Origin of the sequence: Paraburkholderia dinghuensis, from assembly GCF_003837865.1 — a bacterium.
Taxonomy (GTDB): Bacteria; Pseudomonadota; Gammaproteobacteria; order Burkholderiales; family Burkholderiaceae; genus Paraburkholderia; species Paraburkholderia dinghuensis.
This window is the reverse complement of the sequence record NZ_RQIS01000001.1, coordinates 375699-433369: the sequence shown is the minus strand read 5'-3', so window position 1 is coordinate 433369 and position 57671 is coordinate 375699. Positions and strand designations below refer to the sequence as shown.

At 64.0% G+C, this 57671-nt stretch carries 45 protein-coding genes; 25 read left to right on the top strand and 20 right to left on the bottom strand.

From position 1 onward, the window contains the following. The first annotated feature begins 33 nt into the window (after positions 1 to 33). Positions 34 to 381: a DUF3579 domain-containing protein gene (locus D1Y85_RS02000; RefSeq protein WP_124149333.1), complete on the top strand. Its 348-nt coding sequence runs from the start codon at positions 34 to 36 to the stop codon at positions 379 to 381. Positions 382 to 599: 218 nt separating this feature from the next. Here the strand turns inward: D1Y85_RS02000 and rpsT are convergent, their stop codons facing one another. Further along, a complete protein-coding gene (gene rpsT / locus D1Y85_RS01995; protein WP_124149332.1) occupies positions 600 to 872 on the bottom strand; it encodes a 30S ribosomal protein S20 in 273 nt (90 codons plus the stop codon). A 628-nt stretch (positions 873 to 1500) separates the two neighbouring features. Between rpsT and murJ the strand changes: the two genes are divergently transcribed. Both murJ and D1Y85_RS01985 read left to right on the top strand, forming a co-directional pair. Beyond that, complete coding sequence (murJ, locus tag D1Y85_RS01990; RefSeq protein ID WP_124149331.1) at positions 1501 to 3051, top strand: murein biosynthesis integral membrane protein MurJ; 1551 nt, start codon at positions 1501 to 1503, stop codon at positions 3049 to 3051. After that, positions 3048 to 3902, top strand: coding sequence for a SirB1 family protein (locus D1Y85_RS01985; RefSeq protein ID WP_246024736.1), 855 nt, complete (start codon positions 3048 to 3050; stop codon positions 3900 to 3902). The genes murJ and D1Y85_RS01985 overlap by 4 nt, the downstream gene beginning before the upstream one ends. 103 nt (positions 3903 to 4005) lie before the next feature. Here D1Y85_RS01985 and D1Y85_RS01980 read toward each other — a convergent pair whose 3' ends face one another. From D1Y85_RS01980 to lpxK, 5 genes are all read right to left on the bottom strand, one after another. Further along, positions 4006 to 4764 carry an SDR family NAD(P)-dependent oxidoreductase gene (locus tag D1Y85_RS01980; RefSeq protein ID WP_124149330.1) on the bottom strand — a complete coding sequence of 253 codons (759 nt, stop codon included), beginning with the start codon at positions 4762 to 4764 and terminating at the stop codon, positions 4006 to 4008. A gap of 196 nt (positions 4765 to 4960) precedes the next feature. Next, complete coding sequence (gene adk, locus D1Y85_RS01975; protein WP_124149329.1) at positions 4961 to 5623, bottom strand: adenylate kinase; 663 nt, start codon at positions 5621 to 5623, stop codon at positions 4961 to 4963. 283 nt (positions 5624 to 5906) lie between these two features. Then, on the bottom strand, positions 5907 to 6710 hold the full coding sequence (gene kdsB, locus D1Y85_RS01970; RefSeq protein ID WP_124149328.1) for a 3-deoxy-manno-octulosonate cytidylyltransferase: 804 nt from the start codon (positions 6708 to 6710) through the stop codon (positions 5907 to 5909). 95 nt (positions 6711 to 6805) lie between these two features. Then, the gene (locus tag D1Y85_RS01965; RefSeq protein ID WP_124149327.1) at positions 6806 to 7009 is read right to left on the bottom strand and encodes a Trm112 family protein; all 204 of its coding nucleotides are present in this window, start codon (positions 7007 to 7009) and stop codon (positions 6806 to 6808) included. Continuing rightward, entirely contained in the window at positions 6990 to 8024 is a 1035-nt protein-coding gene (gene lpxK / locus D1Y85_RS01960; RefSeq protein ID WP_124149326.1) for a tetraacyldisaccharide 4'-kinase, read from the bottom strand. Before lpxK ends, D1Y85_RS01965 begins: the two co-directional genes overlap by 20 nt. A gap of 583 nt (positions 8025 to 8607) precedes the next feature. Here lpxK and xseA point away from each other — a divergent pair. Further along, positions 8608 to 9987, top strand: coding sequence for an exodeoxyribonuclease VII large subunit (gene xseA, locus D1Y85_RS01955; RefSeq protein ID WP_124149325.1), 1380 nt, complete (start codon positions 8608 to 8610; stop codon positions 9985 to 9987). 414 nt (positions 9988 to 10401) lie between these two features. Further along, positions 10402 to 10980 carry a superoxide dismutase [Fe] gene (sodB, locus tag D1Y85_RS01950; RefSeq protein WP_124149324.1) on the top strand — a complete coding sequence of 193 codons (579 nt, stop codon included), beginning with the start codon at positions 10402 to 10404 and terminating at the stop codon, positions 10978 to 10980. A gap of 120 nt (positions 10981 to 11100) precedes the next feature. Here sodB and D1Y85_RS01945 read toward each other — a convergent pair whose 3' ends face one another. After that, a complete protein-coding gene (locus D1Y85_RS01945; RefSeq protein WP_124149323.1) occupies positions 11101 to 11676 on the bottom strand; it encodes an isochorismatase family protein in 576 nt (191 codons plus the stop codon). A gap of 105 nt (positions 11677 to 11781) precedes the next feature. Between D1Y85_RS01945 and D1Y85_RS01940 the strand changes: the two genes are divergently transcribed. After that, entirely contained in the window at positions 11782 to 12384 is a 603-nt protein-coding gene (locus D1Y85_RS01940; RefSeq protein WP_246024735.1) for a TetR/AcrR family transcriptional regulator, read from the top strand. Positions 12385 to 12406: 22 nt separating this feature from the next. Here the strand turns inward: D1Y85_RS01940 and D1Y85_RS01935 are convergent, their stop codons facing one another. The 3 genes from D1Y85_RS01935 to D1Y85_RS01925 all read right to left on the bottom strand — a co-directional run bounded on the left by D1Y85_RS01935 (position 12407) and on the right by D1Y85_RS01925 (position 17071). Continuing rightward, the gene (locus tag D1Y85_RS01935; protein ID WP_124149321.1) at positions 12407 to 13672 is read right to left on the bottom strand and encodes an EAL domain-containing protein; all 1266 of its coding nucleotides are present in this window, start codon (positions 13670 to 13672) and stop codon (positions 12407 to 12409) included. Between the two features lie 365 nt (positions 13673 to 14037). After that, positions 14038 to 15483, bottom strand: coding sequence for a multidrug transporter subunit MdtD (gene mdtD, locus D1Y85_RS01930; RefSeq protein WP_124149320.1), 1446 nt, complete (start codon positions 15481 to 15483; stop codon positions 14038 to 14040). A gap of 181 nt (positions 15484 to 15664) precedes the next feature. After that, on the bottom strand, positions 15665 to 17071 hold the full coding sequence (locus D1Y85_RS01925; protein ID WP_124149319.1) for an aminotransferase-like domain-containing protein: 1407 nt from the start codon (positions 17069 to 17071) through the stop codon (positions 15665 to 15667). Positions 17072 to 17218: 147 nt separating this feature from the next. Between D1Y85_RS01925 and D1Y85_RS01920 the strand changes: the two genes are divergently transcribed. Then, complete coding sequence (locus D1Y85_RS01920; protein ID WP_124149318.1) at positions 17219 to 17560, top strand: DUF2917 domain-containing protein; 342 nt, start codon at positions 17219 to 17221, stop codon at positions 17558 to 17560. Positions 17561 to 17600: 40 nt separating this feature from the next. Here the strand turns inward: D1Y85_RS01920 and D1Y85_RS01915 are convergent, their stop codons facing one another. Further along, the gene (locus D1Y85_RS01915; protein WP_124149317.1) at positions 17601 to 18827 is read right to left on the bottom strand and encodes a citrate synthase family protein; all 1227 of its coding nucleotides are present in this window, start codon (positions 18825 to 18827) and stop codon (positions 17601 to 17603) included. Positions 18828 to 18952: 125 nt separating this feature from the next. After that, the gene (locus tag D1Y85_RS01910) at positions 18953 to 19699 is read right to left on the bottom strand and encodes a GntR family transcriptional regulator (protein ID WP_124149316.1); all 747 of its coding nucleotides are present in this window, start codon (positions 19697 to 19699) and stop codon (positions 18953 to 18955) included. A 235-nt stretch (positions 19700 to 19934) separates the two neighbouring features. On the opposite strand from D1Y85_RS01910, the gene D1Y85_RS01905 reads away from it, so the two are divergent. Next, positions 19935 to 20780 (top strand): aldo/keto reductase, encoded by an 846-nt coding sequence (locus tag D1Y85_RS01905; protein WP_124149315.1) that lies wholly within the window; start codon positions 19935 to 19937, stop codon positions 20778 to 20780. A 1549-nt stretch (positions 20781 to 22329) separates the two neighbouring features. Here the strand turns inward: D1Y85_RS01905 and D1Y85_RS01895 are convergent. The 7 genes from D1Y85_RS01895 to tssJ form a co-directional block, all read right to left on the bottom strand. Then, entirely contained in the window at positions 22330 to 24429 is a 2100-nt protein-coding gene (locus D1Y85_RS01895) for a dipeptide ABC transporter ATP-binding protein (RefSeq protein WP_124149314.1), read from the bottom strand. Beyond that, positions 24426 to 25295 (bottom strand): ABC transporter permease, encoded by an 870-nt coding sequence (locus D1Y85_RS01890; RefSeq protein ID WP_124149313.1) that lies wholly within the window; start codon positions 25293 to 25295, stop codon positions 24426 to 24428. The genes D1Y85_RS01895 and D1Y85_RS01890 overlap by 4 nt, the downstream gene beginning before the upstream one ends. After that, positions 25292 to 26302, bottom strand: a complete 1011-nt coding sequence (locus D1Y85_RS01885; RefSeq protein ID WP_124149312.1) for an ABC transporter permease — start codon at positions 26300 to 26302, stop codon at positions 25292 to 25294. Before D1Y85_RS01885 ends, D1Y85_RS01890 begins: the two co-directional genes overlap by 4 nt. Before the next feature lie 35 nt (positions 26303 to 26337). Beyond that, positions 26338 to 27990, bottom strand: coding sequence for an ABC transporter substrate-binding protein (locus D1Y85_RS01880; protein WP_124149311.1), 1653 nt, complete (start codon positions 27988 to 27990; stop codon positions 26338 to 26340). A gap of 421 nt (positions 27991 to 28411) precedes the next feature. Continuing rightward, complete coding sequence (gene icmH / locus D1Y85_RS01875; protein ID WP_124149310.1) at positions 28412 to 29194, bottom strand: type IVB secretion system protein IcmH/DotU; 783 nt, start codon at positions 29192 to 29194, stop codon at positions 28412 to 28414. After that, positions 29191 to 30537, bottom strand: a complete 1347-nt coding sequence (gene tssK / locus D1Y85_RS01870) for a type VI secretion system baseplate subunit TssK (protein ID WP_124149309.1) — start codon at positions 30535 to 30537, stop codon at positions 29191 to 29193. The genes icmH and tssK overlap by 4 nt, the downstream gene beginning before the upstream one ends. Positions 30538 to 30635: 98 nt before the next feature. Beyond that, positions 30636 to 31217, bottom strand: a complete 582-nt coding sequence (gene tssJ, locus D1Y85_RS01865) for a type VI secretion system lipoprotein TssJ (protein WP_124149308.1) — start codon at positions 31215 to 31217, stop codon at positions 30636 to 30638. A 350-nt stretch (positions 31218 to 31567) separates the two neighbouring features. Here tssJ and D1Y85_RS01860 point away from each other — a divergent pair, with 350 nt between their 5' ends. The 16 genes from D1Y85_RS01860 to D1Y85_RS01785 all read left to right on the top strand — a co-directional run bounded on the left by D1Y85_RS01860 (position 31568) and on the right by D1Y85_RS01785 (position 55207). Then, a complete protein-coding gene (locus tag D1Y85_RS01860) occupies positions 31568 to 32272 on the top strand; it encodes a tetratricopeptide repeat protein (RefSeq protein WP_185218872.1) in 705 nt (234 codons plus the stop codon). A 59-nt stretch (positions 32273 to 32331) separates the two neighbouring features. Continuing rightward, on the top strand, positions 32332 to 32877 hold the full coding sequence (gene tssB / locus D1Y85_RS01855; RefSeq protein ID WP_124149307.1) for a type VI secretion system contractile sheath small subunit: 546 nt from the start codon (positions 32332 to 32334) through the stop codon (positions 32875 to 32877). Positions 32878 to 32895: 18 nt separating this feature from the next. Beyond that, the gene (tssC, locus tag D1Y85_RS01850; RefSeq protein ID WP_124149306.1) at positions 32896 to 34389 is read left to right on the top strand and encodes a type VI secretion system contractile sheath large subunit; all 1494 of its coding nucleotides are present in this window, start codon (positions 32896 to 32898) and stop codon (positions 34387 to 34389) included. Between the two features lie 128 nt (positions 34390 to 34517). Further along, a complete protein-coding gene (locus tag D1Y85_RS01845; protein WP_124149305.1) occupies positions 34518 to 35021 on the top strand; it encodes an Hcp family type VI secretion system effector in 504 nt (167 codons plus the stop codon). A gap of 84 nt (positions 35022 to 35105) precedes the next feature. Then, on the top strand, positions 35106 to 35585 hold the full coding sequence (tssE, locus tag D1Y85_RS01840) for a type VI secretion system baseplate subunit TssE (protein ID WP_124149304.1): 480 nt from the start codon (positions 35106 to 35108) through the stop codon (positions 35583 to 35585). Positions 35586 to 35617: 32 nt separating this feature from the next. Further along, positions 35618 to 37456 (top strand): type VI secretion system baseplate subunit TssF, encoded by a 1839-nt coding sequence (tssF, locus tag D1Y85_RS01835; protein WP_124149303.1) that lies wholly within the window; start codon positions 35618 to 35620, stop codon positions 37454 to 37456. After that, the gene (gene tssG / locus D1Y85_RS01830) at positions 37420 to 38505 is read left to right on the top strand and encodes a type VI secretion system baseplate subunit TssG (protein ID WP_124149302.1); all 1086 of its coding nucleotides are present in this window, start codon (positions 37420 to 37422) and stop codon (positions 38503 to 38505) included. Before tssF ends, tssG begins: the two co-directional genes overlap by 37 nt. Positions 38506 to 38536: 31 nt before the next feature. Next, positions 38537 to 41206 (top strand): type VI secretion system ATPase TssH, encoded by a 2670-nt coding sequence (gene tssH, locus D1Y85_RS01825; protein ID WP_124149301.1) that lies wholly within the window; start codon positions 38537 to 38539, stop codon positions 41204 to 41206. A gap of 2 nt (positions 41207 to 41208) precedes the next feature. After that, entirely contained in the window at positions 41209 to 42327 is a 1119-nt protein-coding gene (gene tssA / locus D1Y85_RS01820; RefSeq protein WP_124149300.1) for a type VI secretion system protein TssA, read from the top strand. A gap of 252 nt (positions 42328 to 42579) precedes the next feature. Beyond that, the gene (tssM, locus tag D1Y85_RS01815) at positions 42580 to 46413 is read left to right on the top strand and encodes a type VI secretion system membrane subunit TssM (RefSeq protein ID WP_124149299.1); all 3834 of its coding nucleotides are present in this window, start codon (positions 42580 to 42582) and stop codon (positions 46411 to 46413) included. Next, on the top strand, positions 46410 to 47420 hold the full coding sequence (gene tagF, locus D1Y85_RS01810) for a type VI secretion system-associated protein TagF (RefSeq protein WP_124149298.1): 1011 nt from the start codon (positions 46410 to 46412) through the stop codon (positions 47418 to 47420). The genes tssM and tagF overlap by 4 nt, the downstream gene beginning before the upstream one ends. Next, positions 47404 to 48345 carry an OmpA family protein gene (locus tag D1Y85_RS01805; protein WP_124149297.1) on the top strand — a complete coding sequence of 314 codons (942 nt, stop codon included), beginning with the start codon at positions 47404 to 47406 and terminating at the stop codon, positions 48343 to 48345. Before tagF ends, D1Y85_RS01805 begins: the two co-directional genes overlap by 17 nt. A gap of 207 nt (positions 48346 to 48552) precedes the next feature. Beyond that, the gene (locus tag D1Y85_RS01800) at positions 48553 to 51063 is read left to right on the top strand and encodes a type VI secretion system Vgr family protein (RefSeq protein ID WP_124149296.1); all 2511 of its coding nucleotides are present in this window, start codon (positions 48553 to 48555) and stop codon (positions 51061 to 51063) included. 71 nt (positions 51064 to 51134) lie between these two features. Then, positions 51135 to 54059, top strand: a complete 2925-nt coding sequence (locus D1Y85_RS01795; RefSeq protein ID WP_124149295.1) for a glycoside hydrolase family 19 protein — start codon at positions 51135 to 51137, stop codon at positions 54057 to 54059. A gap of 53 nt (positions 54060 to 54112) precedes the next feature. Next, positions 54113 to 54838, top strand: a complete 726-nt coding sequence (locus D1Y85_RS01790; RefSeq protein ID WP_124149294.1) for a hypothetical protein — start codon at positions 54113 to 54115, stop codon at positions 54836 to 54838. Between the two features lie 117 nt (positions 54839 to 54955). Beyond that, positions 54956 to 55207, top strand: a complete 252-nt coding sequence (locus tag D1Y85_RS01785) for a PAAR domain-containing protein (protein ID WP_124149293.1) — start codon at positions 54956 to 54958, stop codon at positions 55205 to 55207. 5 nt (positions 55208 to 55212) lie between these two features. On the opposite strand, the gene D1Y85_RS01780 is transcribed toward D1Y85_RS01785, so the two are convergent. Then, a complete protein-coding gene (locus D1Y85_RS01780) occupies positions 55213 to 55395 on the bottom strand; it encodes a type VI secretion system baseplate subunit TssF (RefSeq protein ID WP_124149292.1) in 183 nt (60 codons plus the stop codon). A gap of 128 nt (positions 55396 to 55523) precedes the next feature. Here D1Y85_RS01780 and D1Y85_RS01775 point away from each other — a divergent pair. Continuing rightward, positions 55524 to 57671, top strand: a 2148-nt coding sequence (locus D1Y85_RS01775; RefSeq protein ID WP_246024734.1) for a hypothetical protein, incomplete at its 3' end; no start/stop codon positions are given.

Sequence of the window (57671 nt, the reverse complement as noted above, 5' to 3'; positions counted from 1 at the left end):
GCAGTGCAGCGTGCAGTCACACAGGTACAGTACATGGCCGACGAAGCCCCAACCGAATACTTCATTCAAGGCATCACCACGAGCGGGAAGAAATTTCGTCCCAGCGACTGGTCCGAGCGCCTGGCGGGCGTGATGGCGAATTTCGGACCCAAGGCTGCGATGAATGCGCGCGGGCCGAACGCCTACCTGCGTTACTCGCTGTATGTCAGGCCGACGATGATCGGCGATCTCAAATGCGTGGTGCTCGACTCCCGCCTCAAGGAAGTGGAGCCGATGGCGTTCAATTTCGTACTGAACTTCGCGAAGGACAACGACCTTGTCGTGACCGAGGCATGCGAACTCCCGCCCGACCATGCGGCGCGCAAGGGGAGTGGCGGTTGAGCGCGTAGCGCGTCACTGCACCCCTGGCCTGCCAGAATGACCCGCTACGGCGGGTTTTTTTGCGTCTGCGCCGGACGGTTTCGCGCGCAACAACAAGCAAACAACACGCAACCGAACAACACGCAACCACGAGCAGCAACAAAAAAACCCGCCGAAGCGGGTTCTCATGAGGCGCAGCGGAAACAGGAGGCAGCCCGCCGAAGCGGGCCAGCCGGGATTTACTGCGCGGCCTGCATCGCCTTGAGGGCGGCAGAGAGGCGGCTCTTCTGGCGAGCGGCTTTGTTCTTGTGAACGATCTTCTTGTCGGCGATGATGTCGAGCGTCTTTGCCGAGGCCTTGAAGATTTCAGCGGCCGCAGCCTTGTCGCCGGCGTCGATGGCCTTGCGAACAGCCTTGATGGCGGTGCGGAACTTCGAGCGCAGCGCCGAGTTGTGCGAGTTTGCCTTCGCGGCCTGACGGGCGCGCTTGCGTGCTTGTGCGGAGTTAGCCATTACGGTTCCTTATCCTGATCCTGTTTCTAGAGCCTGCCCGCTGACGATCTGTCAACTTGGGCGGCGCTGCTTGCCTTGATCCGAGCTCCCGGAAAGCGTTCTGTCCGGAAGCGCAAAACGTGTTCGACCGGGTTTGCCGGACGTGCCTGCCGGGTGTGCCTTGTGTACCTTGCGGTAGTCCGTGGGCACAACGGCTGCCTTTGCGGCGACTTTGCGGATGAGGGCGCCCGTCCATGAGACTACATGAGGATGGGACCACACCCGAAGGCGTTTATTCGATACCGCGTTGCCTTCAAAGGCGAAGTGAGCTTCGAAACTCGCGATTATAGCAACGAAATCAGGGAGGTGGCAACCCGAACCGGTCAGGTGAGGCATGGACGACAGACGGGTAGCACGAATGGGCAAACGAAAACGCCCGGTGCATTGCGCGCAGCACATGTAAGCGTGTCCCCGTCGGCCACTTCGGTAAGAAAAACGGGGCACGATCTAATTGACCTTGGGACTGCTGGCGATCAAACGCCGTCCCATGCGCGTGGTCAGGCCTGGTCAGAATTGCCGATTCGGCCGACAAACTGTTACCGATCCGAAGCAACGGTGGGTCACGCACCACCCGTATAATAAGCGCCCCATGAATCTATTCCGAGCCTTGCTGACCGTCAGCGGCTTCACGCTGCTGTCGCGCGTGACCGGACTGGCCCGTGAAACGCTGATCGCGCGTGCGTTCGGCGCGAGCCAGTTTACGGACGCCTTCTACGTCGCGTTCCGCATCCCGAACCTGTTGCGCCGGATTTCGGCCGAAGGCGCATTTTCGCAGGCCTTCGTACCGATCCTTGCTGAGTTCAAGAACCAGAAAGGCCACGACGCGACGCGTGATCTCGTCGATGCGATGTCAACGGTGCTTGCCTGGGCGCTCGCCGTTCTTTCAGTGCTCGGTATCATCGGGGCATCGTTCGTCGTGACGGTGGTCGCGTCGGGCCTGAAGGGCCACGGCGAGGCGTTCCCGCTCGCCGTCGTGATGACGCGCATCATGTTCCCTTACATCGTGTTCATCTCGCTGACGTCGCTCGCGTCCGGCGTGCTGAATACGTACCGGCAGTTCTCGTTGCCGGCGTTCGCACCGGTCCTGCTCAACGTCGCGTTCATCGTCGCGGCCGTGGCCTTCGCGCCGCACATGAAGCAACCCGTGTATGCGCTCGCGTGGGCCGTGATCGTTGGCGGCGTGCTTCAGTTCCTCGTGCAACTGCCGGGCCTCAAGCGCATCGACATGACACCGCGCATCGGCTGGAATCCGGTCAAGGCGCTCGCGCACCGCGGCGTGAAGCGCGTGCTCGCGAAGATGGTGCCCGCGATGTTCGCCGTCTCCGTCGCGCAGATCAGCCTCATCATCAATACCAACATCGCATCGCGCCTCGGCGCGGGTGCCGTTTCGTGGATCAACTTCGCCGACCGGCTCATGGAGTTTCCGACCGCGCTGCTCGGCGTCGCGCTCGGTACCATCCTGCTGCCGAGCCTCTCGAAGGCTCACGTCGATGCCGATACGCACGAATACTCGGCGCTGCTCGACTGGGGTCTGCGCGTGACGTTTCTGCTGGCAGCGCCCTCGGCGATCGCGCTCTTTTTCTTCGCCGAGCCGCTTACCGCGACGCTTTTCCACTACGGCAAGTTCGATGCGAACTCGGTCGTGATGGTGGGGCGCGCGCTTGCCGCTTACGGCGTCGGGCTAGTCGGCCTCATTCTCATCAAGATCCTCGCGCCCGGATTCTACGCGCGCCAGGACATCAAAACGCCTGTGAAGATCGGTGGGGCCGTGCTCGTCGCCACCCAAGTCAGCAACTACATCTTCGTGCCGATTTTCTCGCACGCGGGTCTTACCCTTTCGGTCGGGCTCGGCGCGTGCATGAACGCGCTGCTGCTATTCATCGGCCTGCGTCGACGCGGAATTTATATGCCGTCGTCGGGTTGGGCGATGTTCTTCGTGCAGCTGTTCGGGGCATGCCTCGTGCTGGCGGGCGCGATGCACTGGTGCTCGCTCAACTACGACTGGATCGGCCTGCGTCACCAGCCACTCGCGCGCATTGCGCTGCTCGGCGCCTGCCTCGTGCTGTTCGCGGCGCTATATTTCGGTATGCTCTGGCTCATGGGTTTCAAATACGCGTACTTCAAGAGGCGAGCGAAGTGAACACGATTACCACGCGGGTGCTCGACTATTTCAGCACCCTCGTTGCCGAGGACGACAGCCTGCCTCTGACGGAAGCTGCCCTCGCGATCGCGCAGGACGCATACCCCGACCTCGATCTCCAAGCTACGCTCGCCGAAATCGACGAACTGGCCCTGCGCGTGCGCCGTCGCGTTCCCGAGGGTGCGGACGTGCGCGAGCGGATCGCGATCCTGACGCATTGCTTCTTCCGCGAGTTCGGCTTCGCCGCGAACCTCAACGACTACTACGACCCCGACAACAGCTATCTGAACGCGGTGCTCAAGCGCCGGCGCGGCATTCCGATTTCGCTTGCGGTGCTCTACCTGGAGCTCGCCGGGCAACTCGGTCTGCCGGTGCAGGGCGTAGCGTTTCCGGGACATTTTCTGCTGCGCGCGACGCTGCCCGACGGCGACGCGATGCTCGACCCCACAACGGGCCGCACGCTTTCCGAATCGGACATGGTCGAGATGCTCGAGCCTTATGTGGCGAAGGCGGGCGATTCGGTCGCGCGGGCGCTGCGCATGCTGCTCGAACCGGCGACGCGCCGCGAGATCGTCGCACGCATGCTGCGCAACCTGAAGTCGATCTACGTGCAGACGGAGCGCTGGCAGCGCCTGCTCGCCATCCAGCAGCGGCTCGTGATTCTTTTGCCGTACAGCGTCGAGGAAGTGCGCGACCGCGGCTTCGCCTATGCGCGGCTGGACTACCTGCGCCCGGCGCTCGAAGATCTCGAACAGTACCTCGACGAGCGCCCCGACGCGGACGACGCCGAAGTCGTCGAATCGCAATTGCAGGAGTTGCGTCAGCGAACGCTCGACAACGAGCAGGGGTGACGCGACGTTGCGCATCGCATTGCGCTAGTGAAAAAAACCCGCGACGTGTCGCGGGCTTTTTACATGGACGACGGCCACCGCGGCGCGGCGGCATACCGTGCCGTCACTTCGGCTGCATGCGGATCGCGCCGTCGAGCCGGATCACCTCGCCGTTGAGCATCGGATTCTCGACGATCTGCTTCACGAGCATCGCATACTCGGCGGGTTTGCCGAGGCGCGACGGGAACGGCACCATCGCACCGAGGGCGTCCTGCACTTCCTGGGGCATGCCGAGCAGCATCGGCGTTTCGAAGATACCGGGCGCAATCGTCATCACGCGGATCCCGCTTCTCGAGAGATCGCGCGCGATCGGCAGTGTCATGCCGACGACGCCGCCCTTCGACGCCGCATAGGCCGCCTGGCCGATCTGGCCGTCGTAGGCCGCAACCGACGCCGTATTGACGATGACGCCGCGCTCACCGCCGTCCGCGGGCGCGCTTTGGGCGATCGCGGCGGCCGCGAGGCGGATCATGTTGAACGTGCCGATCAGGTTGACCGAGATGGTCTTTGCGAATACGGCGAGCGGATGCGGGCCGTCCTTGCCGATGGTCTTCACGGCCGGTGCGATACCCGCGCAGTTGACGAGACCGCGCAGGGTGCCGAGTGCCGTCGCTGCCGCAACAGCTTGCGCGCCATCGTCCTCGCTCGCGACATTGCACTTCACGAACACGCCGCCCAGTTCCTTCGCGAGCGCCTGACCGGCTTCTTCATTCAGGTCGGCGATGACGGGCTTGCCGCCTTCGGCCGCGACGAGGCGTGCGGTCGCCGCACCGAGGCCCGACGCGCCGCCGGTGATGAGGAATACGTTGTCACGGATCTGCATGTTTCTCCTCCATCCATTCGTTATGGTCGTCGTGCGGGCGGCATGCACGGAAAACGGGCCGCCCGGCATCGCGCTTGTGGCGCGACGCCGGCCGGCCCGCAGGCAAACCAGCAAGATCCGAGCAAGGCCGGCTAAAGCTTATCCGGGGAAGCCGGCGAGGCCGGTTTTCCCCGGCTGACCGGCGTGAGATAGCGGCTTACTTGAGTGCGTCGAACACGCGCGAGCGGATTTCGTCGACGGTGCCGAGACCCGAGATCGCGCGGTACTGCGGCGCCTTCAGGCCATTCTCTTCACCGCGCTTCGCCCAGTCGCCGTAGTAGTCGACGAGCGGGCGCGTCTGTGCGTCATAGACGTCGAGGCGCCTGCGCACGGTCTCTTCCTTGTCGTCCTCGCGCTGGACGAGCGGCTCGCCCGTCACGTCGTCCTTCATCGCCTCTTTCGGCGGATTGAACTTGACGTGGTAGGTGCGGCCCGATGCCGGGTGAGTGCGGCGGCCGCTCATGCGCGTGATGATCTCGTCGAACGGCACGTCGATTTCCAGCACGTAGTCGATTGCGACACCGGCCTGTTTCATGGCTTCCGCTTGCGGCAGCGTGCGCGGGAAGCCGTCGAACAGGTAGCCGTTCTTGCAGTCCGGTTCCTTCAGGCGTTCCTTCACGAGATTGATGATCAGCTCGTCGGTCACGAGCTCGCCCGCGTCCATGAAGCGCTTGGCTTCGATGCCGAGCGGCGTGCCCGCCTTCACGGCCGCGCGAAGCATGTCGCCGGTCGAGATTTGCGGAATGCCGAACTTCTCCTTGATGAAGTTTGCCTGGGTTCCCTTGCCAGCGCCGGGTGCGCCCAACAGGATCAAACGCATGTGCTCAATCTCCAATCTGTGTGAATTTTTGCGGCGCGGCGTGCCCCGTGTGGGCACCATCGGTGGCGTCGTGCGTCTTCTTTCCCGTTCGCCTGGAACACCGCTGACGGCCGGGCCGTCGCGGTGACAACACGCCCCGCGCAGCAGCATCCGCGGCTTTGGTCGCGGTTGGCGCAGCAGGGCGAAATCGGCGAAAAGTGGGGAGAACCCCGACGCACAAAGGCTCTAGACGGCTCGCGCAATCAATTGATTATGCCATGGGATTTTGGGACCACGGCCGGAATTAAGGACGGAATAGCGCCTGAACGCGTGCCAGATCCGCCGGCGTGTCGACGCCCGGCGCGGGCGCCGTTGCCGTCACCAGCACGGCGATGCGCTCGCCATGCCACATCGCGCGCAGTTGTTCGAGGGCCTCGACCGCTTCAATTGGCGACTGTTCGAGCGACGGATAGCTGCGCAGGAATTTCGCGCGATACGCGTACAGCCCGATGTGACGATAAACGGTCGCGGGAGCGGGCGGTGCCGGCATCGCAGCCAGATCGAGGCGCGCCGGCGACCAGTGCGGCAGCCATGCGTCGCGTGCCCACGGAATCGGCGCGCGCGAAAAGTAGAGCGCCACGCCGCGCGCGTCAAGGACGACCTTCACCACGTTTGGGCTGAAGATTTCTTCCGGTGCCGTGATCGGATGCGCGGCCGTCGCGATCGCGCATTCGGGGTGCGCAGCAAGGTGCGACGCAACGTCGCACACGAGCAACGGATCGATCAGTGGTTCGTCGCCCTGCACGTTGACGACGATCGTGTCGTCGCTAAAGCCGTACTTCGCCGCGACTTCGGCGAGGCGATCGGTGCCGGACGGATGGTCGGCGCGCGTGAGCACCGCCTCGAAGCCGTGTTCGCGCGCGGCATCGAGCACGCTCTGTGCGTCGGAGGCGATCAGCACCTGTTGTGCGCCCGAGGCACGTGCACGCTCGGCAACGCGAACCACCATCGGCTTGCCGCCGATGTCGGCGAGCGGTTTGTTCGGCAGCCGCGTGGACGCGAGACGCGCCGGAACCACGGCGATGAAGGGTTGCACAGGTGCGGTCATGACCAGTTCGGGGGAAGGCGAAAAACGAAAGCGCTGCGCGGGTGCGCCACGACGTGGCGCACCCGGGCGCCCGCCGCGGCACAGGCCGCCGGCACTCAGGCGGCGCTGGGGCCAGCCGGATCGACCGGCGTACCTTCGACGGTCTGTCGCGCCTCGTCCACGAGCATTACGGGGATGCCGTCGCGGATCGGGTAGGCGAGCTTGTCGGCGTGACAGATCAGCTCCTGCGCGGCGCGGTCATAGCTGAGCGGGCCCTTGCAGATCGGGCAGACCAGGATTTCAAGCAGACGGGCGTCCACGGAGTTTCTCCACAACCAGGGTAATAAGGCGGTGATCGAGCGCGGCTTCCACGGGGACGACCCAGATGCGCGCGTCGTTCAGGGTCCCCAATTTTACTGCATCCTTCTCCGTGACCAGGATCGCGTCGGCTTTGATGTCGGCGAACGGGCTCGTCGTGAATGCGTAGTGATCGGGCAGCGGCAGCGTTTGGGGCGCGAGTCCGGCGCCACGCAGCGTCGCGAAAAAGCGTTCCGGCGAGCCGATGCCGGCTGCCGCCACGAGGCGTTGCTCACGCTGGCCAGGCTCGGTTGCGAACTGCGCGAGCGGACGGCGCAGGCCGGGATTGGCCAGATGCCAGGCGTCGCCGGGTTCGAGCTTCAATGCGAACGTATTGGGCCAGGGCGGCAGCCGGCGCTCGAACGGATTGTTGATCAGCGTGGCGTCGCGGCGGCGCGAGAGCGGTTCGCGCAGCGGCCCGGCGGGCAGCAGGAATCCATTGCCGCCAAGCCGGTGATCGAAGACCACGAGCTCGACGTCGCGCACAAGGCGGTAGTGCTGGAGTCCGTCATCGCTGACGATTACGTCGACGTCGCTGTGCGCCGCGCACAGCGCCTGGGCGGCGGCGACGCGATCGGGCGAAACCCACACGGGCGCGCCGGTGCGGCGGGCGATGAGCAGCGGTTCGTCGCCGGCGAGGCGCGCGGGTGTGGCCGACGTGACCGGCGTGGGCCGTTCGACCTTCGCGCCATAGCCGCGCGAAACGACGCCCGGCGTGAAGCCGGCAGCGCGCAGCCCTTCGACTAGCGCGATCACCGTGGGTGTCTTGCCGGTGCCGCCCACGGTTACGTTCCCGACGACGACGACCGGCACGCTCACGCGCACCGTCTTGAGCCAGCCGCGCGAGTATGCGGCGCGGCGCGCGGCGCTCACGGCGGCGAATACGGCTGCGATCGGCGTGAGCGCCCAGGCGAGCGGGCCGCGCCGCTGCCACTCGTGCGCGAGCCGGCTTTCGATGCGCGAAGCGAGGCCGCTCATCGGCGCGTGGACCGGTGCGTGCGCGAGACGCCTTGTGCGGGCGTCGCGCCTGCAAGCAGGACGGGCAGGGCTGGCATCGGGCGGTTCTCCGGATCGTGGATTCGTGAGCGGGCAGGACGGGCAGGGGCGGCGCGCAAATACGGCAGCAATTTCGCAGATACGCTGCCGTCAGGTCTCGCCAGCAGCCGCTGCGAGGTCACCGGCCAACGTGAACCTGGCACTCTAACGCGTGTGCCAGCCGCGCGGCAAGCCACCTGGCCGGTTTGTGCTGCTTGCCTCGCGCGAGATCAGGTGCGCGATTGCCTGTGGATAACTTTGTGGGTAAATGCCCGCCCGGAAGGCTGGAAGCCGCATTCGCGCTGCATTCCATCGGTGGGAATAGTAAGTCTGCATAAAAAAATATCAATAAAATCAATAATATGCAATGAATTCTCGACGTTTCGAGGGCTTCACCCCCCGTCCCGTCAACTGACTCAGACGATGTGGACACTTCGCTGCGCTTGCCTGAACGAGCAGTTTGTGCTGGACGCCGCCACGCCGATCGGTCTATCGTCTGTCCGGCCTGGTTTTACACACGCTCTGCATGAATTCCGATCGATTTTCCGCTTCCCCCTCCGCTTCCGGCGGCGATGTCGTCGTACCGGTGTCGTCGCTCAACCGCGCGATTGCGTCGATGCTCGAACGTTCGTTCCCGCTCGCGTGGATCTCGGGGGAGGTGTCGAACTTCACGCGAGCCGCGAGCGGCCACTGGTACTTCTCGATCAAGGACGCCGCCGCGCAGATCCGCTGCGTGATGTTCCGCGGCCGCGCTCAGTACGCCGAATTCACCCCGCGCGAGGGCGATCGTATCGAGGTGCGCGCGCTCGTCACGATGTACGAGCCGCGCGGCGAACTTCAACTGAACGTCGAGGCTGTCCGGCGCACCGGGCAGGGGCGGCTGTACGAAGCGTTTCTGCGGCTGAAGGCGCAACTGGAGGCGGAAGGGCTCTTCGATCCCGCGCGCAAGCGCCCACTGCCGACGCATCCTCGCGGCATCGGCGTCGTTACATCGATGCAGGCCGCTGCGCTGCGCGACGTGCTCACGACGCTGTGCCGCCGTGCGCCGCATGTGCGCGTGATCGTCTATCCGGCGCCCGTGCAGGGGGCGGGGTCGGCGGAGAAGCTCACGGCGATGCTCGAGACGGCCAACGCGCGTGCTGAGGTGGACGTGCTGGTGCTGTGTCGTGGCGGCGGATCGATCGAGGATCTCTGGTCGTTCAACGACGAGACGCTCGCGCGCGCGATCGCAGCGAGCGCGATTCCAGTGGTCAGTGGCGTGGGGCATGAAACCGATTTCACCATCGCCGATTTTGCCGCCGACATGCGTGCGCCGACGCCCACGGGCGCCGCCGAACTCGTGAGTCCGCAGCACGCGACGCTGTTGCGCGAACTCGATCAGCGCCACGCGGCGCTTGCGCGTGGCTTCGTCCGGCAGATGGAGCGGCGTGCGCAGCAACTCGACTGGCTCGCGCGGCGCCTCGTTTCGCCCGCGCAGCGGCTTGCGCAGCAGAGCACGCATTTGCGGCAACTGGCGATCCGGCTTGCGTCGGCGTCCTCGCGCTCGACGGCCGACGCTCGCGCCCGCTTCAATGTTCTGCAGATGCGCTGGCAACGCACGCGCCCCGATACGGCGGCACAGTCCGCCAGGCTCGAGGCGCTCGGCCGCCGGCTCGACGCGGCGTTCGCCCGGCAGCGCGAACGCGAGGCGGCACGGGTCTCGGGACTGATGGCGCGGCTCGAAGTGCTCAGTCCGCAGCGCACGTTCGAGCGCGGCTATGCTGCGCTGCTGGATGCGCAAAGCGGTGCGGCCGTCCGATCGCCTTCGACGCTGAAACCCGGCAAGCGACTCACCGTGCATCTCGCGCAGGGCAGCGCCGACATCGCGCTTTCCGACGTACAGCCCCGCCTCGCCGAGGGTTTCTGACGCATTCGCGGCAAAGGCGCATTGCAGTCCGCATTGCAGCGCTGTTGCAAGCTGTTGAAGGTCTTTTGCAGGGGAAGTGCTGCGCGGATATGCTGGACCGGGCACGGCGTTCGCGCGTCGATTCGTCGATTGGATGCCGTGGTGCGCACGCGGCTTTCACGGCATCGGTCATGTTGCTGAAACATCGCTGCGCGAGCGTCGAAGCGTGCAACAGGCGTTACCGTGCAGTGCTGACCAACCTGGGGTACCTGCTGCGCGCAAGCGCTCCGGATTCTGCCCGGAACCCTTGCACAGCGGACATCCGGCATAAAGTCCGCCAGTTTGCGGGGTTATTCCAACTCGCCTACAATCGAATGCTCCATGCCGGTTATCACGCAGAACTAACTCCCCATAACACGACGAAGGAACAGAACCATGTCATTTACGCTCCCGCCGCTGCCGTTCGCGAAGAACGCTCTCGTTCCGCACATGTCGGAAGAAACGCTCGAGTTCCACTACGGCAAGCACCATCAGGCTTACGTCACGAACCTGAACAACCTCGTTCCGGGCACCGAGTTCGAAAAGCTCTCGCTCGAAGAGATCATCAAGAAGTCGTCGGGCGGCGTGTTCAACAACGCAGCCCAGATCTGGAATCACACGTTCTTCTGGAACAGCCTGTCGCCGCAAGGTGGCGGCGCGCCGGCCGGTGCGCTCGGCGACGCGATCAACGCGAAGTGGGGCTCGTTCGACGCGTTCAAGGAAGCGTTCTCGAAGGCCGCAGTCGGTAACTTCGGCTCGGGCTGGACGTGGCTCGTGAAGAAGGCGGACGGCTCGCTCGATATCGTGTCGACCAGCAACGCCGCCACGCCGCTCACGACCGACGCAAAGCCGCTGATCACGATCGACGTTTGGGAACACGCTTACTACATCGACTACCGCAACGCGCGTCCGAAGTTCGTCGAAGCGTTCTGGAACATCGTGAACTGGGACTTCGCTGCGAAGAACTTCGCTTAAGCGCAAGCGCTCCGCACGACAGTGCCGCGTAGTGTGCTGTGACGCGTGCCGCAACGCGCGGCACAGACAAAAAAGCCCTCGATTTTCAAAGTCGAGGGCTTTTTTTACGCGCGTTGGCGTTTATGCCAGCGCGTCGATCACTTGCTGTGTCGAACGGACGTGGCCCATGTACGGGAACAGCTTCTCGAAGTTGAAGCTGTGCATTTCGCCATTCAGGCCCGACGTGGCGTCCTCGACGAACACGAGGTTAAAGCCTTGGTCGAAGGCGGCGCGCGCCGTCGATTCGACGCCGAAGTTCGTCGCGATGCCGCCCAGCACGATTGTCTCGATGCCGCGACGGCGCAGTTGCTGTTCGAGGTCGGTGCCGTAGAACGCGCCCCACTGGCGCTTCGAGACGATCACATCGTCCGCCTGCGCGCCGGTCCCGGGCACGAGTTCCGACGCCTCCGCCGGGGCAGGTGGCGCGTCGGGCGCGTGCGTGGATATATCGGCCGGAGCCCGGCGCAGTTCGTTGAGCAGCACGCGTACCCACACGATCGCGGCGCCTTTCGCGCGCATCGTGTCGGCCAGTTGTTTCGCGCGTGCGACGACGTCGGCGCCGCTGTGCGGCGCGAGCGAGCGGCCCACGATGCCATGTTGCAGATCGATCATCACGAGCGCCGTTTTGCGCGGATCGAGGGAAAGGGCTTGCGTCATGAGTCACCAGTATGTGAGGATGGACTCACATAATGATACAGGAATGTGAGGGGGCTTTCAGATATGGGCGCAGGCGCACGAGGGGATTGTGCAGCATCGCGGCGCGTGCCGCGTCAGGAACGTGCGGCGCGCACGGTCGAGGCGCTGCTCCTCGCGGCGGGCGACGCCATTGCCGAACGCGGCTTCGACGGCGCGACGATGACGCAGATCGCGCAGCAGGCCGGCGTGTCGATCGGCGCGGCGTATCAGTACTTTCCGAACAAGGATGCGCTCGCGTTCGCGCTGCGCAAGCGCTATGGCGACGAGATGGATGCGCGCTGGAGCGCGATGATCGAAGCGAGCGAGGCAAACGGCACAGACGGCACAGTCGTCGAATTGCCGTTTGCGGAACTGGTGGAGCGCCTGTTCGATCTGATGGTCGACTTGATGGCCGACTTTCCGGCCTATTTGCCGCTGCTTTCTGTGCCGCTCGGATTCCATCGCGACGCCGCCGCGCGCAACCGGTTGCGTGAGCGCTTCGCCGCGCTCTTCAGGCGCTACAACGCAGCGCTCGCTGCCGACGAGGCCTTTCGCATCGCGGAAGTGATGCTGCAAGTCATCAAGAGCCTCAACCCGCTGTACGCGGCGGCGAAGCCCAAAGAGCGCAAGCTGCTCGTCGCCGAGTACAAGGGCGTGCTCTCGACATGGCTTGCCGTGCGGCTCGCGTGAGATTGCGGACAGTGTGGGCGCGTCAGCCGCGCTGAGCGGTCACTTCCCAGTTGATATCGACGCAAAGCACCTGCAGGCCGTGCGGCGTCTGCGCGGCGATCGACGCGGTCACGCACAGGTGCGCCTCGTTGATCGACAGATAGGGCGGTGTGAGGTGAACCTGGCCCGGCGTGCGTATTGCGCCGATGAAATAGGGCCGGCGCTCCCAACTCGCGCCCTCCGAATGCAGGAGCGGGCGGAAGCGCTTCGCGCGCTGCGTCGCACGCACTTCGGGCAGCACGTTGTCGCCGATCTGGCGTCCGGACACGTCGAGCAGGAAGCAGCGCGCCGTCTCTTTCAGGCCCAGCAGCGGCAACGTCGCATCGGCCATGGACGCACCAACGGCCAGTTTCGCCGCCGCCGTTTCGATTGCGCTCACGTACGGCGCGAGCCGCGCCGCCTGCGAGACCTCGCGCGCATTCACGCAATCGCGCAGGCGCGCCGAAAGATCGTCCATCAGCTTCGCCGCCCTGGCGGGCGGCACCGGCTCGATGCCGGGCCCCGCGAAGTACGTACCCTGCACGAAATCGGCATTGCTCTCGAGCGCAATGAGCGCGTCGCGTTCGGTCGCGAGGCCGCCCACCAGCACGAGTTGACCGGATTCGTGCAGCATCGAAACGAGTCCCGGCAGCACGCGCTCGATGTGCGCGTGGCGGCTCGCCTGCGCGAGCAGGCTGCGGTCGAGCGTGACGATGTCGGGACGCACTTGCCACACGCGGTCGATGTTCGAGTGCTTCGCGCCGAAGCCGTCCAGCGCGATGACGAAGCCGCTTTTGCGCAGTCCGTCGATGATCTCCGCGAATCGCAGATTTTCGCCGCCCGCCTGCTCCGACACTTCGAGCACCACGCGCTGCGGCTGCATCCCGAGCGCCTTGATGCCGGCAAGCAGGGCGTCGCCGTAGCTCGTGTCCATGAGTGCGGCGGGGTGCAGGCTCAGGAAGAGCCACTCGTCATGCGAATCGAACGCGTTGAAGTTGCCGAGGTGCAGCGATTCGGCAAGTCGGCCGAGTTCCAGCAGATCGCCGCGTCGCGCCGCCTGCGAGAACACCTCCTGCGACGGCACTTGCTGGCCGTGCTCGTCGTGGGCACGCAGCGACGCGTGGTAGCCGATTGCGCGACGGTGCGCGACCGAGAACACCGGCTGGAACACGCTGAAGACGGTGTAACCGCCGTACAGCACGGTGCGTCGGGCGCCTTCAACGCCCGCGATGGGGCGCGACTGGAAACCTGGGGGTTCGAGGTCGATCATGCCGGTCGTTTCGATGGGGGGAGCGCGGCGCACACCGCGCCGCAGCATCAAGTTTATAGGATAAGGATAGCCCAGCAAAAAGTATGCGAGTCACCGCACGAGGGCAGGGGCCGGGACGCGCTGACGCCGCAGATACGGGGCGCTGCCGGGGATGCCGCGCGATATCCACATTGCGCTCGGGTGGCCGCGCCTTGTGCATCCAGTGCGAAAGGCGACTACGCTCGCACCGCGCGGTCGCGGCATGCACTGCCTCGGTGCCATGGGGTGCCGATGGTTGGGTGAAGCGCGGGGCGATCTGGCGAGATGGGAGCGCGCGTTGGCGTCGCGATCGGGCGCGGTGCCCGCGCTGTCGCGTCGCCGCGCCGCTAAGTCCGTTCGGACGGATCGGTTCGCTTCGCGGTGCGGTGCAGATCGGAGGCAAGCTGGGCGAAGATCCACGACGAGGCCGCCGTGATGATCCCCACGCAGACGAACGTCGCGTGGAAGGCGGGAATCACGGCCGAACCCGTGACGTGATGGCCGATGAACCCGGCAAACGTGGTGAGCAGCGCGCCCGCGACGGTCACGCCGAGGCTCATCGAGAGCATCTGCACGAGCGAGAACAGGCTGTTGCCGCTGCTCGCGCCGCCGGTGCCGAGATCCTTGAGTGTGAGCGTGTTCATGGCGGTGAACTGCATCGAGTTCACGCCGCCGAAGATCGCCAGTTGCACGAGGCGCAGCCATAACGGCTCGCCGGGCGTGGAGAACGCGAAGCTCGCCATCGTCATGCCGACGAGCACCGTGTTCGTGACGAGCACGCGCCGGTAGCCGTAGCGCAAGATGAGGCGCGTGACGAGCCGCTTCGAGAACATGCCGGCGGCAGCCGTCGGCAGCATCATGAGGCCCGCCTGGAACGGCGTGTACCCGAGCGCCACTTGCAGCAGGAGCGGAATCAGATACGGCATCGCTCCGCTGCCGATCCGCGCGAACAGGTTGCCGAGCAGACCCACGCTGAACGTGTCGATCTTGAAGAGGTCGAGCGAGAAGATCGGGCGCGGCGTGCGCACCGCGTGCAGGCCGTAGGCGACGAATGCGGCGAGCGAGAGGATCAGCAGCACGAGCACGGCGGCGTGCTGGATGCCGAGTTCGGTGCGGCCATCGAGTGCGAACGTGAGCGTCACCATGCCGATGACGAGCAGCAGGTAGCCGGGCAGATCGAAGCGGGGCGTGTCGGGGTTGCGGCTGTCGGGCATGAAGATGAATGTCGCGACACAGCCGACGATGCCCACCGGCACGTTGATCAGAAAGATCCAGTGCCACGAGGCGATCTGCACGAGCCAGCCGCCGAGCGTCGGGCCGATCAGCGGGCCGATCAGCCCCGGTATCGCGACAAACGATAGCGCGGGCAGATAGCGTTCGGCGGGAAACGTGCGCAGCACGGCGAGCCGGCCGACTGGCAGCAGCATCGCGCCGCCCACGCCCTGCGCAATGCGCGAGAGCACCAGTTCGTCGAGCGTGTGTGCGCTTGCGCAGAGGAGCGACCCGATCGTGAACACGAGAATCGCGCCGAAGAAAACCCGGCGTGTGCCGAGCTTGTCGGCGAGCCAGCCGGAGACCGGGATCATCACGGCCATCGTCAGCGAATAGGCGATTACGACCGACTGCATGGCGAGCGCCCGCTCGCCGAGGCTCGCCGCCATGGCGGGCAGTGCTGTGTTGACGATCGTCGCGTCGAGGGTCTGCATGAAGAAGCCGATGGCGACGAGCCACAGCATCACCGACAAAGAACGGGCAGACGGCTTGGACGTGGGCGACGGACTGGGGACGGACATGGGCGATGACGAGGACGCGCAGGCGGGTGGCCGGCAGCCGCCATTGTAGGGAAAACGGCGGGGTCGCGCGGCGGTGCGTGCAGGCGCAACTAACGGCAGTGCCGTTGGCCTGGGCTATTCCGATGTGGAGGGCGGTGTCGCCGGTCCGCTCGCGGCGACCGCGTCGTAAGGCGACCGCTGTTCAGACATCGAGCTTCGCCGCCGCAGCGAAGAAGGCCTGCGCGCGCGGATCGAGCGCGAATGCCGCGTTGATGCGAATCCACGGACTCGTCTCGCCGTGGGGCCGGAAGTGGTTGCCCGGCGACACCATCACGCCCAACGGCTCGCCGCATGCCACGAGGCGTGCCGAATCGTCCACATGCGGGACGCGCGCCCACACGAACTTGCCGCCTTCGGGTCGCGCGAACAGTTCCCAGCCGTGGTCTTCGAGCGTGCGCGTGGCGCTGCCGAGCGCTTCCGACATGCGCCGTCTAAGCCGTTCGAGATACTTGCGGTACGCGCCGCGCTCGAGGAGCGTCGCCGCCACGGCCTGCGTGAAGCGCGATCCGCTGATCGTCGTGAGCGCCTTGACCGACGCGAGATCGCGTATGAGCGCGGCGTTGGCCACGACGTAGCCCACCCGCAGCGACGACGACAGCGTCTTCGAAAGCCCCGACACGTACACGACATGCTCGAACTGGTCGAGTGCGGCGAGCCGGTCGGTCGGGACGCCCTGGCAGTCGGCGAAGATGTCGTCCTCGACGATCGTGAAGCGGTGCTCGCGCGCGAGTTGCAGCAGGCGGAACGCGACGGGTGGCGCGATCGTCGTGCCGGTCGGATTGTGGAACACCGTGTTGACGAAGAATGCGCGTGGCCGATGCTGCGCGAGCATCTCGTGCAGATGCTCGAGGTCAGGCCCGCCCGCCGTGCGCCGGATGCCTACGAGCCGTACCCCGTGCAGCTTCAGCAGTCCGTAGAGGTTGTAGTAGCCGGGATCTTCGACGAAGACCGTGTCGCCGGGCTTGAGCATGTAGCGCATCAAGAGGTCGAGGCCCTCGCTCGCGCCCTCGGTGAGGAGGATCTGCTGCGTGTCCGCGACGATGCCGAGCGGCGCGAGCCGGTTGCGCAGATGCTCGCGCAACGTGGCGTCGCCGAGCGGTGTGCCGTAGTCGACGAGGCACGACGGATCGGTACGCGAAACGTAGCGGATCGCCTGGCCGAGGGCGTCGATGTCGCGCCACCCCTGCGGGATCGAGCCGCTACCGATCTGCAGGGCTTCGCCGGGGCGATTGAGTGCGCTCAGCACGAGGTCGGATTCGTCGGCGGCGTTCGACAGGTCGCAGGTGCCCATGCCGGCCATGCCCGCGCCCGCGTGCTCGCTCACATAGAAGCCCGAGCCGTGCCGCGAGTCGAGAAAGCCAAGCGAGACGAGCCGGTCGTAAGCCTCGATCACCGGGAATCGGCTGATGTGGTAGTCGGCGGCGAACTGGCGGATCGACGGCAGCCGGGCGCCCGGATGCGCCGAGCGCGAGCCGATCCACGCCTGCACGCCGGCGACGATCTGGTCGGTGAGCGGGACGCTGCTCGCGCGGTCGAGTTCGAGTTTCATGCGGGCCTCGCGAGTTGCCGGAATTGGGGAACTGTCCGGTTTTTTGACTGCACAGTTCCGGGCGAACTGTTCGGAACTGTGCATGGGTTCAGGTGACGCCGGTAGCAATAATGCTTGAACCGGGAAGGGTGTTCAAGGAGCACTGCGATGCGCGAAATCCGCATTTTCGAAATGGAGTACGACGAACCTGCGCAGACCTGGCAGTTGACGCAACCGATGCAACTGCGCGTGAGCGAGGGTGAACTGTGGCTGACGATCGACGGCGATGCAGGCGACTACTGGCTGCGCGAAGGCGAAACACTGACGCTGGGCGGGCGGACTTCGGCGCGCATCAGCGCAGGACGTTCGGGGGCTCGCTTCGTCGTGGCGTTGGGTGGGGCATCGGCGTCTGTGCGTGCGGCCGAGGCTCGCCGCGTGGCGCTGAAGCTGGCCGGCGCGTTGCGCGACTGGGCGCTGCGCGGCGGTTGGCGCACGCGTTCGGCGAGTTGAGCGTGCGGCGCCCGGACGGTGCTGCGCGGCGGGTCAGCGCTCAAAGCGCGCCGCCGGGCTCCCCCACGTAGCGTGCGCGCGGCCGGATCAGGCGTCCGTCGGCGGTCTGCTCCAACGCGTGCGCGATCCAGCCCGTCACGCGGCCCGCGGCGAACAGCGTGAACGCCGCTCCGCGCGGCAATTCCAGCACACGTTCGATGGCCGCGAGCGCGAAATCCACGGTCGGGCGCGCGCCCGTCGTTTCTGCCACCGCTTGCGCGAGTGCGTCGATCTCGCTCATCGTCGAGCGCGCCGGCGCGCGCTGCGCCAGCTGGTCGAGCAAGAGCCGCGCACGCGGATCGCCGTTCGGATAGAGCGGATGGCCGAAACCCGAAAGCGGCGCAGGGACGCCGCGTTCGTCGGGCGCGAGGCGATCCGCGAGATAGCGGTGCAGATCGCTCGCGCGCGCCGCTTCGTCGAAGAATGCGGCCACGCGCATCGTTTCGCCGCCGTGGCGCGGCCCTGACAGCGCCGCGAGACCGCCCGCCGCTGCGCCGAACAGGTGCGTGCCGGTAGAAGTGATACAGCGCACCGTGAACGTCGAGGCATTCAATTCGTGGTCCGCACAAAGTACCAGCGCCGCGCGCAGCAAGTCGGCGTGTGCGCGCGAGCGCAGTCCCCACGCGTGGGCGAGCTGGCGGTGCAGCGGTTCACTCGACGGCGCGGTCGAAATCAGTGCGGCCGCGAGCAGGCGCATCAACATCGCGCCCGTATCGATCTGCGCGTCGCGCCCCTGGGCCCAGAGGCGCGGCATCTGCGCGGCGGCGGCCGGCAGCAGCACGAGCGCGCGTTCGAGCGGCGTGTGCTCGCCCCAGATCTTGAGCCACGCGGACCATTGCGCGCCCGTGATCGGCGCGGGCGGCGCTTCCAGGATGCGGCGCGGCGCGCATTCCCAGAGCAACGCCGCGACCTCTTCGAGCGACGCGTGGCGCGCGAGGTCGATCGCATCGTGGCCGCGGTAGAAGAGCTTGCCGTCGGCGATCAGCGTGATCGACGATTCGAGCACCGGCACACCCCAGTCCAGCACCTTCTGTGCGACCTTGCCCGCGCGCTTGCCGTCGGCCTTGCGGCGCGCGAGGCGGCGCACGTCAGCCGCGGCGTAGTGGTTGTGACGGCCGACGGTTGCAGGCGTCGACGAGAGGAGTCCGCGGCTCACATAGGCATAGAGCGTGGCGCGGCTGATCCCGAGCGCTTCGGCGGCCTCGGCCGCGGTCATATAGCTGGACATGGTGGCTGGTGTCGTGAAACCGGAGAAATCAATCTATATTGATTATATTAATCAAGATTGATCGGCCGTGCGTGTCAAATGCGTGGGCAGCCTGAGGCGTTCGAGCCGCCAGAGCCGTCAGCGTGTCACTTGCGCAATTCCGCGACGAAGTCGTAGTAGTCGTTGCGGCAGTAAGTGTCGGTGAGTTCGATGGGGCGCTGGTCGGCGGTGTAGCCCACGCGTGTGATCAGGAGCAGCGCCTCGTTCGGCGCGATGCTCATCTGCCGAGCTATTTCCTCGCTCGCGTTCACCGCGCGAAAGTGCTGCAGCGCGCGCTGAATCGCGAGTCCGCGCTGTTCGAGGAAGCTGTACAGCGAATCGCCGATCGCATCCGGATCGGGAATCAGCGCAGCGGGGAATGTCGAGTTTTCGACGGCCATCACGATGCCGTCCGCGAGCCGCAGGCGCTTGAGCCGCGTCACCGCAGCCGACGGTGAAAGGCCGAGCTGAATCACCTCGTCGCGGCTCGCGGGCTGGATCTCACGCGAAATCCAGCGCGAACTGGGCGTGAAGCCGCGCTGGCGCAGCATCTCGCTGAAGCTCGTCAGACGCGAGAGCGGGTCTTCGTAGCGCGGCGTGATGAAGCTGCCCGCGCCCTGCGTGCGGCGGATCAACCCCTGTTCGACGAGCAGCGCGACCGCCTTGCGCGCGGTGATGCGCGAGACGCCGAGCGCGTCGGCGAGCACGCGCTCCGACGGCAGTGCCTCGCCTGCGTTCCAGCGATTTTCGTGGATTGCGCCGCTCAGCTTGCGCGCGAGTTGCAGATAGAGCGGCGTATCGTTTTCCGGGTCCGGGCGCAGGTCGCGCCAGCGGTCTTCCGTGGGTGCGTTCATGGGAAGCGAGCTTGAAAGGCGAACGGCAATTCTATGACACAGGCGCGCAAAAGCGCTAATGAGCGGCGCTCGCTTGCACGCAGTTTGCATGCAGTTCGCACACCGTTTGCACGCATGCTCCTGAAACAAACGAGGCGATACACTGCCAGTTTCGTGACCGTCGCTGATTTTCAGCGACGTTGTTTGCCGTCGATCGCGGTACTCGCGTTTCGTGCGGTATAAGGAGCCAGCCACCATGACGATCGGATTTCCCCATGTCGCGCTGCCGGGCGGCGAGCGCATTCCGAAGCTCGGACAGGGAACGTGGGAGATGGGCGAGCGCGCCGCGCGTCGCGCCGACGAAATTGCCGCACTGCGCGAGGGTATTGCGCTTGGCATGACGCTCATCGACACCGCCGAAATGTACGGCGACGGCGCTACCGAAGAGCTTGTCGGCGAAGCGCTGCGCGGATTGCGCGACGATGTGTTTCTTGTGAGCAAGGCGTATCCGCACAATGCGAGCGAGAGCGGCGTGCAGAGAGCCTGCGAGGCAAGCCTGAAACGTCTCGGCACCGACCGGATCGATCTCTACCTGCTGCACTGGCGCGGGAGCGTGCCGCTCGACGAGACGGTGACGGGCTTCGAGGCGCTCGTGCGCGCGGGCAAAATCCGCCACTGGGGCGTGAGCAATTTCGACGTCGACGACATGGAAGAACTCTTCGCCGTGCGGTGGGGCAAGGGATGCGCGACGAACCAGATCCTCTACAACGTCGCGCGGCGCGGGCCCGAATTCGACCTGCTGCCGTGGTGCGCACAGCATCACATGCCGGTGATGGCCTATAGCCCGATCGATCACGCACGGCTGCCGAAGCACTCGCCGCTCGACGACATCGCTCGCGCGCGCGGTGTGTCGGTCTATCAGGTGGCGATGGCGTGGGTGCTCAACCAGCCGGGCGTGTGCGCGATCCCGAAGGCGTCGCGTATCGAGCATGTGCGCGAGAACCGCGCGGCGCTCGATATCGCATTGAGCGCGGAGGACCTCGCTGCGCTCGACGCTCACTTCAAACCTCCACGCAGAAAGCGGCCGCTCGAAATGCTCTGACGTGTGAGGGCGATGCGCGGCACGATCGATTCAAAGACGAACGCGCGACGCGAAGATGCAGCATGGAAAACCGTCGTCCGGAGCCCGGCGGCGGCCCCCGGCCGGGGGACCGGAACGCCGCCGCCGACGCCTCGCCTGACGTGAGCGGCCGTCACGCCAGGTCGGAGTGGCTTGGGCGGCGCGCCCGCCGCGCCGGGCGAGGCTAATGTCCGTTGCCGCCATGGCCGCCACCGTGGCCGCTGCCGAACCCGCCGCCCGGGCCGCCAGCTGGTCCACCTCTGCCGAATCCGCCACCGAAACCTCCACCGAATCCGCCCGAGAAACCTCCCGATGGTCCACCGGACGGTCCTCCGTGGCCACTTCCGCAACCGCAGCCACTCGACCCGTCGCCGCTGGAGCCACCACCATTCGAGCCGCTGCCATTTGAACCACCTCCGCCGCTGGAACTACCGCCCCCATTGGAACTGCCGCCGCTGGACCCGCTGGACCCGCTGGACCCGCTGGACCCGCTGGACCCGCTGGACCCGCTGGACCCGCTGGACCCGCTGGACCCGCTAGACCCGCTAGACCCGCTAGACCCGCTAGACCCGCTAGACCCGCTCGCCGCGCCGCCCGATCCCCCGGAGCCGGAACCGTGCGAGCCTGAACTTGCCGCAGCGCTGGACGGCCCGTGCGCCGAGCTTGCGGTTCCGTTCGTCCCCGACGTGGCGCCCGGGCCGGAAGTACCGCTCGTGCCAGCGCTGGCCGCGCCGGTGGCGCCCCCGCCGGGTCCGGAGCCACAGTCCCCCGCGTTGCCGACACAGGTCTTCAGCGAAAACACGATGGCGGCGTCGTGAGCGGCGTCTGCAGGGGCGAAAGCCTGGTCGGAGTCGCCGACTTCCGCGTCTGCCTGCGCGATGTGCAGCGTAGTGTTCGCGTCGACGGCACCATCATTCGCAGCGCAGGCCGTAATGGAGGTCAACAGCATGCCCACACCGACCGCACACGCAGCTACACCCCTGGAAAATTCACAGTAGTGCTGATTGAATAGCGTATTTTTCATCGCTTTTCCCCGGAGGCAACGGCGTCGTGACGCCGTTGCCCTTTCCGCGCTTTTTGTCAGGCGACATGCCTTGGTACATGCATGCCGCCCGTCCCCGTAGTTAATCGCCACGTTGCGTCGTCACGACGCTGCTGACGACGTCAATGGACTGCAAGGCATCCGGCGACGAATCGTCGGGCGTCCGGGACGTGCAGGACTACTTGCTGATTGTCGGAACCCGTTGAGGTGGTCCGGCAGAAAGCGAGCGCGTCGTGCGGCCGGCCATCCGCTGGCCTTGCGTGACTACCCGCGAAGTCATGCATGAAGGCAGCGACCGGATGCCTGACCGTGATTTAGCGAGTTCCGTGCCATCGGACGAAGAACGGCGCGGCAGCGGCACCCGACAATCTCTACGCCGCGCTGGCGAGGGGGAAAAGGACGAAAACGTTTCGATGATGAAACGCGAGAGGGCGTCGCTGTCGGTTTGTGTTGCAGCCTCGTAGATCGCCCCCGCGCGACACGCGAACCTCAGACGTTTGTGCGCGTCGATTTAGCCGCTTCTTGCAGCCCGCGTAGCTCGTCCACGGGAATATGGCAGCGTATGAGATGACCGTTGCCCGCGCCGGAGAACGGCGGCGCCTGTTCATCGCAGACCGAGCCGATGCGGCGCGGGCAGCGTGCGCAGAAGACGCACCCCGCAGTCGATGTGCGAGCGCCGTTCGTTTCGCTTGCGCGCGACGTTTGCGCGGCGAGCAGCGTTTCCGTGTACGGATGGCATGGGCCGCCGAAGAGCGCATCGGCGGGGCCGGTTTCTACGACCTGGCCTGCGTAGAGCACCATCACGCGATCGGCGAGATAGCGCACGACGTCGAGGTCGTGTGAGATGAACAGATAGCTCACGCCACGCTCGCGTTGCAGCCGCGCGAGCAGATTCAGGATTGCTGCCTGCACGGAGACGTCGAGCGCCGAAGTGGGTTCGTCGCAGATGACGATGCGCGGCTCCCCCGCGAACGCCTGCGCAATCGCGATGCGTTGTTTTAGCCCGCCCGAGAGCTGACGCGCGCGCGCGGCCAGATAGCGCGTCGGCACGCGCACGGCTTCGAGCAGCGCTTCGAGCCGCGCATTTAGCCCCACAGGCTCGCTCTCGCGCGCGGCAACGGTGCGCGCGAGCGAGCGCCCGATCAGCCGCTTCACGGGCAGAGCACGGTTGAGCGACAGGTCCGGATGCTGGAACACGAGCCGCAGCGCTTCCCGCTGCTTCGCGCTGCGTCGCGCGACGCGCGCGGGCAGCGGCTCGCCGTCCAGTTCGACGCGGCCGCCCGCGTCGGGTGCGTGCAGCCCGAGCAGCAATTTCGCGAGCGTCGTCTTGCCGCTGCCCGATTCGCCGACGAGTCCTAGCGTCTCGCCCGCGCGCAGTTCGATCGAGACGCCGTCGAGCGCGCGCACGGCGTGTACACCGCGTCCGAATGTGCGCGATACGTCGATGGCGCGAAGCACGACCGGGCGATCGCCAGGCGCCATAGCCGCGTGGGCGCTTGTGTCGGCTGGCTCGGCTGGCCCGGCGGGTTCGGCGAACGGCAGCTCGATGGCGCGATCGTGGTAGTGGCAGCGCGCCATCCGCTCGCCGTGCGGCGCCACCATACGATGCGGCGGCGGCGCGTCTTCGCGGCAGCGCGCATCGGCGAGGCGACAGCGCGGCGCATACACACAGCCGCGCGCGATGGTTCCCGGCGCTGGGAGTTCGCCGGGAACCGTGTCGAGCGGTCCGGTCGCTTTGCTGCGTCCGTGCGCGGGCAGGCAGCGTAGCAGTCCAACCGTATAGGGATGACGCGCTCGCGCGAACACATCGCTCGTCGCGCCTTCTTCGATAAGTCGCCCCGCATACAGCACGCCGATGCGATCGCACATCTGCCGGATCACGGCGAGATCATGGCTGATGAACAGCACCGCCATGCCGAATTCCGCGCGCAGTTGCGCAACGAGCGCGAGCACTTCGGCTTCGACGGTTGCGTCGAGTCCGGTTGTCGGCTCGTCGAGGATCAGGAGCGCGGGGTTCGACGCGAGCGCCATCGCAATCACGACGCGCTGCTGCATGCCGCCCGAAAGCTCGTGCGGGTAGCTCGCCATCACGCGGGCGGGATCGGCGATGCGCACGCGCCTGAGCATGTCGGGCGCGCGTGTGAGGGCACTGCCCGCGCTCGCACCCGCGGCTTCGAATGCCTCGGTCAACTGGCGCGCGATGGTGAGCGACGGATTGAGCGCGCCCGCCGGGTCCTGATAGACGATCGACACCGTGTTCGCGCGCAGCGCGCGCAAGCCGTCGGCGTCGAGCGCGAGCACGTCCTTTCCGGCGATCGCGATGCGTCCGGTTTTCACGTGGCCGTTGCGCGCGAGAAAGCGCAGCGCCGCGAGCGCGACCGTCGATTTGCCGCAGCCCGATTCGCCGACGAGTCCATACGACTCGCCGCGCCGGATGCGCAACGAGACATCCGTGAGCACTTCGCGTTCGCGCCCCTTCACGCGATAAGCGACGGTGAGGCCGACAAGCGCAAGCGCGTCTTCGTCGTCGCCGCGCGGGGCGCCGAACGTCGCTATCGACGGCGATGGGGCCGCGCGTTGGCCGTTCATGATTCGAGTGCCTCGCGCAGGGCGTCGGCGATCAGGTTCACGGCGACGACGAGCGAAGCGATCGCGAGTGCATCGAACGCGACGGTCCACCACGCGCCGCCCGCGAGCAGCGCATACGATTCGGCGAGCGCGAGCCCCCAGTCCGCGGAGGGCGGCTGGATGCCAAAGCCGAGGAACGAGAGCGTCGCCACCGCGAAGATGGCATAGCCGAGCCGCACGGTAGCTTCCACGACGATGGGCGGCCAGACGTTCGGCAGGATCTCCGCGAACATCACATACGGTGCGCGTTCGCCGCGCAACTGGGCCGCGGCGACGTAGTCCAGATGGCGTTCCGCGAGCACGGCCGCGCGCACCGTGCGGGCGATCAGCGGCGCGAACGTGATGCCGATCACGAGCACGACTGCGAGATTCGACGCTCCCACTGCCGCGAGCACCACGAGCGCGACGATCACGAGCGGCAGCGCGAGCACCGCGTCGAGCGTGCGCGCGACGAGGCTGCCCGCAAAGCCCTCGAAGTAGCCCGTAACGAGCCCGAGCGCCGTGCCGACGAGTGTGCCGGTGAGCGTGGCAAGCGGCGCGATGGTGAGGATGTCGCGCGCACCCACGATCACGCGCGAGCACACATCGCGACCGAGTTGATCGGTGCCGCACCAGTGGGCGCGGTCGGGCGGCATCAGCGAGCTGAGTGGGTCGGTCGCGTAAGGGTCGGCCGGGGCGAACGCGTGTCCTGCGAGCGCACAGACGATCCACCAGAGCAGGACGGCCGCGCCCGCAAGAAACGCAGGCGAGCGCAGCAGTTCGCGCAGCACGTGAAAGCGCGCGGCGTCGGGCGACGCGGTGGCCGGCGTGGCGGCGTTGTCGCTCATGGGCCGGCCCTCGTCCGCAACCGCGGATCGAGCAGCACGTGCAGCAGATCGGCGGCGAGATTGGCGAGCGTGTACACCGCGCCGATCGCGAGCACGCCGGCTTCGAGCATCGGGAAGTCTTTTGCCTTCGCCGCGTTATAGATCAGCGAGCCGATGCCGGGATAGCGGAATAGCGTCTCCACGACGACGAGCCCGCCGATCAGATAGCCGAGCTGCGTCGCGGCGACCGTCACCGTGGGCAGGAGCGCATTGCGCAGCACGTGCCGCACGATCACGACACGCTGTGGCAGGCCCTTGAGAATCGCGGTGCGGGTGTAGTCGGCATCGAGCGCGCCAAGCATGCCGGCGCGTGCCATGCGGGCGAGGTAGCCGAAGAACACGAAGACGAGCGGCAGCACCGGCAGCACCAGATGCCGCAACTGTTCGGCCACGCCAGCGCCGGGCGGCGCAACGGCTTCGATCGGCAGCCAGCGCAGCCACACGCCGAAGACGAGAATCAGCGCGATTGAGGAGACAAACTCGGGCACCGCGCTTGCACACAGGCCGGCGGTGCTGATCGCGCGGTCGAGCGGGCGGCCTGCGTGCAGCGCGGCCCACACGCCTGCGCCGATGCCCGCCGGCACCACCACCACGAACGCCAGCAGGCCCAGTATCGCGGACTTGAGCAGTGCCGCGCCCACGAACGGTGCGACGCTCTGGCGGTAGCTCCACGACAAGCCGAAGTCGCCGCGCAGCGCGTGTGAAATCCACATGACGTATTGCTCGAATGCCGGGCGGTCCGCACCGAGCTGATGATTGAGCGCGGTGACGGCGCGCGCGTCGGCGAGCGGCCCGAGCACCGCCCGGCCAATGTCGCCAGGCAGCAGTTGTCCGCCCGCGAAGGCGAGAATCGACAGCAGCCACAACGTGAAAAGCGCCCACGCCGCGCGGTGCGCGATGAAGCGAAGCGCGGGCGCGGTTCGCGCGGCGTCAGTGCGTTGCGGCGGACTCGTCAGCGGTGTAGCCATCGGACTCCAGTAGCGTGCGCGCCGTGGCCCGCGATTCATGCGGCGAGCGTGGCGCGGTCGAAGTAGAGCTGCGCGAGCGCCGTGAAGCGCACGCCTTGCAGGGCGGTCCGTTGCGCGATCAGCTGGTCGTAGAAGTACGGGATGATGACGGGCGTCTCGTCAAGCAACAGCGTGGCGATCTGCGCGGCGATCTGCTTTTGCGTAGCAACGTCGAGCGTCGCGACGAATTGCGCCACGAGCTTGTCGTACTGCGCGTTGCTGAAATGCGCAGCATTCCACGTGCCACCGCTCGTGAGCGGCGCGTTGAGGAACGCGTTCGGCACGCCGCGATGCCCGTAATCGGTGATGCCGAGCGGCGAGTCGAGCCAGTCCGATTTGCCGTACGTGCCGGCGCCGTAGTACTGCCCCTGGCTTTCGACCTTGAGCGCGATGCGCACGCCGATCGCTTTCGCGGCGTTCTGCACGACCACGGCCAGATCGGGAATCTCCATGTACTTTTCCGTGGTCAGTGTCAGGTCGAAGCCGTTCGCCACGCCGGCCTGCGCGAGCAACTGGCGTGCCTTCGCGATATCGGCTTTTCGCTGCGGCACGCTCGTCGGGCTCGACGGAAACACCGGCGCGAACGGGCTGTCGTTTCCGACCACGGCGCGGCCCTTGAAGAGCCCGCGCACCATCACGTCGCGATCGAGCGCCAGTGCCAGCGCCTGGCGCACGCGCTTGTCCTTGAACGCGGGCGCGTCGTTGCGCATGTGAATCTGCCGATGCGCGCTGGAGCGCACGCCGACCACCTTGAAGTCGGGATTGTTCAGGATGCCGATGCCGCCCTGCACGGTGAACGTGCCCATCGCATCGGCCTGGCGTCCCTGCAGTGCGAGGATCTGCGCCGCTTCGTCGGCGTAGAACGAGAATTGCACGCGTGCAGGCAGCGCCTTGTTGCCCCAGTAATCGGGATTGCGAACGAACGTTGCGCCCTGTCGCGGCTGGAAGTTTTCGAGCTTGAACGGCCCTGTGCCGATAAAGCTTTTCTCATAGCTGCCCGCATAGTTCGCGGGCAGCATCACGGCGTTGTAGTTGTCGGATGAAACGTAGTACGGGAAGTTGCCGTTGGGTGCGTCGAGATGGAACGCCACCGTGTGATCGTCGACCACCTTGGTGCCGCCTTTCGACAGAACGCCCTTCAGTACGGACAGCGCGGCCGAACCGCTCGCCGGATCGGCGAGGCGGTCGAACGTCGCCGCCACGTCTTTCGCACCGAACGGCTGGCCGTCGTGGAATCGCACGTTCGGGCGCAGCTTGAAGGTCCACACGTCCGCCTTCTCGTTCGGTTGCCACGAGAGCGCGAGTGCGGGCGCGAGGCGGCCGCCGGCGTCATCGTCGGCCAGGAACTCGCCGGTCTGGTTCAGGAGGCACAGGCCGCCTGCATCGGTGACGGTTAGCGGATCGACGGCGCCCGCAGGCATCAGGTGCGCGACGCGGATCGTCTGGTTCGTTGGCTGCTGCGCCCGCGCGAAGCGCGGCGCCATGAGTCCGCTGGCGGTGAGCGTGAGGCCCAGCACACCCGCGTAACGCAGCAACTCGCGGCGGGTGATGCGGCCGGCCAGATATTCGTCGATGGCGTGATTGCCGTAGTCGCCGGCGTTGCGGCGCAGCAGTTCGAGAGGCCCGGCAGAGGACAGCGGTCGTTTCATCGGTGCGCGATTCCGTGCAGTTCCGTGAGTGGGTGCGACCCATCCCGAGGGGGGATCGCGACGGCGGCATGCGGTGCAGCTAGCGACGAATTCCGGTCCAGTTTAAGCGATCCGGCGGCGAGGGCGTGCGAAGGTTCCGATGGCCCGGCTTTTCATGAGCGGGGATGGCAGTACTGTCGCGGTAAGGTGGTCTAATAAGCTGAGGATTTGAAGACCGAGGCGACGAGAACGATGAAGGAAGGGATAACTACGGCCGTCAGGCGGGGACTCAAGCGCCCGCACTGTCCGTTGGACGTGATGCTGCTGAGCGTGCCTTGGTACGTTGCGTAGCCGCTGAGCCTGGGCAATCAGGAAGAGATGATGTCTGAGCGGGGCCTGTCGTTCGATCGTTCGACAGTTCCCCGGTGCCGTTGTTACGCGTTCATGGCAGCGAGATCGTGAGATTCGCCGACTGCGGTCCAAGCTTGATGATCTGCGTATATGGCGCGAGTGTGCGCACCGTGTTATCCCGCAACCACATGCTGAGGCCGAGCCAGGCAAGCAGACCTACCAGCGTGAAAACCGCGCCTATCGACCAGAGCGGCACTTCGCGCTTGAGTCGATGCGCAATCTGGTCGGGCAGAGGCCAATGCGGTGCAAACGGTGCGCGCTTGCCCTTGATGTGAGCGATCTCGTCGCCGAGGCGCGCCGTAAGGTAGGCGAGTTTTTCCGGACCTTCCAGAATGTACTTGCCCTGAAATCCGAGCAGCAGACACATGTGGAAGACCTCTAGCGACTGAAGTCGTGGCGCGCCCTGTGCGCGACACTCCTCGAGAAACTGAAAGAACCTCTCGCCGGCAAGCTGCTCGCGGAACAACGTGAGCTGTAGGGGGCGCTGTTCCCATTCCGTTTGGATGCGGAACGACGATGCCAGCACCGACTCGTCCAGGGCGGCGCAGAATGCAAACTTTGCCGCGTACACGTCGTCGGCCGCGACATTCAGCTTCTTCGCGCCGCGCTCGAAGTCGCCGAGAAACTGTTGTACACGGGTGCTGAAATCGGAGGCGTCACCCGGCTCGCGGCCGTTCTTCAGCAGGAACAGCATGAAGAAGCCGTCGTAAAGCAGATCGAGCAGCGAGCGCGCCTGGTAAGCCGGTTCGCCAGAGGGCGCGGGTTGATTCAAGACCGGCGCTGCGACGCCGAAAAGGGAAGGGGCGTTGGTCATGATGTCACCGCGATCAGTTCGAGTTTGAGGTCGTTGATGCCAGAGGGTGCGTAGACCATGGCCGACTGCGATTGCACCATGCGCTCGTGGAGCGCGCTGCGTGACTCGAACGCAAAATAGTAGGCTCCGGGCCGCACAGGAATAGCGGGCGGGACTTGGGGCGTGTAGACGAGCCGCACTCCCGGCATGGCGGAAAGCACGAGCTTCTCCACGTCGTCGGGCGCGCCGACCTTGAAGCGCGCCGGGACGGCTTCGACGAGATCGATTGCGGGCATGTCGGCCGACACGGCGAGGTAGAACGTTGTCTTGTCATCGATCTTGCCCGAGTCGAGGCGCCCGATGTGGAACGAGGGGCGCACTTCCTCCAGCGCAATGGCGAAGTACTGGGTGGAAATCACCGTTTCCAGCAAATCGCGCAGGATCGTGTCGAGGCGTGCGAAGCCCGGGCCGGGATCGTCGTGGCGGTACCCGGGCAGATCGGCGAGCGTGTAGCCCTTGGAGAACGTCATCAATTGGCCCGCAAGGCGCAGCAGTTCATGGAAGAGCCGCTCCGGGTGGAGCGCTGCATGCTGATAAAGATGCGCAAGCGTGGCGAACGCGCCGCTTGCCGTGTGCAGCAGCCAGAACGAAGCGATGTCGCCGGAGCGAAACTCGATGATATTTTTGGTCGGCTCGCGATGAAAGCCGTAGAGTGCGTTGACCTTTGCCTGCAGGGCGTCGATGAGGCGGCGCAGCCGCTGGTGCAGGAGCGGTGATGCTTCGATGGCGAGGGTTGGCGGCACGAAGTCCTCGTCAACCTCGAAGCCCGACGTCGCGGTGCGCCGCACGCGTACGACGGGCACGGAGAGCAGCTGTTCGCGCGGCTCGCTATGCGCGATCAGCCTGACGTTCGTCTTCAGGAACGTCACGTCGGCTTGCGCCGCGTCGGTGTAGTGATCGGCCACGCTCGCCTGTGCGCGCACGTAGCGCGTGACAAAGCCGGTTTCCATGTCCGATGCGTAGTTCGCGCCGTTTTCGCGCAATTGGTGCATCGCCAGGTAGAACGTGAATTCGTTCATGCCTTCGGGCAACGTGTCGAGCGCGACGGGCGGTGGCAGATCGTCGGCCTGCGGCGCGCTGTACAGCGTGCCGTCCGGAAACACGAGCGAGAGTGCGCTCATGCGCAGCATGTTGCTACCCAGCGCATCGTGATCGATCCGTGCCGCGCGCACGCCCCAGTTGTACGGCGCGATGGCCTGAATCGATTCGAACAGGCGCGCTTCGTGGTAGGCGTCCTGCCGCTGGAAGTGCTGGGGCCTCAGGAAAAGGCCTTCGCCCCAAAGCACTTTCGAGGAATGACTCATGTTAAATCGGTTATATGCGTGATTCAGCCAATATCGCTCGCATCAGCGATATTGGTTGAAATTGTTAAATATTCCGCTTGCTCGTTATTCACCCGCTTTCACCCGCAAGTCACCGAAGAAAGCAGATTCAACGGCTGTGCCGGTAATGCCCGGTCCGACTGGATCACCGTGCCGCCCGTAACTGTCATTGCGCAGTTATGCAGGCCGACCATTATGCCGGATTTCTCGGATTTCGCCGGATCGAAGGTTAGCTTCCAGCGCTGCATGGCGGGATTGCGAAATAACGCCACAATGCCGAACGCCTGCGCTTCCCGTGAAATCTTTTCGGTTGCGTGATGTCGCTGACCCGGAATCAGCGTTACCTCGCGCACGCTGAGCAAGTCGCTGCCTAGCGTGCTCTGTTCTTTCGCAGGATCGGTGAACGTATCGAAAGTGGCCTGCTGGAACGATGTGGGATCCTTCAACGCATAGAGCCGAACCACCAGCGCGAGCGGCTTGTTGTCGGTCGCCGCGTTGAGATTCTGCGCCGCAATTAGCGTAATTCCGAGATTGCGCGGCGGTTTCTGGATGTCCGGCAACTCGGGCTTGCCGATGCCCGCGAGCTGTAGGGCTGCCGCGCAACCGGCCAGCTGGATGCTGGCGACGAATATCGATATAAAGCGAATAGCGCGCGCATTCATTCTCATTGGCCGAGTGATAACACTCGGGATCCGTTGAATGGTTATGTCCGATCAAGATAATTCACTCCGCATAACGGGAGCCATTCCTAGGCCGCGAACTGACAAGTGTCCGATTATGCGAGTAGCAATCTACTCCACATTTCGCGATTCAGTTTGAATCGATGAGGAATTATTCTGTGTGAATGTTCTCGTGGCTGTAATCCCGCCTCATGAAATTGTCGAAAATTGTGAAAATCCGGAGTGTTTCATTCAATTATCAACAATTGGTCTGTACTATACCGCGCACTAGAGCTAAAACAAAACTCTGATATTTTCCATCGCATTAAAAATCACACGTTGGTGAAAGAACGATGATAAATCGGGTCATTCCAAGGCTCGTTGGGGTGGTGCTGGCATGCGGGGTAATCGCGGGCTGCGCTACGCCGGACAGCAACCTTGCGGCATCGCCAGGCGCGTTCAACAAGGCGTTGGCCGACGCCGATACTGCGGCGAAGGGCGGCGACCAGAATCGCGCGATCGCGCTTTATCAGAAGCTCGCCGCTGCCGATCCCACGCGTAATGAACCGTGGTCGCGCATCGCGCAGATCCAGTTCCAGCAGCAACACTATAGGGAGGCCGTCGTCGCCGCGCAGGAAGCCTTGCAGCGTGATCGGACCGACCGTGCCGCAAAAAGCGTGCTGGCCGTGGCGGGCCTTCGCGTCGCGACGCAATCGCTCGGCGAACTGCGCCAGGACGCCTCTCTGCAAGGCGATGCGAAATCCGACGCTCAAGCACTCGCAAAGCAGTTGCGCGACACGCTCGGCGAGGCTTCACTGTTTCCACCCGAACAAGCGTCCGATAAACGTGCACCAAAGAAGCGTCGCGTCGTACGGACCGTGCAGAAGCCGGGGCCGACGCCCACGCAGACAGCCGACGCTGCTCCGTCTGCGCTAGTCCTGCCACCGGCCGCGCCCGCACCGGCCAAAGCTGCGCCCGCACCAGCCAAGGCCGCGCCCGCACCGGCCAAGGCCACGCAGGGCGGCGGCGGCACCGATCCGTTTGGCGCGCTGCGCTAACGGTCTGGTGGCGGATGGATGACAACCGGTCTTGTACTACACGAACAGGGGAGCCCTCGATGGCCAAGAAAGAAAGTATCCAGAAGCGCTTGCAGAAAGTGCGGCCGCCGCGCGTCCAACTGACCTATGAGGTCGAACTCGGCGATGCGATCGAGGTGAAGGAACTGCCGTTCGTGGTCGGTGTGATGGCCGATCTCGCGGGGCAATCCGAAATCGAGCAGCCACGGCTGCGCGACCGCAAGTTCGTCAATATCGATCGCGACAATTTCGACGACGTCATGAAGGGCATTGAGCCGCGTGCCGCGTTCCAGGTCGAGAACCGGCTTAGCGAAGCGGGCGGCAAGTTCGCTGTGGATCTGCGCTTTCACTCAATGGCCGACTTCAAACCCGACGAGGTCGTCGCCCAGATCGAGCCGCTGCGGCGCCTGCTCGAAGCGCGCTCGAAGCTCGCGGACCTGCGCAACAAGCTCGCCGGCAATGACAAGCTTGAAGACTTGCTGAGCGAGGTGCTCGCGAACACGCAGCAGTTGCAGGCACTCGCGGGCGGTGTGAGCGAGCCGGATGGTGGCGAGCGCAATGAATCCAGCAACGGCAACGATCAGTAAGCGCCGGGGGAAATCGACATGAACCAGCAAACTCACGCCGTGCGCGCCCCGGTCGTGGAAGAAGCCCAGACCGCGCCCTCGCTGCTCGACGAGATCGTCGAGAAGAGCAAGGTCGCGAAGTCCGAATCCGAACACTTGCGTGCGAAGGACCTGATCGGCGAGCTAGCGCATCAGGTGCTGGAAGGCACCGTGATCGTCTCGGACAATCTTTCGGCGACGCTCGATGCCCGCGTGGCCGAACTCGACCGTCTGATCTCTGCCCAGCTGAGCGCCGTGATGCACGCGCCGGAATTCCAGGGGTTGGAAAGCACCTGGCGAGGCCTCGAGTATCTGTGCAAGGAGAGCAATACCGGCCCGACTATCAAGATCAAGGCGCTGCATGCGCCCAAGCGCGACGTCGTGCGCGACTTCAAGACCGCAATCGAATTTGACCAGAGCGCGCTCTTCAAGAAAATCTACGAAGAAGAGTTCGGCACGTTCGGCGGCGCGCCGTTCGGCGCGCTGATTGGCGACTATGAGGTCACGCGCCAACCGGAAGACATGTATTTCATCGAGCAGATGTCGCACGTAGCGGCGGCGGCGCATGCGCCGTTCATCGCGTCGGCCTCGCCGGAGTTGCTCGGGCTCGAGTCGTTCGCCGACCTCGGCAAGCCGCGCGATCTCGGCAAGGTGTTCGACACGGTCGAATACGCGAAGTGGAAATCGTTCCGCGATTCGGAGGATTCGCGCTACGTGGGCCTCACGCTTCCGCGCTTTCTCGGCCGCTTGCCGTTCAATCCGAAGGACGGTGTGACGGCGGAAGGCTTCAATTTCCTCGAAGACGTCAACGGCACCGATCACGGCAAATATCTGTGGTGCAACGCTGCTTGGGCCTTCGCGGCGCGCCTCACGGCGGCGTTCGACGACTTCGGATGGTGCGCGGCAATTCGCGGCGTGGAGGGTGGCGGCCTGGTGGAAGATCTGCCGACACATACCTTCAAAACCGACGACGGCGAGATCGCGCTGAAGTGCCCGACCGAAATCGCCGTTACCGACCGGCGCGAGAAGGAGTTGAGCGACCTCGGCTTGATTCCGCTCGTCCATTGCAAGAACTCGGATTACGCGGCTTTCTTCGCCGCGCAGTCGGTGCAGAAGCCCAAGAAATACAGTAGTGACAACGCGAACGCAAACTCCGTTCTCTCGGCGCAACTGCAGTACATCTTCTCGGTCTCGCGCGTGGCGCACTATCTCAAGGCGATGATGCGCGACAAGATCGGCAGCTTCGCGTCCGCGCAGAACGTCGAGGTGTTCTTGAATCGCTGGATTTCGCAGTACGTGCTGCTCGACGACAACGCCTCGCAAGAGCAGAAGGCGCAGTTCCCGCTGCGCGAGGCGTCGATCCAGGTCAGCGAGATTCCCGGCAAGCCGGGCTCGTACCGGTCTGTCGCCTTCCTGCGACCCCACTTTCAGCTCGACGAACTGTCGATCTCGCTGCGGCTCGTGGCGGATCTGCCAAAACCGGCCAATTCGTAATCTCGCGAACGGGCGGAACCGGAGCGGTCCGTCACGAGACGGCCCACTCCGACAATCTCCCCGGCGCATCACGCCGGGGTTCGAAAAGCAAACTATCGAAAACCACCTCTCCAGGGAGTCGAAATATTATGAAGGACATCTACCTAAAATTCGGAAATCCGGCAATCAAGGGCGAGTCGCAGGACAAGGACCACGCCGGCTGGATCGAGATCGATTCGTGGAACCACGCAATCCTGCAGCCGCGCTCGGCAACGGCATCGACGGCGGGCGGCCACACGGCCGAGCGCTGCGAGCATGCCGACATGCGCTTCACGAAGGATATCGATGTGGTGAGCCCGCTGCTTTATCAGCACGCTTCGGGCGGCACGACGTTCGACGAAGTGACGATCGACTTCATGCGCTCGGACGGCGAGGGAAACCGCGTCAAGTACCTGGAAATCAAGCTCAAGTACGTGATCATCTCGAGCATCACGCCGGAAGTCGTCGGCGAAGGGTTGCCCTCGGAGAAGTTCGCGCTCAAGTACGCGGCCGTGCAGTGGAAGTACACGCAACAGAAGATCGGCGGCAACCAGGGTGGCAATGCGCAAGGCGCATGGAGTCTCACGAAGAACGATAAGACCTACGCGGTCTGACGCGGTGCAGAAGAGGGCGGCGTGCGCCATTGCGGGGCCGCCGCCTGCACCTGTGTCATTTCGCTAAACGACCCATTTGAACCGATGAAGCGTTTCGAGCCGGGACTGCTCGACAAGCTCTTCGACGACGACCCGCACTCGCCGGCACCGACGGCTGTGCGGCAGCTTTCGATCGAAGAGATCAAGGGGACCGTTGCACGCGATCTGGAGTCGATCCTGAACTCGCGCATTGCGTTCACGGAAGACGAACTCGCGATGTTGCCGGAATGCCGTCGTTCGATTCTGACCTACGGGTTGAACGACTTTGCGGGCATGAGCCTCGCGAGTCACTACGATCGGGCGTTCATCTGCAAGTCGATCCAGCAGGCTATCGAGCGTCACGAGCCGCGTCTGCAGGGCGTGTCGGTCACGCTCGAACTGAACGAGCGCTCGACGAATGCGCTGTACTTTGCAATTCGGGCGCTTCTGGTGGTGCATCCGGCGCAAGAGCCCGTGAATTTCGACGCGATGTTGCAGCCCTCCACGCTGCAGTATTCGGTCGCGCGCTCACGCGCAAAAGCATGACCTAAAGAAAGGTTGGGGGCGGGAGCGTACCGATGGAAGAGCTGTTGCCGTACTACGAGCGCGAACTGTCGTTCCTGCGGCGGTATTCGCGCGAATTCGGAGAGCGCTATCCGAAGATCGCGGCTCGCCTCGCGATGACGGGGGAGCACTGCGAGGATCCGCACGTCGAGCGGATGATCGAATCGTTTGCGCTGCTCGGCGCACGCATCAGCAAACGCCTCGACGACGATTATCCGGAGTTCACCGAGGCGCTGCTCGAAGTCCTCTACCCGCATTATCTGCGTCCATTTCCGTCGTGCTCGATTGCGCAGTTTGCCGCACCGGACTCGTCTGGCAATCTTACCGAGCCGATGGTGATCGAGCGCGCAACGGAACTCAAGTCGCGGCCGATCCGTGGTGTGCAATGCGGCTTTCGCACCGCGTACGACGTGACGCTCGCGCCGATCCGCATTTCGGAAGCGCGCTACGTGCCGACGGTGATTGCGCCGAACGCGACGGTGCTGCCGCCGAACGCAACTGGAGTGTTGTCAATCACGTTCGAATCGACCTCGCCGCAGTTCGATCTCTCCACGTGGAAGCGTGGCGCACTTCGCACTTACCTGCACGGCGAGCAGTCGCTCATCGCGGCGCTCGGCGATTGCCTGTTCGTGCACGCGATTGCCGCATACGCGGAACCCGAACGCAATGGTCGCTGGCGCGCGCTCTCAGCGCTTCCGTTCTCGCAGGCCGGCTTTGACGAAGCCGACGCGCTGATCGACTATCCGGCGAAATCCCATCCCGCGTATCGGCTCCTCATGGAGTATTTCGCGTTTCCAGACAAGTTCGATTTTGTAGACTTCGACCTCGCATCGATGACCGCCGTGGTGGGCCGCTGCCAGCGTCTCAGGCTTCACATCGTGCTCAAGGACGTGAGCGGCGACTCGCATGTGGCGCGATTGCTCGACACGCTCGCGGCACATCACCTGCGCCTGTTCTGCACGCCGGTGGTGAATCTATTCCGGCAGCACGGCGAGCCGATTCGTCTCGATCATCAGGCGGCGTCGTATCCGGTCGTGGCGGAGGGGCGGCACGCGTTCGCCTATGAGATCTATTCGATCGACTCCGTGAAACTGGTGCGGCAGCGAGAGCAGGAGGAAACGGTGGTTGAGTTCCGGCCGTTTTATTCGCTACGGCATGGCGAATCGATGCGCGCTGGCCACTACTGGTTTGCCAGGCGCGACGGGTGGGTCGCGAAAAAGAGTCCGGGCTACGAAACCGAAATCTCAATCGTCGATATCGATTTCGACCTGGCTGCGCAGCAAAACGAAACATTGAGCCTCGACCTGACCTGCACCAACCGCGATCTTCCCTCGCGGCTCGCGACCGGGCTCGAGGGCGGCGACCTGTTTCTGGAGGGCGGTTCGATCACGAACTGCATCGCACTGTTGATGCGACCGACGCCGTGCGTACGCTTCGAGCGCCACCAGGCGGCGCACTGGCGGCTCATTTCGCATCTCGCGCTCAACCACGTTTCGCTCGCGAGTCAAGGCGCCAGCACGCTCAAGGAACTGCTTGCGCTCTATGACCTGCGCCGCACGGCCGTTTCGGCACGGCACGTCGACGGAATCGTTGACGTCGAGCAGGTCGCCACCGTGCAATGGCTTCCCGGCAAGCCCTTCGCAACCTTCGTGCGTGGCATTGAGATACGGCTCACCGTAGATGAAGAGCACTTCGTCGGAACGAGCCTTGGAACGTTCGTGCGCGTGATCGACGTGTTTTTCGGGCTTTACGTGCATATCAACAGCTTCGTACAACTGGTCGTCGTGTCGCGACGCACCGGCGAGGAGATCATGCGATGCAGTCCCCGCAGCGGCGAATCGATTCTGGTGTAATCGAGCGGCTGCTCGAGGAGCCGCACCGCTTTGGGTTCTTCCAGGCGGTGCGCCTGCTCGAACGCTGGTTCGTCGAGAAAACCGATGCGCGGCAGCGCGACGTTCTTCCGCATCGTATTGGCTTTCGCAACACACTTTCGCTCGCTTTTCCGCCGAGCGAGATCGCGGGTGCCGTTTCCTACGACGAGGCCGGCGCGCCACTCGCCGATGCGCACCAGCGCGCTGCGGCGCTCGATGCCGGCGAACTCGGCCGTGTGGATCTTACGCCTGCGTTCTTTGGGCTGCTGGGCTGTCAAGGCGCACTGCCGCTGAACTATACGGAACAGATCGTCGCGCGCGAGCAATTGCGGCGCGACCGTGCAGCGCGCGAGTTCTTCGACGTGTTCTCGAATCGCGCCACGGCGCTGTTCTATTCGGCGTGGAAGAAGTACCGGCTGCCGTTCCATTACGAACTCGACCGCGACGAACGCTATCTGCCGCTGCTGCTCGCGCTTGCGGGCATTGCTGGCGATGGGGCGCGCGAGAGCCTGCAGGAGGGCGCGGGCGCGCTGTTCGACGAGGCGATGGCGGGCTATGCGGCGGCCGCCCGCCATCAACCGGTTTCCGCCGCGTATCTGCGCCAGACGCTTTCCGATTATTTCGGCGTGCCCGTACGTGTCGAGCAGTTTGTCGGCAAATGGTACGACGTGCCGCCCGACCAGTTTTCCCTGCTCGGCCAGCGCAACGTGGTGCTCGGCGCGACGGCGCTCGCAGGCGCGCGAGTCTGGCAGCGCGACATGCGCGCGCGTCTCGTGGTCGGGCCGCTTTCGAAGGCACAGTACGAGGCTTTTCTGCCTGGCTCCGAACACGCGGTCGCGCTCGAACGCGCGCTCACGTTGCTGGCGCGGGTGACGCTCGAATACGAGGTGCTGCTCGTGCTGCGCCGCGAGGAGGTGGCGCCAAGCCGCCTGGGCGCCGGCGCGCGGATCGGCTGGGACGCGTTCCTCTGCACGCGCGAAGCCGACCACGATCGCCGCGACGCCCGCTACGAACTGCACGTCATTCATTGAACACAAGAGACCCGAGACCGGACTGCACGACATGAGCACGCCCCTGAAGACCCTGATCGCGAAGCTGGACACGACATGCCGGCTTGCTACCGAGCGCGCGGCAAGCGTGTGCCTGTCGCGCGGGCACTATGAAGTCGAACTCGAACACGTGCTGCTCGCGTTGCTCGACGAATCAGCCAGCGACCTCGCGTGCGTACTGCGCGCGTCGCGCGTTGATGCGCATGCCCTGCGCGCGGATCTCGAGCGCGAACTGCAACGGCTCAAAACGGGCAATACGCGCACGCCGGTGTTTTCGCCGCATCTCATCGCGCTGTTCGAACAGGCATGGCTGATCGCTTCGCTGGACTCGGCGACCGGACGCATCCGCTCCGGCCATCTGCTGCTTGCCTTGCTGAACGCGCCTGATCTTGCGCAGTTCGCGCAACGCATGTCGTCGCGCTTTGCTGAGGTGCCCGTTGCCGACCTCAAGCATCGCTTCGACGAGGTGACGGAGGGGTCCATCGAAGCCATGCCCCTTGAGGGCGCGAACGAGCCCGTCAGGGGCGCCGGGACTGACGCGAGCGGGGCGTTTGCTGCGCAGTCGAAAACGCCCGCGCTCGATACCTACACGACAGACCTGACTCAGCGCGCACGCGAAGGGGAGGTCGACCCGGTGATCGGTCGCGAAGCGGAAATCCGCCAGACGATAGATATCCTGATGCGCCGCCGGCAGAACAACCCGATCCTCACTGGCGAGCCGGGCGTGGGCAAGACGGCCGTCGTGGAGGGCCTGGCGCTGCGTATCGCCGCCGGTGACGTGCCGGATCCGTTACGCAGCGTGGCCCTTCGCGTGCTGGACATGGGGCTGCTGCAGGCCGGCGCGAGCGTGAAGGGCGAGTTCGAGAACCGTCTGAAGAGCGTGATCGACGAGGTGAAGCAGAGCACGCAGCCGATTGTGCTTTTCATCGACGAGGCGCACACCATCATCGGCGCGGGCGGCCAGGCGGGTCAGAACGATGCGGCAAACCTGCTCAAGCCTGCGCTCGCGCGCGGCGAGTTGCGCACGATCGCCGCGACGACATGGAGCGAGTACAAGCGCTACTTCGAGAAAGACGCGGCGCTTTCGCGACGCTTTCAGGTGGTCAAGGTCGAAGAACCCGACGAAACACTGGCGGCCGCCATGCTACGCGGCATGATGGGCGTCATGGAGCGCCACTTCAACGTACGCATTCTCGACGAGGCGATCACCGAGGCCGTGCGCCTGTCGCATCGCTACATCAGCGCGCGGCAATTGCCTGATAAGGCTGTGAGCGTGCTCGATACAGCATGCGCCAAGGTTGCGCTCGCACAAGGCGCGACGCCCGGCGCGATCGACGACGTCAAGAAGTGCATCGAGCGAATCGAAGCGGAAATCGCCTCGCTCGCGCGGGAGAGCCTGCACGGCGCTGTTCACGACGAGCGGCTTGCCGGGTTGCGCGAACAACGCGCCGCCGCCGGCCGCGATCTGGCGGCAAACGAGGCACGTTACGCTGAGGAGCGCGAACTCGTCGCGAGAATCACGCATCTGCGCGGCGAGATCGACGCGGCGCGCGAAGAGGGTACGTCGTCCGAACGGATGCGCGAAGCCGATGCAGCGCGTGCGGCGATGCCGCCGTTGATCGCGCGCCTGCATTCCCTGCAGTCCGATGCACCGATGGTGCCGCTCCAGGTCGACGCTCAAGTGGTGGCCGAAATCGTCGCATCGTGGACCGGTATCCCGCTTGGTCGCATGGTGAAAGACGAGATTAATACCGTGCTGAACCTTCGGTCGTTGCTGGCCGAACGCGTGATTGGACAGGAACATGCGCTCGAGGCGATCGCGCAGCGCGTGCGCACGGCAGGTGCGAATCTGGAAGATCCGAACAAGCCGCGCGGCGTATTCATGTTTGTGGGACCGTCCGGTGTCGGCAAGACCGAGACGGCGCTGGCGCTGGCCGAAATTCTCTACGGCGGAGAACGCAAGCTCGTGACGATCAACATGAGCGAGTACCAGGAGGCGCACAGCGTGTCGGGCCTGAAGGGTTCGCCGCCCGGTTACGTGGGTTACGGCGAGGGGGGCGTGCTGACCGAGGCGGTTCGCCGCAATCCCTATTCGGTCGTGCTGCTCGATGAAGTAGAAAAAGCGCATCCGGACGTGCTGGAAATGTTCTTTCAGGTCTTCGACAAGGGCACGATGGACGATGCCGAGGGCCGTGCGATCGATTTTCGCAACACGCTCATCATCCTCACGTCGAATGTGGGTTCCGCCGCGGTCATGCAGGCCTGCCTGAACAAAGCCGATGATGAACGGCCCGATGCGCAGACGCTGGCCGATCTATTGCGTCCGCAACTGTACAAGGCGTTCAAGCCCGCGTTCCTTGGCCGCATGAAGGTCGTGCCGTATTACACAATTTCCGACGACGTGCTGGCGGAGATCATCGCCCTGAAGCTGGAACGCATTCGCCGCCGCATTGGGGCGAACCACGGCGCCACGTTCGAATGGGACGATACGCTCGTCGACGCGGTGCTCGCCCGATGCACGGAGGTCGACTCGGGCGCGCGCAACGTCGATCACATTCTGACCGGTACGCTCTTGCCCGAACTCGCGCAGCGCATTCTTGAGCGCATCGCGCAGGGCACGTCGATTACACGCGTGGGCGTGCGTGCGAATGATGCAGACGAGTTCGAGTACACGGTGGAATGACGATGACCGATACCACCGCGCTGCTAGCGCCCATTAACGAAACGTCGCCATGCGGGGCCGATCTGCTGTTTTCGCCAGACTTCGACGCGATTCAGCGTGCGCGCCGTTTCGACGACGCATCGCTCGACCAGGGCGAATGGATCACCGAAATCAAGGAAGCCGACTGGCCCTTCGTCGTCGAGCGCTGCACGGCCTTGCTGCACTCGACGACGAAGGATCTGCGGCTCGCGGTATGGCTCACCGAGGCACTCGCGATTCAGGAGGGCGTTTCGGGACTCACGCAGGGCTATGCGCTGCTAACCGGACTCATCGAGCAGTATTGGGAGCAGGTGCATCCGTTGCCCGAAGGCGAAGATGCTGAATACCGCCTCGGCAATGTCGCGTGGCTCGCGGGCCGCTCGGCGGAGTTGCTGCAATCGGTGCCGCTTACGCAATCGGACGTGGCGTTCAGCGCGATCGACTGGAATGTCGCGATGCACGTCGCGCAAGCCGCCAAGCGCGATCCCGATCATGCGGACGACATCGCGCGCGGCAAACCGTCTGTCGAGCAGATCGACGCCTCGAAGCGCGCAACGCCGGCTTCGTTCTATCGAACGTTGCTCGTGCAATTAAGGGTCTTTGAAGCCGCGCTTGCGGCGCTCGACAAGTCGCTCGACACGCGCGCCGGAGAGGCCGCGCCAAGTTTCCGGCAAACGCGCGAGGCGTGCGAAAGCGTTTATCGGCTTGCCGAGCGGTTCGCGCGCGATGTGGGTGTGAATCTGGACGAGGTGGAAGAGGCTCTGGCCGCGCATCCCGACGGGTCTTCCGCGTCGGCCGGGCGCGCGGAGGCGAGCTTCAAATTACCCGTGCCGGCGGAGGACACCATCGCGAATCCGAATCGAATGCCCGTCCGTACGCATGCGGGTATTCAGAGCCGCTCCGAAGCCGTTGCGCAACTGCGTGCGGTGGCCGTTTTCTTTCGCGAGACCGAACCGCACAGCCCTGCCGCCTATCTCGCGGACAAGGCGGCCGAATGGGCGGAAATGCCGCTGCATCAGTGGCTTTCGACCGTGGTGAAGGACGACGGCACGCTTGCGCATATTCGCGAGATGCTTGGTGTGAAAACGGTCGATGCGGGCTAGGCGTGTTCATCCAGTCATTCTTCCAGCGCGCTTTAGGGAGAAGTCGCGTGGGCCGCGACTACGATTTCACACGCGACGTCCCTTCGTTAAACGAATCGATCGAGCTGAAGAGTCTGATCGCGCAATCTTGTTTCCCTCGGAGCGCGTCTCTCCGTAACTCCTTATCGCGACAGAACCCGCGAACGCGCGGCACTCGTGATCACCGCCCCAGCATGACAAACAGCAATCAAGGCACCAGGACCTGACCGGATTATGCAACGCTTCCTCAACGTGTTGACTCGCACGCGCACGCTCTCCGCCATCGGCGTCATCGCGCTCGCTGCCGTGCTGTTCATTGCTGCAGACACGCTGCAGATCCGCCCTGTCTGGACCGCCGGCGTGTTCGGTGCGCTGCTTGCGATCTGGTTCGTGCTTTGGCTCCTGCGGCGCATGCGCGTGCGGCGCGCGAACCGCAAACTCGGCGACATGCTTGAGCAGCAGGCGCAGATCGATAGCGGCCCGGCTGCGCCCGCCATGCAGGCCGACCTGGATCAGTTGCGCACCCACCTCGTCGATGCGGTGAAGACCATCAAGACCTCGAAGATTGGTCAGCTTTCAGGTGGCTCGGCGCTCTATGAGTTGCCGTGGTACATCGTCATCGGCAACCCGGCGGCCGGCAAGAGCAGCGCCGTGCTGAATTCGGGCCTCCAGTTCCCATTCGCCGAGAAGCACAATGCCGTGGTGCACGGTATCGGCGGCACGCGCAATTGCGACTGGTTCTTCACGACAGAGGGCATTCTCCTCGACACGGCTGGCCGATATTCGGTCCACGAGGAAGACCGCAGCGAGTGGCTCGGCTTCCTTGGTCTTCTCAAACGTTACCGCCCGAAGGCGCCGATCAATGGCATCATCGTCACCGCGAGTATCGCGGAGCTGACGGTCAACCGCCCCGAGTTCGCAATCAACCTGGCGAAAAACCTGCGCCAGCGCGTGCAGGAACTGACCGAGAAGCTCGAAGTCTTTGCGCCCGTCTACGTGATGTTCACGAAGGCCGACCTTATCACCGGTTTCAGCGAATTCTTCAGCAGTAGCGAGCGCCAGGAGTACGACCGCGTGTGGGGCGCCACCTTGCCGTACGAGCGTGACGAGAAGCGCGACGTCGTCGCCCTGTTCGACGAGCGTTTCGAGGAGCTGTACGAAGGCCTCAAGGAAATCAGCATCGCGCAGATGTCGCTCAGCCGCGGCAAGCAGCTTTCACCTGGCCAACTGAGCTTTCCGCTGGAATTTTCGGCGATCAAGCCGGCGCTGCGGGCGTTCCTCGCCACGCTGTTCGAGAACAACCCGTTCCAGTACAAGCCGATCTTCCGCGGCTTCTACTTCACGAGCGCGCTGCAGGAAGGCGAGACGAATAGCGCCGCAGCGCAGCGCATCGCCAACCGTTTTTCGCTTTCGGCCGAGGGCCTGCCCACGCCGCCCAGCACGTTCTCGAAGAACGGCTTCTTCCTGCGCGACCTGTTTTCGAAGGTGATCTTCGCGGACCGCCAGACGGTGAGGCAGTTCGCGAGCCCTGCCAAGACGCGCCTTCGCTATGCAACGTTCTTCGGGTTCGTCGCGGTGCTCGCGCTCGCGCTGGGTGGCTGGACGTGGTCGGCCATCGGCAACCAGCAGCTCGTCTCGAACGTGCAAGCCGACCTCGACAACGTCGAGCGCCTCCAGCAAAACCGCAACGACCTGCAATCGCGCCTGCAGGCGATGGATATTCTTGAAGACCGCATCGAGCAGCTGGAGCAGTTCCGCCGCGATCGCCCGCTCGCGGTCTCGCTCGGCCTCTATCAGGGCGACCGGCTCGAACGACATCTGCTGGAGGAGTACTACAACGGCGTGAAGCAGATCATGCTCAGGCCCGTCTCGCAGAATCTGGCTTCGTTCTTCAAGGATGTCGACGCGCATCCCGATTTGCTGGCGCCCATGTCACATACGCCCGATTCGGGGGCGGTGCCCGTCTCCGCGCATGCAGCGATGGCCGACGCGAGCCAGGGTGGCCTCTATAGCGACGCGTCGCCAACCAGCGTCGAGGATGCCTATAACGCGCTCAAGACCTACCTGATGCTATCCGACAAGCGCCATGTCGAGGTAGCGCACCTGACCGACCAGATCGCGCGTTTCTGGCGCGGCTGGCTCGAAACGAATCGCGGCAACATGCCTCGCGACGAGATGATCAAGAGTGCCGAGCGCATGATCACGTTCTACCTCTCGCGCGTGTCCGACGACGACTGGCCGACGATCGACGCGAACCTCGCGCTCGTCGATCAGACGCGCGAAAACCTGCGCCACGTGGTGCGCGGCATGCCGGCGCGCCAGCGCGTCTACGAAGAGATCAAGGCGCGTGCCTCCACGCGTTTCGCGCCGATGACGGTCGCACGCATCGTCGGAGACACGAACACGTCACTGATCGCGGGCAGCTATGCGATCTCTGGCACGTTCACACGCGAGGCCTGGTTCCAGTACGTGCAGCCCGCGATCCGCGACGCCGCGACGAAGGAACTGCAGGCGAAGGACTGGGTGCTCAATACTTCGGCGCAGGACGACCTGACGCTCGAAGGCAGCCCGGAGCAGATTCAGAAGGCGCTGATGACGATGTACAAGACCGAGTATGCGGACAACTGGCAGAAGTTCATGCAGGGCGTTGCCGTGCAGAACTTTGGCACGTTCGGCGAGGCCGTGGACGCGATGAACCGCCTGGGCGATCCGCACGACTCGCCGATCCGCAAAATCCTCGAAACCGCCTACGACCAGACCTCATGGGACAACCCCTCGCTCGTCAATGCGGGCATCAAGCGCGCAGAGAGCGGCGTGACAAGCTGGGTCAAGCAATGGTTCTCGCGCGCTTCGAGCGGCACGGTCGCCGCGAACATCGATATCAACGGCAATCCGGTAGAGCTGTCGATGGGCCCGGTCGGCCAGGCGTTCGCGGGGCTCGGCCGCGTCGTCGTGAGCCATGACAACGGCTCGTTGCTGGGCGGCTATATGGACTCACTCTCGAAGGTGCGCACACGGCTGAACATCATCAAGAATCAGGGCGACCCGGGGCCGGGTGCGCGCCAGCTCATGCAGCAAACGCTCGACGGCAACGGCTCCGAGCTAGCCGATTCGCTGAAGTTCGTCGATGAGCAGATGCTCACGGGCCAGACCGACGCGCAGAAGAAGGCCCTGCGCCCCCTGCTCGTGCGTCCGCTCATGCAGGCCTACGCGGTGGTGATCCAGCCGGCCAGTGTGGAAGTGAACAAGGTGTGGAACGCGCAGGTGTACGCGCCGTTTCAGGCCTCGCTCGCCAGCAAGTATCCGTTTGCGGGCAGCGCGAAGGTCGAGGCCGGCGCGAGCGAAATCGCCCAGATGTTCGGGCCGGACGGCGCGATTTCGAAGTTCGTCGGCGCGACGCTCGGGCCGCTCGCCGTACGCCGCGGCGACACGCTCGCCGCACGTACGTGGGGCGACATGGGCCTCACGCTTTCGCCTGATTTCACGAACGGCTTCGCGCGCTGGGTGGCGCCGCTCGCGGGCGGTGCGGCGGCCCAGGGCTCGTCCGAGCCGCAGACCGTGTTCCAGATCCTGCCGCAACCGTCAAGCGGCACGACCGAGTACACGATCGCTATCGACGGCCAGCAACTGCGCTACCGCAACACGCCGCCGCAATGGACGAACTTCGTCTGGCCCAATCCGCAGGGCGCGCCGGGCGCGACGCTTTCGGCCACCGCGTTCGACGGCCGCACGATCCAGCTCGTCAACGAGCCGGGCCGCTATGGCCTGGAGCGGCTCATCAACTCGGCGCAGCGCACGCGCCATCCGGACGGCACGTTCGACCTCGCATGGACGCAGGGCAGCGTGACGGTGTCGGTGAGCATGCGTATCGTCAGCACGTCGCAGCCCACGGCTGCCAACGCCAATGCACCGCAGCAGCAAGGCCTGAGCGGCGTGCAGTTGCCCTCATCGATCGCGAGCGTCGGGCCGGCGGCCAACCCCGCGACTGAAGCGGGCGCAGCGCTCGCCGGCACGCAGCCCGCCGTGGCGGCGACATCGCCCACCCAGCAAGGAGGAACCGCGCAATGACGCAGTCGGTTCAGGCGCAGATCGCCTACTTCGGCAAGATTCCGTCGCGTGGCGACTTCGTCAAGAGTGCGCACAATGCGCCGCTTCTGCAAACGCTGGACCGCTGGATCGCGCAGGCCATGGAACTGCTCGCTGACGATCCGCGCTGGAAGATCGTCTATAGCGAGGTGCAGCCGATAAATTTTGCGTTTCTTGGCTCGCGTAGCAAGCTTGCGATCGCGGGCCACATGGTCGCGAGCCATGACCATTCGTCGCGGCGCTTTCCGTTTCTGGCGGCCACCGTACTCGAAGTCGAGCAGCCGCTCGCCTTTCTTGCGCGCAGCCCGCTCGCGTTCGCGCGACTTTGGTCGCGTGTCGCCCAGCAGATGCAATCGCTGCTCGGTGCGACAGAACCCCCAGGCGCGCTGCAAGCGCTCGGCGAAACCCGGGTGCCCGTGGATGTGGGCGGCGGGGCCAACCCGCACGACGGCACGTTCAACGACTTCCTCGAACACCAGACGCTCGAGGGCCTTGAGCAGATGCTGCTCGCGAGCGGCCATCCCGTGCGCCTGCGCGGTGCGCTGCTCGCGCTCGGCTCGCTGTTACGGCCTGTGATGACGAGCGGCTCCACTAATCTGGAGCGCGGTCTCACGCTGCCGCTGCCGACCGATCAGTTCTACCGTAGCCTCGTCGCCGCGTTCTGGCTCGAACTGATCGCGCCGTTCGTCTCAAAGGCGGACTTCGAGCTTGCGATCTTCATCGGCACCATCGCGCAGCGCGAGCGGCTCATCGTCGGCTTCAACGGCGCTGCGGCGAGGACCCTGCACAGCGTCTTGGATCCACAAGCCTACGCCGCCCACAATATCGACATCGACGACCCCGAGTGGATCGACGAACATGCACAAAGGGACCATGGCATCAGCAAACTCGTCAGCTACCTCGATCAGCCGCAACTGTCGCTGCGCCTCGCGATCGATACATTCCGGGAAGCATTTGTCGGGGAGGCCAGCCATGGGCGTCGGGCGTAAGTCGATACGACGTTTTACCCCGCCTTTAGCGGCGGCCCTGCTCGCATTCGCAAGCGCCGCCGTGTACGCCGACGACGCAAGCCCCGTGCGCGTCACGCCTGTCGGCAACACTGGCGCACAGGTCAGAACGACGGAGCTGCCGCCAGCAAACGCCCTAACCGCACCGGCCCCGGTTGAAACGGCTTCACGCGGTTCGTCGGCGACATCCCTCTCCACGCCCGTAGACGCAGCGCCGGGCCAGGTCGTGGCCGCCGGCACGGTGCCCGACGAAGCCACGCACGCAGCCATACTCGCGCGCCTGCGCGAAACTTATGGCGCGACGAATGTGGTTGACCAGATCGAGGTGGGAAACGTCGCCACGCCACCCAACTGGGCGGCCAACGTGCAGAAGCTGCTCAACGCACAACTGAAGCAGATTCACAAAGGACAACTGAAGATCGACGGCACGCAGATCGACGTGCGCGGCGAGATCGGCAACGAGGCCGTGCGCCAGCAAATCGCGAGCGACATGGCCACCGCGCTCAATCCGACCTACACGATCCGCAACGGGCTGCGCGTGAGCGCGTCTGAACAGGGCCTGCTTGATCAGACGCTCGCGAATCGAACGATCGAGTTCGAAACGGGCAGTGCGACGCTCACGCCGCAAGGTCACGCGATCCTTGACCAGATGGCGGCCGTGCTCGTGAAGATGAATACGCGCACGGTGGAGATCATCGGGCATACGGACAACGCGGGCAATCGCGCGTCGAACATTGCGCTGAGTCAGGCGCGTGCCGACGCCGTGAAGGCGTATCTCGTGACGAAGGGGATATCGCCACAACAGATGACGACCACGGGCGTGGGTCCCGATCAGCCGCTTGCATCGAACAACACGAGCGACGGGCGCGCGCGCAACCGGCGTATCGAATTCCGGGCGGGGTCGTAGGCAATGGGCTTGGTGTGCCGGCGGGTGCGAAGTTCGACGTGTGGTTCTGTGTGGATAGGGAGTTACGGAGAGATGCCTGTTTTGCCTTATTTCCCGATCGGAAATTTTTTCAGTGAAACTTTCCTTTTCATCGAAAAAAACACGCGGTTTCGGCCATTTTCCCGTGCGGCGACCGGGCCCGCGATTCAGGCCCAAAAGGGGTAACGCATGGCTTCCCAGGCACTGGACAAGGCGCTGACCAGCGGCTACGCGCAAAGTGACCGTCTCGCCACACTCGACACGCCGGTCGGCGAGGACTGGCTTGTTCCGCTGTATATCAGGATCAATGCCCGGCTCGGCCGCAATTTCGAGGTGGTCGTCGATGCGGCTTCGACGCATGATGACGACATCAAGCTGAGTGCGCTGATGCTCCAGCCTGTCACGCTCTGGATCAGGCAGACGAACGGCAACTATCTGCCAATCCACGGCTATGTACAGTGCGCCCGCAGGATCGGCAGCGACGGCGGCGTGACCTATTTTCAGCTCCATTTCTCCTCATGGCTGAGCCTCCTCAAGCTCAGCAGCGATCGCCGAGACTGGCAGGAAGTGCAGGGACAGCAGGTGCTATCCGACGTATTCGGGAAGCATCCGCAGGCGCAGGGCAGTTATAACTTCGACCTGCGCTCGCCGATCCGCTCGTATTCGAATCGCGTGCAGTGGGAAACCGACTGGAGTTTCGTCCATCGCAGCATGGAGGAGGTCGGTGTGTTCCCGCGCTTCGACTTCGCGAAGGACGGCAAGTCGCACAAGGTGGTCATCTCCGACGACCTGTACTTCGCGCCCCAACTGCCGCAGCAGGAGCTGAAATTCAGCCGTGCTGCAACCAACGAAGAGTTCGACGGGCTGACGCAGCTGAGCGAGCAGCACGAGGCGCAAAGCGCCACGCTCACGACGGCCACCGCCGACTACAAGCGCCCCGACCTCAACAAGCAGGTCAGCACACCCGCGCTGAATACGGACGAACTACCGGCGCAGGGTGAGGATTATCTTTACACCGGCTCGCAGAGCTGGGGCGAGCGTGATCTGGGCGAGCAGCAGGCGCGCATCCATACAGAGGAATGGGCGTCGCGCGCAAAGCGTTATTTCGGGGTCGGCAGTCCGCGCTATGCGTTGCCCGGTTACTGGTTCAAGCTGAGTGGCCATCCCGAATTCGACACACTGCCAGAGCAGGACCGCGAACTGGCGATCATCGCCAGCGACTGGCTGATCCAGAACAACGTGCCGGGCATGGACGCCCTCGCGCGCTTTCCGAAGAGCCTGCGCACGGAGGTCGAGCTGGCGAAGGGTGCCGGTAGCGGCACCGGCGTGAGCCATCCGGACGGCAGTGTGGGCTTCATCCAGGTCGAAATCGAGGCGCAGCGCCGCCGCGTCCCGTTCCGCAGCCCGTTCGAGCATCGCAAGCCCGAAATGCATATGCAGACGGGTATTGTCGCAACGGCGGAGAATCAGGAGGTCACTACCGACGACGGCAACCGCGTGAAGGTGTGGATGACTTACAGCCGCAAGGACCGCAACGAGAAGGCCTCAGCATGGATTCGTGCTGCGATGCCAGATGCGGGCGCGAAGCGCGGCGGCTACTTCCCGCTGCGAAAGGGCGATCAGGTCCTCATCGCGTTTGTGAACGGGGACTGTGATATGCCGGTCATCATCTCGCGGCTGCATGGCGGCGAGACGATGCCGGTGTGGAACACGAACGGCCTGATGTCGGGGTTCCGCTCGCGCGAATACGGCGGCGATGGCTTCAACCAGCTCGTTCTGGATGACTCAAGCGGGCAGAATCGCGTCCATTTATACACAACAAGTTACGCCTCCCACTTGCACCTGGGCTATCTCATCGATCATGCCGACAACACGCGCGGTGCGTTTCTCGGGCGTGGCTTCGATCTGAAGTCCGGGGCGTACGGTGCCGTGCGCGCCGAACAGGGCCTGTATGTCTCGACGCAGCCCGCTAGCGCACAGCCGATGAACGTGACGGCAACGACGGAACAGCTTGCAGGCGCAGAAGCCCTGCTCGACACCCTGTCGAAGGCGAGCGAAAGCAGTCAGGCCGAGAGTCTGCAGGATGGGCACGATGCGCTCAAGGCGTTCACCGACGCAACCCAGCAGTCGGTTGCGGGCACAACGGCAAACGGCGGTAGCACGGCAGGCGGTGGCACCGGAAATGCAAGCGGGTTTGCGAAACCGGTGATGCTGCTGTCGAGCCCGGAGGGCATTGCGATATCGACGCAACAGTCGGCGCATATTTCCGCGAACCTGCATGCGAACGTGGTGGCGGGCAACAACGTCAACATCGGTGCCGGGAAGTCGCTGCTGGCGAGCGTGATGGACAAGATCAGCCTGTTCGCGCAGAACCTGGGGATCAAGGTGTTTGCTGCCAAAGGACCCATCAGCATTCAGGCACAAAGCGGGCCGGTGACGATGGCAGGTCTGGAGGACGTGACGGTCGAAAGCTCGAATGGTCGGGTTGTCATCACCGCGGCGAAGGAAGTCTGGATCGGCGCGGGCGGCTCGTACATCAGCATCAAGTCGGGCGTAATTGAGAACGTGACGACGGGGCAGATTCTGGAGAAGTGCGCGGACTGGGACAAGCCGGGTGGCGCGAGCGGGACGGTCCTCGATCCGTTGAAATCGAGGCCGGTTTCAATGGACGGCGGGCGCGGCTCGCTGTTCTCCGGCTAGGCCACGCCACTACACCCCACATTTTCCTATCGTTACGCGCAGCTGGAAAACCACAAGAGAGTCCGAGTCCCATGAGCACGCAGCCCCATCCCGCGCATCCTCCGCAGCATCCCATGCCACCGTCGTCACCTGCATCTGCGACTCCGGCCGCGGCCACCCCCCTGAAATGGGCGTTTCCTTTCACGCCGGTGGACAGCAAGGCCGATGCCACCGACCCGATGACGTACATGAAGGCGCTGGCGAGCGTGGAAGACGGTTTCTATCCGCTGGGTGCGAGCGGGATGTGGCACGGCGGCGTGCATTTCGACGAAAACAGTGCACAGCTCCTGAAGCAGGGTGACGGCGTGCGGGCCATCGCGGATGGAGACGTGGTCGCGTACCGGATGGACAGCAAATATCCGGAGCAGGGCTACGAGGACGGTCGCCACGCGTATTATTCGACTGGCTTCGTGCTGATCCGGCACAAGCTGCAGATGCCGCCTCTCCCAACCCGGGCGGCCCCGTCGAACCCGCAGGGTGTACCCGGGCAGCCTGCCTCGTCTGCTGCTGCAACTCCTCCGGCCAGCAAACCGTCGCCAGACGAAACGCTGACGTGCTTCAGCCTGTACATGCACCTGACCGACCACGCCACGTATCAGGCTGCGCTGGCGAAAGGAGCCCAGCCCGACTCCGGGACGGGCAAGCTGAACCTGGCCTCGATGCCGTACTGGGAGGGCGACCGCTACTATCGTGTCGGCGAGAAGGCCCACGACAGGCAAACCGTTCCGAAGCCGAAAAAGCATGCACCGGCGCCGCCACCCAGTGATGACCCGCTGGGCGATTTCCTGAACAATCATTTCACGCCTCCGCCTCCTCCTGTTGACGACGAACCGCCTCCGCCGCCACCCGTCACGGGTATCCGGATTTGTGACATGGCGAACGGCAGGATGATCGGCATCCTGCCAACGGGAGCCGAACTGACGGTCTCAGATTCGGACCCGCAACATCCCGGCTGGGCGAAGATCAAATCGCTCAGGAGCGGCCAGCCCGTCGCCGCCGTCGCGGGCAAGCCGGTCTCGGAGCATGCGCAGTGGAGCTGGGTGCCGTTGAACGAGCTTGATCTGGTGGCTGACCCGAAACCACTCGATACGGTGGTCGTGCTGAAGAAACCCTACCCGGTCAAGGCCGGTGACGTGGTGGGTGAGCCGGGCCACTATCTGCGCTATACGGACGCGAAGATGATCAAGGGGAAGGCGACGCGTTCGCTACTGCATCTCGAAGTGTTCGCAGGGCCGGAACTGAAGGCGTTCATCGAGAAGAGCCGGGCGCGGGCAACCGAGGCGAGAAAGGCCGGGAAGCAGGCGAAGGAAGGACGGGACCTGCCTGGTGCGAACACGATTCTGGAAATCTCGCCGGGTGCGCTGCTCGTCACGGACGTTCCAGAGCCGGACCAGACGCTGCCCCAGAGCCCGGGCGGTGTGAAGCTGGTGCCGGTGACAAAGGCGCAAGGAGCGTGCTGGGTCCAGGTCCGGCCGCAGCCGGTGACGCCTGCGCACAATCCTCACGGCGGGGGGCATCAGCAGGAGCCGAAGCCGGTGTGGGTGGAGGGCCAACTCGCGAATACGACGACAACCGCTGTCGTCAAGGGATGGACGAATTTCCCGCTGAGCTTTTCGAACGCGAAGGGGCAGGGCGCGGATTTCCGCGATGTGTTCCGGCGCGTCGACCTGAACAAGCTGGGCGCCGGCAATCTCGCGATTGACGACAAGGGCAACCACTGGTGGAACATCACCATAGGATCGAAGGACGGATCAGCCCGGCAGGGCTGGGTGTGTGAGGATAATCACCCACTGACGCGGATGTGTGGTCCGTGGGACTGGCCGGGGTTTGAACTGGTCGACAACAGCAGCTTCACGCCTGTTGACATGCTCAGGCGGTACATCCACGTGACGGACCAGTATCTGGTTGACGAGGACAAGTCGGAATTCGAGCCCGATGCGTTGAAGGTTAACGCCGGAGACATGATCGTCAAGCTGGAGAAGGCGATCGATGCGAATCACGATGGCAAGGTGACGGCGCAGGAATTGAAACACGCGCAGGAAACGCCGTGGATGGCGGAGGCGCTTACGCATCTGGTGGTGCGTTCCGAGACCGAATGGGGCGGTGGACTGGGTAAGTGGGAAGCGTTGTCGCCGCTGATGAAGAAGCTGCTGTGGCTGTGGCAGGCCGAGATCGAGCGGATCGGGAAGCTGCAGTGGTGGGAGCAGGCGGCGGGTATCGAGGGGTTCCCTAAAGACACCGCGCCCTGGCATTTGCATCCGGTTGGGTTGATCGGGAATTTCACTAGCACCGATTGTTGCGCAATTACAGTTGATTTTCTGGGGAAGGTGTTGGGTAAAACCGGGGACTGGTTTACTGGCAAGGGTGGCTCGGCGTCTTTTCAGCTTCATTTTCCCGAAAAATACCCAGAAATATATAAATACGACAAAGAGAAATTCGTTGCGCTTCTGAACAGCAAGATGAGAGCCTACGGTATCGTAGATTGCTACCAGAAAGCGCACTTTCTCTCACAATGTTTTCATGAGTCAGCGCGATTTGAAACGACTATCGAGTTTGCTTCCGGTGAGGGCTACAATCCGGGGGCGCACAAGGACGCCATCAAAAATGGCAATACTACGATGGGCGATGGTCCAAAGTACAAGGGGAAGGGCCTCATTCAGCTAACTTGGAAGAACACATATAAAATGTACTCCGAGTACAGAGGGGTCGATTTCGTTTCAAATCCATACCTCGTGGCGTCCAGCATGGAAAATGCAATTGACTCCGCTTGCTGGTTCTGGCGTCATAAAGGAGGAATTGAGAAAAAATACGGTGCAAAAGGCGATATTAATGTTCTCGTTGAGCATGAGAAGGGCAATGTTGATCTAATCACCCTGGCCGTTAATGGTGGGCATAACGGATTGGATGAGCGTCAAGCATTGTTTGATAAAATCAAGAAAGAGTGGGGGATGAATTGAGTATATTTACCTTTAAAAGAGTGCGAACCCATGGTTTTACACTGGTGTTCGTCATGCTGACAGGTGCGACGTTTTCAACTTCTGCAAAAAACAATACTCTCTCAGTCGATTCTGCAGGGTCGATAAAGTTTTGCAGGAATAAATCAGACTGTGAAATCGTTACTCCGACTGGCGAGCTTAAAAGTGCGATCGACGATGGGTATGAAAATCTATCCATTGTTGAAATTTATAAAAATGGTAATCAAGAAATTGCAGCCACAAGTGCTGGTGGGTGCTCAAGGTTTTTTTCTTTTGATCAAGCGATTCATGTGTTTTCCGCTTTGAATGTCGGAGCGGGTAAGGATATTTGCAATTACAAGATTGACGGAAAGTATCTGACCAGTGCGTACAAATTGGACTCGAAGCAGCATGAGGATGTTTACGAGCTTAAGAATGGTACGTATCACCTTGTTTTGAGCGACGTGTGCGTTGGGTGCGATCAGGTGTCGCGGTCTATCTATCGGGACGGCCAGTTGTCGGAGAAGCTGCTGGTAACCAGTGAAATAAAATACACACAACGCCAGCCGGTTACATCATTGGTAGCGACGGATAAGGCTTGGCTGTTTGCGGAGGCCTCAAACGCGTCTAGGACAGAAATGTATCTGGTGAAAGGAGATAAAGTGCAGTTGCTTGAGTTCAATGACGCTGATGGCCTTTGGTATTTTGTGAGGTACCTTTCGAAAAAGAATGGTCCGATCCTGAAGTGGGTAAAGTGCGAGAGTCTGGCTATTTGCAAGTAGTCCATGTGAATTCAGGGGTGATTTCCTGAAAATATAATAGGACCTTTCATTGCGATGAATTTGATTCGAATCGGTGACTGAATATTTCAGCCCGGTGTTACACGGAGTACCGCTCCCATGATGAATTTGATTCGCGTTGGCGACGATACCGACCACGACGGCAAGGTCGAAACAGGCTCAACGAGCATGCGCTTCAAGGGCCGCCACGTTGTGCGCAAAGGCGACCGTATCTCCTGTCCACGGCATCCCGACGTGTCGCCGAACGTGATCGAGGAAGGCGATCCGTCGATGAAGGATAACGGCAGTCCGATCGCGCGGCACGGCCACCGCGGAACGTGTGGCTGCCATCTGATATCGAGCCCGGTCTGACGTTTTTATAGCAGTGGCGAGCGCCCGGCGCGCAGCGGGCAACGCCGGATTTCCGAGCCGTTCGTCTTCGACAGCACGACGAGCTGCATGAAGCTGTTCATTGGCACGTAGCGCGTGAAATACCTGTCGATAACGCTGAAGAACGCGGCCATGTTGTGCTCGGCGAACGTCTGTTCGTCGAGCGACACGGTGATTTCGAGCCCGGTTTCAATGGACGGCGGGCGCGGCTCGCTGTTCTCCGGCTAGGCCACGGCCGCCACACCGCACATTTCCCTATCGTTACGCGCAGCAGGAACAACAAAGGAACCCGGACCTCATGAGCACGCATCAGCGTCCCGCGCACCCGGCAGCACCCGCTAGTCCTGCCGCGTCCCCAACGCCAGCTCAGGCATATACGCCGCTGAACTGGGCGTTCCCGTTCTCGCCGGCGGGCAAGGATGACGCCACCGACCCCATGACGTACATGAAGGCGCTGGCGAAAGCGGAGGACGGTTTCTATCCGCTGGGCACAAGCGGAATGTGGCACGGCGGCGTTCACTTTGACGAGAACAGCGCACAGATGCTGAAGCAGGATGGAGGCGTGCGGGCCATTGCGGATGGCGAGGTCGTCGCATACCGGATGGACCGCAAATATCCCGGGCAGACTTATCGGGACGGTCGCCAGGCGCTCTACTCGACGGGCTTCGTGCTGATCCGTCACAGGCTGCAACTACCGCCAGTTCCACCGAAACCGGTTCAGACCAGCCCGCAGGCTACATCGGCGCCAGCCGCTACCAGTAGTGCCCACGGCGCTACCACCCATCCCGCTGCGCCTGCAGCACAGCCCGCCTCAGCGACTCCGACGGCGAGCACTTCTGCACCAGCAGCCAGGTCCGCGCCGGACGAGACGCTGACCTTCTTCAGCCTGTACATGCATCTGATGGACTGGAACAGCTATCAATCGGCACAGAAACAGGCAGGAGGGGCGCAGGGCGATGCGGCAAACGTACACATGGCGCCGATGCCGTACTGGGAGGGCGAGAGCTACTACCGCGTCGGCGACAAGGCAAAGGACAAGCAGGAGGTGCCGAAGCCGAAGGCTCCGCCACCTGGTCCGGCTGCAACTGCCAGTTCCGACCTGCTCGGTGACTTTATCGACGCGGGCTTCGTGTTGCCACAGCAGCAGTCCGCGACCCAGCCGGAAGATGATGCCCCGGTGCCGCCCCCCGTGACAGGCATCCGGATACGCGACGTGCCGAATGGCAACGTGATCGGCCTTCTGCCGAAGGGCGCCGAACTGTCGGTGTCGGAGTCGGACCCGAAGCACCCCGGATGGTGGAAGCTCAAGTCCATCAGGAGCGGCCAGCCGGTAGCCCCGGTTGCGGGCAAGCCGGTCTCGGCGCACGCGCAGTGGAGCTGGGTGTACGTGAAGGAACTCGATCAGGTCATTGATCCCAGGCCGCTCGATACGGTGGTTGTGCTGAAACGGCCGTATGCGGTCAAGGCCGGTGACGTCGTGGGCCAGCCGGGGCACTATCTGCGGTACGTGGATGCGAAGCTGCTGCCTGCGCAGCCAACCCGGTCGCTACTGCACCTTGAAGTGTTCGCCGGGCCGGACCTGAAAACATTTATCCAGAAGAGCCAGGCGCGCGCGAAAGTCCTTCCCGCGGCGAAGACGTTTCTGGAGATTTCGCAGGGTGCGTTGCTCGTCACGGACGTTCCGGCGCCGGACCAGACACTTCCCCAGAGCACGGGTGGTCTGAAGCTGGTTCCAGTGGGCAATGCGCAGGGCTCGCGCTGGATCAAGGTCCAGCCGAAGACGGTGACGATGCCCACCCAGAATCCTCATGGCGGGCATCAAGGGCATCACCAGAGTCCGACGCCGACGAACGCCGGTTCGCCTGTGTGGGTGGAGGCCAGACTGGCGAACACGACGACGACCGCTGTCGTAAAGGGATGGACGAATTTCCCGCTGAGTTTTTCCAACGCGAAGGGGCCGGGCGCGGATTTCCGCGATGTGTTCCGGCGCGCCGATCTGGACAGACTGGGTGCGGAGCATGTCGCGGTTGACGACAAGGGCCATCATTGGTGGAACATCACGCTCGGGGCGAAAGATGGCTCGACCCGGCAGGGCTGGGTGTGCGAGGACAATCATCCGCTCATACGGATGCTCGGCCCGTGGGACTGGCCGGGATTTGAGCTGGTCGACAACAGCAGCCTGCTGCCGATCGACATGTTCAAGCGGTACATTCACTCGTCGGAACAGTTTCTTCCAGGAGAAGACAAGTCGGCGTTCGAGCCCAGCGCGCTGAAGGTGAATGCTGGGGATTTGATCGTCAAGCTGGAGAAGGCGATCGATGCGAACCACGACGGCAAGGTGACGGCGCAGGAATTAAAGCATGCGCAGGAAACACCATGGATGGCAGAGGCGATTACGCATCTGGCTGTGCGTGCTGAGACCGAATGGGGCGGTGGCCTCGGCAAA

What these genes read in the sequence shown, in the direction of transcription:
- tagF (WP_124149298.1), top strand. Translation starts at nt 46,410, where the DNA reads ATGACGCAGTCGGTTCAGGCGCAGATCGCCTACTTCGGCAAGATTCCG.
- D1Y85_RS01920 (WP_124149318.1), top strand. Translation starts at nt 17,219, where the DNA reads ATGCGCGAAATCCGCATTTTCGAAATGGAGTACGACGAACCTGCGCAG.
- mdtD (WP_124149320.1), bottom strand. Translation starts at nt 15,483, where the DNA reads ATGTCCGTCCCCAGTCCGTCGCCCACGTCCAAGCCGTCTGCCCGTTCT.
- tssH (WP_124149301.1), top strand. Translation starts at nt 38,537, where the DNA reads ATGAGCACGCCCCTGAAGACCCTGATCGCGAAGCTGGACACGACATGC.
- tssE (WP_124149304.1), top strand. Translation starts at nt 35,106, where the DNA reads ATGAAGCGTTTCGAGCCGGGACTGCTCGACAAGCTCTTCGACGACGAC.
- kdsB (WP_124149328.1), bottom strand. Translation starts at nt 6,710, where the DNA reads ATGACCGCACCTGTGCAACCCTTCATCGCCGTGGTTCCGGCGCGTCTC.
- D1Y85_RS01845 (WP_124149305.1), top strand. Translation starts at nt 34,518, where the DNA reads ATGAAGGACATCTACCTAAAATTCGGAAATCCGGCAATCAAGGGCGAG.
- D1Y85_RS01910 (WP_124149316.1), bottom strand. Translation starts at nt 19,699, where the DNA reads ATGAACGCACCCACGGAAGACCGCTGGCGCGACCTGCGCCCGGACCCG.
- tssJ (WP_124149308.1), bottom strand. Translation starts at nt 31,217, where the DNA reads ATGAATGCGCGCGCTATTCGCTTTATATCGATATTCGTCGCCAGCATC.
- D1Y85_RS01945 (WP_124149323.1), bottom strand. Translation starts at nt 11,676, where the DNA reads ATGACGCAAGCCCTTTCCCTCGATCCGCGCAAAACGGCGCTCGTGATG.
- D1Y85_RS01980 (WP_124149330.1), bottom strand. Translation starts at nt 4,764, where the DNA reads ATGCAGATCCGTGACAACGTATTCCTCATCACCGGCGGCGCGTCGGGC.
- tssG (WP_124149302.1), top strand. Translation starts at nt 37,420, where the DNA reads ATGCAGTCCCCGCAGCGGCGAATCGATTCTGGTGTAATCGAGCGGCTG.
- murJ (WP_124149331.1), top strand. Translation starts at nt 1,501, where the DNA reads ATGAATCTATTCCGAGCCTTGCTGACCGTCAGCGGCTTCACGCTGCTG.
- D1Y85_RS01790 (WP_124149294.1), top strand. Translation starts at nt 54,113, where the DNA reads ATGCTGACAGGTGCGACGTTTTCAACTTCTGCAAAAAACAATACTCTC.
- D1Y85_RS01925 (WP_124149319.1), bottom strand. Translation starts at nt 17,071, where the DNA reads ATGAAACTCGAACTCGACCGCGCGAGCAGCGTCCCGCTCACCGACCAG.
- D1Y85_RS01860 (WP_185218872.1), top strand. Translation starts at nt 31,568, where the DNA reads ATGATAAATCGGGTCATTCCAAGGCTCGTTGGGGTGGTGCTGGCATGC.
- D1Y85_RS01785 (WP_124149293.1), top strand. Translation starts at nt 54,956, where the DNA reads ATGATGAATTTGATTCGCGTTGGCGACGATACCGACCACGACGGCAAG.
- D1Y85_RS01880 (WP_124149311.1), bottom strand. Translation starts at nt 27,990, where the DNA reads ATGAAACGACCGCTGTCCTCTGCCGGGCCTCTCGAACTGCTGCGCCGC.
- D1Y85_RS01800 (WP_124149296.1), top strand. Translation starts at nt 48,553, where the DNA reads ATGGCTTCCCAGGCACTGGACAAGGCGCTGACCAGCGGCTACGCGCAA.
- adk (WP_124149329.1), bottom strand. Translation starts at nt 5,623, where the DNA reads ATGCGTTTGATCCTGTTGGGCGCACCCGGCGCTGGCAAGGGAACCCAG.
- D1Y85_RS01935 (WP_124149321.1), bottom strand. Translation starts at nt 13,672, where the DNA reads ATGATCGACCTCGAACCCCCAGGTTTCCAGTCGCGCCCCATCGCGGGC.
- D1Y85_RS01905 (WP_124149315.1), top strand. Translation starts at nt 19,935, where the DNA reads ATGACGATCGGATTTCCCCATGTCGCGCTGCCGGGCGGCGAGCGCATT.
- tssC (WP_124149306.1), top strand. Translation starts at nt 32,896, where the DNA reads ATGAACCAGCAAACTCACGCCGTGCGCGCCCCGGTCGTGGAAGAAGCC.
- D1Y85_RS01885 (WP_124149312.1), bottom strand. Translation starts at nt 26,302, where the DNA reads ATGGCTACACCGCTGACGAGTCCGCCGCAACGCACTGACGCCGCGCGA.
- sodB (WP_124149324.1), top strand. Translation starts at nt 10,402, where the DNA reads ATGTCATTTACGCTCCCGCCGCTGCCGTTCGCGAAGAACGCTCTCGTT.
- D1Y85_RS01915 (WP_124149317.1), bottom strand. Translation starts at nt 18,827, where the DNA reads ATGTCCAGCTATATGACCGCGGCCGAGGCCGCCGAAGCGCTCGGGATC.
- D1Y85_RS01895 (WP_124149314.1), bottom strand. Translation starts at nt 24,429, where the DNA reads ATGAACGGCCAACGCGCGGCCCCATCGCCGTCGATAGCGACGTTCGGC.
- D1Y85_RS01805 (WP_124149297.1), top strand. Translation starts at nt 47,404, where the DNA reads ATGGGCGTCGGGCGTAAGTCGATACGACGTTTTACCCCGCCTTTAGCG.
- tssM (WP_124149299.1), top strand. Translation starts at nt 42,580, where the DNA reads ATGCAACGCTTCCTCAACGTGTTGACTCGCACGCGCACGCTCTCCGCC.
- tssK (WP_124149309.1), bottom strand. Translation starts at nt 30,537, where the DNA reads ATGAGTCATTCCTCGAAAGTGCTTTGGGGCGAAGGCCTTTTCCTGAGG.
- rpsT (WP_124149332.1), bottom strand. Translation starts at nt 872, where the DNA reads ATGGCTAACTCCGCACAAGCACGCAAGCGCGCCCGTCAGGCCGCGAAG.
- xseA (WP_124149325.1), top strand. Translation starts at nt 8,608, where the DNA reads ATGAATTCCGATCGATTTTCCGCTTCCCCCTCCGCTTCCGGCGGCGAT.
- tssB (WP_124149307.1), top strand. Translation starts at nt 32,332, where the DNA reads ATGGCCAAGAAAGAAAGTATCCAGAAGCGCTTGCAGAAAGTGCGGCCG.
- D1Y85_RS01890 (WP_124149313.1), bottom strand. Translation starts at nt 25,295, where the DNA reads ATGAGCGACAACGCCGCCACGCCGGCCACCGCGTCGCCCGACGCCGCG.
- tssA (WP_124149300.1), top strand. Translation starts at nt 41,209, where the DNA reads ATGACCGATACCACCGCGCTGCTAGCGCCCATTAACGAAACGTCGCCA.
- icmH (WP_124149310.1), bottom strand. Translation starts at nt 29,194, where the DNA reads ATGACCAACGCCCCTTCCCTTTTCGGCGTCGCAGCGCCGGTCTTGAAT.
- tssF (WP_124149303.1), top strand. Translation starts at nt 35,618, where the DNA reads ATGGAAGAGCTGTTGCCGTACTACGAGCGCGAACTGTCGTTCCTGCGG.
- lpxK (WP_124149326.1), bottom strand. Translation starts at nt 8,024, where the DNA reads ATGAGCGGCCTCGCTTCGCGCATCGAAAGCCGGCTCGCGCACGAGTGG.
- D1Y85_RS01795 (WP_124149295.1), top strand. Translation starts at nt 51,135, where the DNA reads ATGAGCACGCAGCCCCATCCCGCGCATCCTCCGCAGCATCCCATGCCA.
- D1Y85_RS02000 (WP_124149333.1), top strand. Translation starts at nt 34, where the DNA reads ATGGCCGACGAAGCCCCAACCGAATACTTCATTCAAGGCATCACCACG.